Origin of the sequence: Lyngbya aestuarii BL J (assembly GCF_000478195.2) — a bacterium.
GTDB lineage: Bacteria > Cyanobacteriota > Cyanobacteriia > Cyanobacteriales > Microcoleaceae > Capilliphycus > Capilliphycus aestuarii.
The window spans coordinates 1-57,671 of the sequence record NZ_AUZM01000007.1 but is presented as its reverse complement, the minus strand read 5'-3'; the positions used below and the strand labels follow the sequence as shown (position 1 = coordinate 57,671).

The following is a 57,671-nucleotide window of genomic DNA, read 5'->3' as shown; positions in this document are numbered from 1 at the left end:
GGAGTCGTTGTAGCCACTACCTTGATAGGAGGTTTTCTCTTATCACTTTTTACCTCGGGAAGGGATCAACCTGTTGAAGAAGTTAAAACGATTCCCACTCTTCGGGAATACCCCCAGTCTCAGCCCCCAGAAAAACCTAAAGTTATTGAACCTATTGAACCTATATCCTCGACGGAGAACACAGTGGTTTTAGTTCCTGAAACTCAAGCCGAAATAGATTGTGTTCTAGGAGGAGGGGGTGCGGCGTGTTTTGATGACAACTATCAGCCGAATTATCCGACAACTTCTAATCAAGAAGAATGGGAAGATTGGGAACGCAGCCAACGAGAGAAGAATAACTTGATCAAGAGATTGTTTAGATAGTTTTTCGGAGATTTTGTGATTGAGTCTTGATTCTTATTGAGAGATTATCTTTAAGAACAAAGGAGTGTAGGAACTTGAGAAATAATACGGGCGGGTTTGGTGATTAAACTGGCAATTCTATTAATCCACCGATTGCAATTTAACCCGCCCCTTTGTTTATGCTGCGACAGGTTTAACCCAAGATAAAACAGTTTCTACAGGACGAAATCCAACAGACTCATAAAGATGATTTGCACCCGTGAGACTTTGAGAGTCTACACTGAGTTTAACGGTATCGGCGCCGGCTGCTTGTAATTGACGTATTCCCGCAAATAACATCGCCCGTCCTAACCCCATGCGTCGGAAACCGCGTCGAGTTCCTAACCACTCGATCCAACCTGTATAAGCTTTATTGTGAGTTTGAGGCTTCAGACGACAGCTACACAACGCCGCAAAGGTGCCATCGGGTGCGATCGCAATCAGGTCTAATTCGGGTTGATAATCGGGAAGTGTCTGCCAATATTCAACGGTTTCTGCGGTAATATCGTAATGGTTCCAGTGGTCAATAAAGGATTGATTATACATTTCCACCCAAGCGGGAATTTGGTCTTGATTTTTTAAAGAAATCAGTTGAAATCCTTCGGGGAGTTGGGGAAGGGGTAAGGGTTGAAGAAGTGATCGTTCTAAGGTAAAAAATTCTCGTTTAATTTGAAAACCTTGTTGATTAAATAATACCGCTCGATCTACTTGATCGTCTCGGCTATCGGTGAGGAGTCGTACAGGTCGATGTTTTTGTCGTCCGAGTCGTTGTAGATGTTTTTCACTCCATTGAATCAACTCGGCTTCTAACCCTTGATGTCGAACATCTGGATGAACAAATATCCACAGATTACCGTCAATTTTAGTCGTTGATTCTTGATGTTCAATTAAGGCTAAACCGATTAGTTGACTGTTATCTTTTTCGATTAGGTAGGTATCACAACTCCGTTCTAAATCTGGTGAATTCAAAATGAGTTTAAATTCGGCTAAAGAAACATCTTCATCTAAACGATCATAAGCCGCACAAGTATTGACTAAATTCGTAATCGAACTTCGATCTGTGGCTTTTTGGTAAGACCGTCTCGTTAAACTTGCTAACATCATAACTTTTCATCCAGTTTGACAAATGATTTGGAATGTATGGATTCAATCTTTCATTTAGCGTTTGCATGAATGGCTGAATCAAACGCTAGAATATACCCTTGTTTAAGGAAGTTTAGGAATAGAAATATTGAGGAATTTAGTTTAAGTTTTTAAACAGACTTAAGTTGGCTAATTTGATTAGCGTACTAAATTCCGACAATAATATTGTGAAAAAGAGAACACCAAAATTGAGCAATCTTTTAAGATTACCAAGGGTTTAATGTTCTCCAGTTAGACACTCATAAAAAAATTGACCTGTTTCTAGGTTTTTTAATGTTTCTCGAAATGTTCTCAGGTTCAAGGGGGTCGCCAGTTCGACCTCTGGCTCCTGGAAAGTAACCCAACCTGAATTTTATTAAGCCAATGTCTAGCTTTGCTAAGTAAAGAAGGATTCCACCTCCAAGGAAGGATTTACCCTTTTTCTAAATGATTTCATATGCTTTCCGACTCTATCGGAAGGAGGAATTTGTATTATTCTCTCCCTAAGTTTAGTATAACCTCAATCTATCGGGTTTTGTCAAGGTCTAGTTAAGGCTGAAGGTAAAACTGGAGAGTTAACTTATGAAATCTTAATCTTTCTAAGATAATTTTCTCATCAAAGCAAAAAGCTTTTTAGCCGTTATGTCCCAAGAAAATTGTTGTGCAGTTTCTTTAGCTCTTTGACGAACTAAAGCTTGATTTTCATCAATCATCACTCGATGGAGTTGTTGTCGCAAAGATTCTCGATTGGGTTCAGCCCAATGGGGACTATTTTGAGGTTGAATATACTGAGTATCATAACATTTTCCGAGGGGAACTAAGTCATATTCAATCGGATAACAATTGCTAGAATTTGCATATTCTGTTGGCCCTCCATAAAGCGGCATAATTACAGGTAAACCTGCGGCAAAAGCATCAAGAATTTTAATTGCAAATCCTTCGCCTCGAAAGGGAGCAACGACAACATCTGAGAATAAATATAATTGGGTTAAATCCGTTTTATTCAGGAGTCTTCTGAGAATATAAACATTCGGCATTGTATTGCCTAACTTTTTCCGAATATCAATAGCCATTTCAGCCACTTTATTATAATTACTTCCGCCATCTTTGATAATTAATAAAACATTCGGATTTCCCTGAAATTCTTCACAAAACAAAGGAAAAAATATATCCGTTCCAAATCGATATAAATCCCAAGAGTTTGTTAGATGTAAAAAACATTTCACTTGAGGCTTTTTCTGAGCCTGGACTTGCCTTTCTAGCTCTGAACAATTGAATAACAAAGGATTAGCACCCAAAGGTAAAACAGAAACATCAGATTCTGAACATCCTGCTTGTAATAAAATTTGTTTACAATAGTGACTCACCGCTAATTTATGATAGGAATTGTGGAGAGTTGATTGAATCCAATCATCATGATATTGATCCGTGCGAGTGAATTCATAGTTAATCGCAAAAAACTCAAAATTCACATGACCTTGAAGCTGAAGATCTCGGGTTGTTGGCCAATAATGTGACCACTTAAATTGAAACAGTTGAGACGGAGATTGTTCCATCCAATATTCTAGCATCTCTTTCTCTTGATCACTAATCACTTTCAAGGCATCAGGAGAGAGTTCAGAGGGTTCAATCGAAACATCAACACCGAGTTGAGAAAAAGTTTTTGCTAAACTCAATGTGATATCTGCAAATGAATTAAAATATTGAAAATTGACATTAAAATGAACCATGAAAGTCAGGAGAGAGGGAGACAGCGATCGCTGAAAAATTGCGCTTGGTGAGAGACAGATCCTTAATTGGACTGAGAATCTTTTCAAAGACTGTTCTTTCAAAAGATTTAATCCGCTGTATGACCAATTGCCGGACGAACCAAAATCACAGTACAATCACAATGACGAGCGATCGCTTCGGGAATATTCCCTTGAATCACTTGTTTAAGCATTCCTTCACGACTAGCCCCTAAAACCACCACATCACAATGTTCTTGATAAGCAAAATTAATCACCGCATCCGGAACAAACTCAGAAGTCACCGCCGTTATTCTCACTTGAGAATTCAACAGAGAACTTAACTCCTGAGAGGTCTGTTCCCAAGCTCGTTTTTCCGCAACAGAAACCCCTTGATTCATGACTTTCAACAACCGAATTTCGGCTTGATGACTTAAGTGTGTTAAAGCAGGTAACAGTTGAACCGCAACCGACTTTTTAGCATCATCGCGAATCGGAACTAACCAGCGTTGCCAACCTAAAAGAGAATGTAAGCGCAACTTCCGTTTTGTACCAAAAGGATCAACCATTTGCGGCCATTTGACCAAAACCATTTCACACTCACAAGCTCGAATAATCATATCTACGACATTACCAAAAACGCGATCGCTCGTCGAAGATTTACCTTGCCAACCCATCAAAATCAGATCAATATGTCGCTCTTTTGTCGTTTCAAGAATTGCTTGAGCAACATCATTTGTTACCCGAACTTGAGTATGTAGGGGAATTTTCCAAGCCCGCCCCATTTGTTCAGCTTGTCGCATCAAACGCCGACTTTTAGTGAGTCGAACAGGCGTTTCACTCGGCGAACGATGACGAGGTATCGTAATCACGTTTAAGCATTCTATCTCATAATTTCGTTCACGAGCGATCGCGGCGGCAATTTCCAATAGAGAGGGAGCCGTTTTGGGGTTGTGAAGGGAAACCAACATCCGTCCCTGACCGACTTGAGGCGCTCGGGTTTGATAGACGACATAAGAAGGTTCTGGATGTAACCCGACTTGTGTATCTTCACCGCTAAGAATGCCCAACTCCGCTTTAATAATATCACTGCGGGTAATAATCCCAACCAGATGACGACCTTCAACCACAGGTAAACGACTGGGTTTATATTTACCGAGTAAATAGAGAACTTGAGTTAAGGTTTCATCAGGAGTTACCGCAATCGGTTTGGAAGTCATAAACTGGTGTAAAGGCGTATCCTCGGGCAAATTTTGCTGACTAACATTACTCAAATCTCTTTGGGTAACTATCCCCACCAGTTTGCCATTGTCTACGACTGGAAAGCCTCGATGTTGAGAGCGAGAAAACTCCTGTCGGACTTGTAAAAGCGGTAACTGACTCGATAACGTTTCCACCTGACGCTGCATGACATCTCTAGCGAGTAACTTACTCAACGCTTCGCGATCAAGTTGATCTTCTTTTAACTCAATACCGTTTAATTTGAGGAGGCGATCATAAAGGGATTGTTTATCAATTTTATCGGCAACAAAGTAAGCAACAACCGAACAAATCATCAGTTGCAACACTAAGTTAAAATCTCGGGTAATCTCAAACACAATCACAACGGCTGTGATCGGCGTTCGAGAAACCGCACAAAAGAAAGCCCCCATTCCCGCATAAGCAAAGGTTGTCGGAGGTTCCAAACCAATTAAGCTAAATTCCCAAATCCCAATCAATTTCCCTAACGCCGCCCCTAAAACCAGCGAGGGGGCAAATAATCCGCCCGGCGCCGAAGAACTCGCCGCTATCGTCGTCAGGACAAAGTGAGCAACAAAAGCTAGAGCGGTGATTGTCCAGTTGAGTTCCCCACTGAGAAGAAATTCCCGCAAACCAGCGTTATTGCGAAATTCCATAGGTAAGACGGAAACAATTAACCCACACAAAAATCCTGCGAATCCCATTCGTACCGGGAGTCCCAATGAAAAGGTTTTGCGGCTAAATTTGAGGGCAAAAACAATGCCTCGACTAAATAGCGTTCCCAGTAAACCCGCCAGAATTCCTAAAATGATATAAAACGGGATTTCAGCCGGTTGAATTAACCATTGTTGATAGGAACGTTCCAGGAGTTCGGGTGAAGGGGGTTCAAAGTCGGGGTTTTGACCTTCTAAGAGACGAGAAACCACCGCCCCGATAAAAGAGGCGATAATCGCAGGCCCCAAGGTAAGACCGGAAATATCGTGGAGTAAGTCTTCGACGACAAATAAAACCCCTGCAATGGGAGCGTTAAACCCGGCGGCTAATCCGGCGGCTGCCCCACAGGCGATAATTTGGCGGCTGTAGTTTGGAGAAGTTGGCACCCAACGCCCAATCCAAGCGGCCAGAGCGGCACCAATTTGAACGGTAGGCCCTTGACGTCCGAGAGTTAAACCCGAACCCATCGTAAACATTGTGCCGAGGAGTTTGGAGATGGCAACTCGAAAGTCAAGAGAAATGGGCATTCCACTTAAAGCTGCTTTTACCTGGGGAACTCCGCTGCCAGTGGTTTCCGGAGCAAATCGTTCGACTAAAAACCCGGTGAGAAAGCCGCCAATGAGTCCCACACTCGGTAAAAACACCCAAATCGGTAAGGGAGCATGAATGGTGCCATAGATTCGCCATGACCCTAACCATCCCGCTCCGACTCGTAAGCAGAAAGCAGCCAATCCAGAGACTAAACCAATCAGACAGGCTTCAAGGATAGCCAAGCGTCTCTGAGATTGAGGTTGTAGGATTTGAGTCGCGATTACTTTGAACCGTTTTAAAAGTTTCTCGGGAATAGAAATTCGCAACATTATGATATGATGAGATCTTGGGCTAATTGTTATTGGGATAGAAAGTTAAGGGTTTGATTGACTGAGTTGGAATTAAGCTACCCCAGTTTTTACCCTAGTTTTTAAGAGTACAGCGTTCGCTACAGACTATTTCTCCCCATCGCCTGGGATCTTTAGATTCACAAGACCTCGTTTGAAACTTTAATGGATAGTTTAATATACTCAGTTGGGTTGTCGCCAAAGAGACTAACTCCAAACGTCTCCGATTGAGCAATATCATTTCACATTCACAGGTTTTTAGGGGTTCATCCGGATAGGACTTAGCCCCCAACTGATCTGAAATCCTTAAATATTGGTGTGACTATGATTGATGGGGAGGTGGGGAGGTGGGGAGATGGGGAAAGTGAATACTATGGGGTGTGGATCGAACTGAAGTCTAAAAAAATGTTAAGATCAACCCGAACTGAGTTGATGTTAGACCGAGCAGCATAGATGCTCACCGGGTTGCCAATATCAGGGAAATAGAAATATGAGCAATAACATCGGTATGGATCGGATGCGTTTGCAGTCCTATCACCAGATTAAGCGTTTCCTTGAATACCACGAACAACGTCATCGCATTTTATCTAAAAAAATTGATCAGCAAAAAACCTGTAAATATAATGCGGGTTCTGCTTTTTTACGCTGTGCAGTTAATCCGAGTGGCCCTTGTTCGGAGTGTAATCATTATGCTCCTCAATAAACTGGGGGAGATAAGGTCATAACATTTGCTGTTCCTGTTGAGGGAAAGTTTCTGATTTGATTTGTTTATTTTTGGTTTTTTTCAAATCAACTTGAGGTTGATTATTATTTTGAGCTTCTGCTGTTTCTTGATCTAAAACTTCAACGACTTGGTTATAAATAGACTGAGCTTGCTGAGGTGTATTCCCAATACAAGTTAATCCGAGTTTTCCAAATTCTGATAAACACCCCATTAAATGAAATACTGTTCCGGTTTCTGTACTGCTATCAAAATGTAAGCCGTGATGGGCGATAATATCCATTAAGTCATCGGGAAGTAATCCTTGATAATGAGTTTTTTTTAAATTATCCGAAGCCAGATAAAACTTAGGCTTTCCTTGACGACTATAAAATAATCCTTGTTCCTGATTAAAACATCCATTTGTTAATAGTTTCAAGGTCATAAATGGATGAGTTGTTCCCCCTCGACGTAAGTTAATTTCAATCGCATAAATCTCCCAATCTTTAGACTCTATATCCTTTTGAACGGTGACAAAATCCAAACTAAACCGTTCTAAAGCTCCTTTTTGAGCGAGATTTCTTCCCACTTGTTCACCCATTTTTTGCAAACGGAGTCGGTAAGCTTCATCGGCTGGAAAGTGACACCCTTCAAAGATCTGACCATCTGGCCCACCGAGAATTTGATCGTGAGTTGAGACAATTTCAACCGTTTGATCGGGATGAATTAAACATTGAACACTCGGCGATCGCTTCACTTTTCCAGGAATAAAGGCTTCAACAATTGCCCCTAAATCAAGAATCCGACGACTAAATTTTTGCCAGTTTTCATGGGGGGCTTGAAATCGCAAGTTAGGTAAGCGATCGCGAATAATTTTTAAACGATCTGATCGGGTTAATTCCGCCATTTGGGGTAAATCTAATAACCCATTCCCTTCGCCCGAAAATCCTTCGTTGAGCTTGATCACGACTTGTTTTAACTGCGGCTGACGTTCGCATAAATCTGTGGTTGCGATCACTAAATCTTCCACAGTAAAGACTAAAGAACTGCCATCAGGATGAGGAAGATTACACTCTGCAAAAATTTGCCGACTTCCGCTTTTAGTTCCCCAGTGAAGCAAATCGGGATCTGAAGCTAATAAAGGAATGCCCAATTGAACAGAAAGTTGCCGTTCCAAGCTCGTAGAATTGTAACAAACCATGTAAGATTGTTGGGGACGCAAAACATTAGCAATTCGTTCAAGTAAACGAGGGCGTTTGAGGATTTTTTCGGTGAGAGACTGGGGAGAAGCATCATAAGTGGAAAAGAGTAATAAGCGATCGCGAGCATGAGAAAATGGAATTCCCGGCATTAAATGTAAATAATAATCAATGACACTGGGATGGATCGGTTGAGAAGTCACATAAATCAGACGCATTCGAGGGTTTCGCAGGCGAATTAAGGAAAACAGCAACCGTTCTTCGTATTGATGAACACCGGGAATTTTCTCCAGTTGTTGTTGATCGAGCGTTAGGGAAGGAATGACCAAAACATCATAATCATCTAAACTCAATCCATCTGAAACTGAGGCTTGCTGACGGAGTTGATTTTGTAGAGCCTGAAATTGTTTAATGGTGTCTTCTAAGGACGTATTAGATGCTGACATAGAACCCTAAGATTGTCTGAATGAGTATTTTAATTTTAGTTGATGAGTTGTTATCAAATGTACCTTTCGATAATAATCTCAAACAAGAGCTTCAAGTTTCTTCTTAAATGCTCAGATCTGAAGCCAGAACTCGCGATGATCGTGAAAGTTAACTATCGACTAAGTTTCCAAAGATTTCCCTGCTGATGCAATGAGTTGAGTTGATATCCTTTCTGTTGCAGAGCTTCTTGTAAGGAAACTGAGGGTTTAAAGACAAAAATAGTTGAGTCTTGAGGAATCAAAGATAATTTGGGTTGCTCACTCATTAAGATAAATTTTACATCATTGTCGAGTAAATGACTCAATGAAATGATCTCGCCAAAGTTGATATAGTTATCCCCTTGATCTGTGACAACATAAGGAGAGTTAACGGTATTAACGAGACGAGCAATTTCTGGGTTCCAATAGCTAATGTGTTTAGACCACCACGTTTGTGAATCAGCACTCAAGCTACAAGAGATGAGGCTAGCAGTGAGACACAGTGCTAACATTCCTCGCCACAAATGCACACCATCAACAAATGAAAATCGACCGCTATTGATATGAATTGCAAATAAATAAGTCACGGCGAGTTGAATACCCGGAAAGCAAACAATCAGATAACGAGTAATAGAAGATCGTCGTCCTCCCATCAACAAATCAGGTAAAACTAAAATCACAAAAGGAACTAAAATAGAAGTGAGAATAAATTGTCGAGTCATCCGAGGTGTTCGCTCACACACTTGATATAAAGCAACAATGATTAGCATTCCAAAAGGCAATCGTAAGAGATAAGTCCAGGGATTGTTAAAGCCAAAATCAATATCAATAAAAAGGGAGGTAAAACTAAGTATCCAATATTTGATTAAATCCCCAGATGTGATCGGAGTTTTTGTCCAGTTGGTTGTATTTATTGCGCTTTGAAAATTGGAAACTAGAATGTTAATCCAAGGACTAAATAAAATCAGAGTAATTGTTAAAGCGATGAGATATTTAATAACCAAACGAGGAGTATTTTTGTTAAACTGAGATGAGGTACTGAGCAGCACGATATAAGCACCATGAGCAATCATTGTTAAGCCAAACAAAGGATGAGTATAGAGTCCTAATGTACAAGCTAAACTATAAAATCCCCAAAATAACCAACTATTTAAACGAATTGATTTAAGAAGCAAATAGCTACTCCCAATCATAAATACAGTCAGCAAACTATATTGTCGTGCTGTTTGTGCGTAGAGAATATCAATAGGAGATAAAGATAAAAAGGCTGTAGCAAGCAAGGCGGTGAAATGAGAACCAAAAAGTTCCAACGCCAAACCATACATTAAAGGTAAAGCAAATAAACTCAATAATGCAGGTAAAAAACGAGATGCAGTAATAGAACTCCCAAAAATAGACATCCAACCCCGAGCCAGGAGAAAGTAGAGCGGTGGATGTTGGGGATCATCTATCATTAAAGAACTAATCGTATCCTTAAAGGTACTGTCAGGTTTAATCTTTTGATAGTTTAAAAGTTCGGGTGCTGCAACAATTTGATTACTAAAAAAATTGGGATAAACTGTACTAAGTGTAAACCCTGAACTTCTCAAGTTTGTGAAGATTTCATCATGCCAGAAAACCTTACGATCAAGTTCTATGAAACGAAAAAAAACACCTAAGATAATGACAATTCCCAAAAAAATAACGAGATATCGATGTCTAGTCCCTGTGAATAACTTATATCGAGAAAACATTTTTAAATCACAACGAATAATGATTAATAATGGACTCTAAATGCCGTCACGGTTTCTATTAAGCGTGTATTCCTCTGCATTAGACATCCGCTTAGATTAAGTCTATTTTTAATAAAGTTAAGTTTGAGGAATTTGTTTAGTGTATCACATTTTGACAGATTAATAGAGAGGAGTGAGGCGTTTTTGTGGCTTCTTCCTCTCGATTTGAGTCTCAACAGCAATTTAAAAAGCGGAAAGTTGCAGGTAGAAGGACTATTTAATCAAAAATTTAATGGATTACACTTGACCCATTTCCAAATGTTGCTGCAAAATCATTATTAATTCTTTCTCATTCCAAGGTTTAGTAATATAGTCATTTGAACCCAGTTGTTTAGCGAGTTGACGATGACGATCATTATTCCGAGAAGTGAGAATCAATACAGGAAGTACATCTGTTGAAAATCGACGACGACAGTGACTTAAAAACTCAAATCCATTCATTTCTGGCATTTCTAAATCACAAATAACTATCTCAACATTACTGTATTGTTGGAGTTGAATTAATCCTTCTTTTCCGTTGTTTGCTTGTAGAACCTTATATCCTTCTTTTTGCAAAATTGTACACAAAGATTGACGAGTGGTAATGGAGTCATCAATCACTAACACTGTTGATTTTTTGGGAGAATTAGATTGTTTTTGACGGGGTACTATTTGAAGCGGACTGACAGAAGATTGCTGTTGGTTCCAATAGTTTAATAACTCTGGACTATCAATGACAGGGACTAAACGACCATCTCCTAAAATAGTACAACCATAAAAGTAAGAGGGTGCTGAAAATATTTTTCCAAAGGGTTTGATTGTGAGGTTCTGTTCCATCAAAACTTGATCTATTTTTAGACAAACGGTTTCTAATCCTTGTGAAATCAAAAGTATTATTGATCTTTTATTATCTATTTTTCTTTCGACTTTTTGAGAGATGAGATGATGACCATTTTGTAAGTTATTAATCTCGCGAGGATAATTGTACTCTAATAAAACAGGCTGAACTAAAGGTATTTTTTGTCCATACCAGTTGTAAAATTCTCGTTGATTATCGGTGGTAATTTCTTTAGAAGAAGCAGAAATAATTCCAGCCAAAGTATCTAAAGGAATCGCAAACAAACTTTCTCCAACTTCAAAAACCAATAACTTGGTAATCGTTAATGTCCAGGGTAAACGGAGAGTAAATGTTGTTCCTTTACCTAATTCTGATTGGATACTAATAAATCCTTTTAAAGCTTCGATTTGATTGCGAACGGCTTCTAAACCCACACCTCGACCTGATAAATCACTCACTTTATCCCGAGTTGAAAAATCAGGATAAAACAAAAATTCATAGATCTGATTTTTAGAAAGTCGTTCGGCTTCTTGACTAGAAATAATTCCTTTAGCAATGGCTTGAGAACGAATTTTTTCTACATTAATTCCCTGACCATCATCTTTAACTTCTACATAAGTATAGTTTCCTTGCTGATAGGCTTTGATTTCAATTTTTCCCTCAACAGATTTTCCTCTAGACTGACGAAGTTCAAGATCCTCAATACCATGATCAAACGCATTTCTAACTAAATGAACTAATGGATCATATAACTTCTCTAAAATGGCTTTATCAACTAATGTATTTTTACCAGTTAGTTCAAGTTTGACTTGTTTTTGTTCGCGAACAGATAAATCTCGAATCATCCGTGGAAATCGATTTAACAGTGATTCCACAGGTAACATCCGAGTTTCCGTGAGATGCTTCTGAACTTTGTGTAGAGTTTGTTGTCGCTTTTTAATAATTTGCTGACTTTGAAGGGTTAACCATTTCATGTCATAAATAACTTCTCTGACTTGATCCAGTTCTTCTAAAGTCTTTTGTACTAACACATTAATCGATTTAGAGACTTGTCGATATTCGGTTTTATTTGAGGTATTATTGGAACGATAAAAATCTGTATGATTCTGAGCTTTTACTAAAGATTTTCGTAACTTATCCCTCAGTATTTCTAACCGTTCTACAGCAGTTTGAGATTTTTGATTATGTAAGAGAAAACTATTATCTTGGGTGGCGAGTTCCCCAACTAAATTATTAATTAAATCTAAGCGGTTGACATCGACTCTGACTCCTAAAGACATTTGAGAGGAGACAGCAGAAGCAACCGGAGTCGGAGAAACTTCTTTTTGAACAGTTTCTGGAATTTCTTCTGGAATTTCTTCTGGAACTTCTTCTGGAACTTCTTCTGGAACTTCTTCTGGAACTTCTTCTAGAATTTCTTCTGGAACTTCTTCTGGCGTTTCTTCTAAAACTTCTTCTATAACGGGTGAATTTCTATTGGTTAATATAGCTTTTTGAATTGTCCAAAACTCAGCTAAAGTAAGTACACCAATTTTTAGATGAGAAAGCGGATCAGTTTCCAAAGCTTCTAAAGCGGCTTGAGCGATCTCACTAAACTGAGGTAAATTTAACATATTCGCCAAAGTCGCGAACATCTCAATTTGAGCTTGTAATTCTTCGGTAATATTGGATTTAGAAGCAACGTGAGAACCATTAGAATTAGCTTGTTCTTCATCATCAGTGATGATCTCAACCTGATCTTCAAAAAGATCAAGTTCAATCAATTGTGAGGGATTTTCCAAAGAACATCCGAGTCGGGTTTCAAGTTGTTGTAAAATCGGTTGAATAACAGCGATCGCATCTTCATTCGGTAAATCACCGGATTCAACTTGTTCTAATAGCGGAACTCGCAAACTATCAAAAGCTTTTAATAAAAGTTCGCTTAACTCTGAACTTCTAAACGGCTGAACTTTTTCAACCTGAATATCTTCTTCGCGAACTTCTTCAACCTGAATCTCTTCTTCGTAAATATCTTCAACCTGAACTTCACTTTGGGTAAACTTAATTAATGCTGGACTAGATTTTCCACCTTCAACGCGATCACCTTCTAAAACTGCTTTTTGTCCTGTCCAAAGATCAGTTAATGCAGCTTTTGTAATCTCTGAATATAAATCTGGATGCAGTTGTAATGCTTCTATTGTGGTTTTAGCAATCGCTGTAAACCCCGGTAAATCTAACATACTTCCGAGAGTTGCTAATACCTCAAACTGATCATGAAGTTCTTCTTGAAGATTAGGAGGAGGAGATACTAAAACCTCTTGAATTCGATGTAAACTTGCCGGAACTTCTTTGTCAAATAGAAACAGCGTCATATCCGTTTCAATCGGAACCTCTGGAAGTTCAACTGCTTCTTCAAGCGGTATCCCCAGTTTAACCTCCAGCTTCATAAACGTGGGTTGAGCCTTAGAAATTGCCGTTTCTTCATCGCAGTCACCCGTTTCAATTTGTTCAAGAATAGGCGCTCGTAAACCATCAAAAGCTTGTAACAGTAATTCTTCTAATTCTACATCAAAAACAGTATCTTCTGGATATAAAGCTCGAATTCCATTTTCAAGTTGATGAGCAATTTCTTGAATTCCCATTAACCCGACACAAGCCGCTCCCCCTTTGATAGAATGAGCCGCCCGCATCAAACCATGAAGTTTTTGAATATCATGGGTTTGAGAAAGGGTCATTAATCCCTGTTCAAGAATTTGTAAAAGCTCTAAAGATTCTTGAACAAAAAATTCGTAAGACTGATCTTGAGTAATAGTTGACATTTTATTTATAGTTAACAGTGATCATTAATGAGTGATCAGCGATTAGTGATTACAATTATTCCTTCACAGGTCGGGGAAATTCATCAATCACCCCGACGATTTACGATTCACTCTTGACTATTTTTCTTCGACTTTGAACTGAGAAACCCCAGTTTGTAATTTACCCGCAACCTCCAACAATTGAGTAAACGAATCAGCCACTTGTAAAGACTGTTCAGAGGTCGAACGAGCAATTCCAGCCACTTCTTTAATCGTGTGAGAAAGTTGACCCGAAGTTTGGGCTTGTTCCGTAGCAGAATCGGCAATTTGTTCAACTAAATTCCGAATCGAATGACTCACTTCTACCAATTCTGTCAAGGTCTGACGAGTTTCTTTAACCAAATGAGTTCCAGTCATTACCCGTTTTAAACCCACTTTCATCGCCCGTACAACTTCATTCGTTTCCGCTTGAATTTCCTCAACAATTTGCTCAATTTCTTGCGTTGCACTCGCCGATTGTTCCGCCAAAGTTCGCACCTCAGTCGCCACTGTAGCAAAACCTTGACCATCCTCACTCGCACGGGTACTTTCTACCGAAGCATTTAACGCTAAAACGTGAGTTTGATTGGCAAATTCATTAATCAAATTCACCACCCGAGAAATTTTCGCGCTGGCTTCTCCCAAATTTTTCACCTTGCGAGCCGTAATGTATACTGTCTTTTGAATCGCTAAAATGCTCTCAACCGTCTGATTCATCGCCGCATCACCTTTTTGCAAAATCTCAGAAGCTGATCGCACTTGGGTTTGAGCCGACTGAGCATTGTGAGCAACCCCTTGAATCGAATCCGCCATCATCTGAATTTGACTAAGCGCATTACTAATCGCATCAGCTTGGCGCAGAGCATCATTAGAGAGTTGTTGAATATCCTGTTCACTCCCGGCGGCGGTAGAACTCACCACATTCGCCCCAGACTGAACTTGCAACACCAATCGTTGTAAACTCTCAATCGTGGCATTAAAAAAGTCAGCAACCGTTCCCATCACCCCTTCTGAGACTCGCGCCCGCACCGTCAAATCTCCATTAAACGATTCTTCAATCTCACCCAAAAACCCTTCAATTTGTTGTTGTAGCTGTTCTTTTTCCTGTTGTTGTTGAACTCGGGCGACTTCTGCAACCTGACTGGCTTGTTGAATTTGAGTCAGCAATTGTGCCTGTTCTAAGGCATAACCCAGTTGCAAAGCCACTTGTCGGAATCCTTCAATTTCGGAATCAGGCCAAGTATCCTTTGTCAAACATTGATGAGCTTCTAACAATCCATACAAACTTTGATTAACAAAAATCGGCACACTAATCAAAGATTTAACTTGCCACTGGTGAAGTTGATCTTGATAAACTTTGGGTAACGTTGCTTTTTCAAAATCTTCAATCACCTGAATCCGACTTTGGCGATAGCGCTTCAACAGTTCAGCCCCGAGTGGTAAACCCACTTGTTGGAGTGAATGACTTTCTTCTTCTGAATCTGAGTCTTCTTGTGACAAAATTTGCAAACAATTGGGTTTAACTGCCTCAGAACTGACGTTGACAGCCGTTTGACCATTTTGTTCTTCATTAAAGCGATAGATCAAAATCCGATCAGCTTTAATTAATTCTAGGGATTCTTCAACAGTCGTTTGAAAAATACGTTCAGGATCAAGAGATTCCCGAATCCGAGAACTAATATCACTCAAGAGTCGGGCTTGTTGAGTAGCGGTGCGTTGTTCTTGGAGAAGGAAAGCCTGATCAAGTGCATAACCAATTTGAATCGCAATCTGTTGAACCAATTCAACTTCGTGGGATTTCCATTGACGGGGATGAGAACATTGATGGATAATTAACAACCCGTGTAGTTTTTGTTTGGCAATAATCGGCGCCACAATCATCGCCCGGACTTCAAAAGATTCCATCTGCCCGACTTGACATTCACTCAACTCACCCGCATAAACATCATCAACAACTTTGACTCGTCCTCGATAATAGGGTTTGATGTAGTTTTCTGCCAAACAAAAATCATCAACCGCTAATCCAATGGTTTTTGTTAATTCTGGATTAACCGATTCAGCAATAATCATTCCTGTCCAGTTCGCATTAAATTGATTCACAACCACCCGATCAACATCCAGTGTATCTTTCGTTTCTTCAACTGCCGTACTGACGATATCTTGATAATTGAGAGATTCCCGAATCCGAGAACTAATGGTATTCAAACGACGGGCTTGTTCGGCTGCATCTTGCTGTTTTTGCAATAAAGAAGCTTGATCAAGAGCCAGACCGACTTGAATCCCTAGTTGTTTGGTAAAGTTAATATCCGACTCGCTCCACTTGCGAGGGCCTGAACATTGATGAACAATCAACAATCCATGTAATTTGGTTTCCGCAATAATCGGCGCGACAACATTGGCTTTGACAGCCCAAGGCGCGAGCATTTCTGCATAACATTCCGCGTGTCCAGACTCCTGAAAGTCTTCTACGGTGGTAACTCGACCTCTGAAATAGGGCTTAACATAGCTTTTGGCAAAGCAAGGATCAGCAATTTTTTTCCCGAAGATCACCGGCCATTGGCTATCGACAGATTCTGCAATGACACTTCCTTCCCAATTTTCTGTGAATTGATAAATGATTACCCGATCGGCTTTGACTGCATCTCGGGTTTCCTCAACCAGCAGATCAAAAACTTCTTCCGGGTTTTGGGAGTTGCGGAATTTAGTGGTGATTTCGTTGAGGAGTCGGGCTTTTTTGGCGGTGGCTTGTTGTTCTTCGAGGAGATAGGCTTGATCGAGGGCGTATCCGAGTTGTACCCCCACTTTCCGCATCAGATCGATTTCCAGATCGTTCCAGGCTCTCGGCCCAGAACATTGGTGAGCAATCAACAATCCCATTAATTTACGGTTAACGAGAATGGGAGCAACCAGATTCGCTTTCACCTCAAAAGGTGCCAATTGATTGAGATAACATTCAGTTAATCCCGCCTCAAAGATGTTTTCAGTGGCGGCGACTCGTCCCCGTAAGTAGGGCTGAATGTAGCGTTGAGCAAAGCAAGGATCATCGATTGAGGCTCTTAATGCCGTCGGCCAATGACTATCAACAGATTCTGCAATCACGGTTCCTTTCCAGTTGGAATCGAATTCATAAACCAGTACACGATCACTGGCCAGAGCGGCTCGGGTTTCTTCGACGGTTGTGGCTAAAATATCCTCAACTTCTAAGGATTTACGGATTTGAGCGTTAATATGGTTGATTTGTTGCGCCTGTCGGGTGGCGGCTTGTTGAGTATGTAGCAGCAGCGCTTGGTCAATCGCATAACCAATTTGAGTCGCCAGTTGGCGGAAAAATTCGATTTCGGCTTCAACCCAGACCCGAGGTTCACTACATTGATGGGCGATAAATAAGCCGTACAGATACCCCGTGGGGTTTTCTGCGGTTTTGATTAAAATCGGAGCAATCAGGTTGGCTTTGATTGCCCAAGGTTCGAGTTGGGCGATATGACAGTCGGTGAGTCCAGCCTCGTAGATGTTGGGGATAGCTTTGACTCTGCCTTTTTGATAAAACTCCGCATAGCGTTCGGAAAAACAGGGATCGGCAATCTCGGCACCAATCGATGAAGGCCATTGCGGATCGACGGATTCAGCGGTAACTGTACCTTTCCACGACTGATCGAAGCGGTAAACAATGATGCGATCGCATTGTAGGGATAAACGAGCATCTTCAACGACGGTTTCACAAATGCTTTCGGTGCTGAGAGATTCCCGCATCCGTGAGGTGATCAGGTTAATCAGTTCGGCGCGTTCAGCAGCAGCACCTTCTTTTTCGATTAAGCCTTGGAGTTGGTTAATCCGATACTCGATATTAGAGCGTAAGGTGGTTAGTTCTTTGGAGAGTGCGGTGGTTTTGGCTTTTAATCCGGTGCGTTGTTGGGGGGAGTAAACAGATTGGGCTTCTGTATCGATCACGAGGGGAATAATGGCTGAGTTATCCATTCCGTTTGATTGAGGGGTGAATGATGATCGGTTTCCTGAGTAGGAGAAGTTAGAGTTGTTATTTTGAAAGTGATTAGAATTGGTTGGATGTACAGGTGAACTTGTCATAGTTTATCCGTGAATAAAATTGTTAGTTTAGTCGGAAAAATTGAATTTTAATGGACTCAGTTTAGATATTTTTCAATCTTCTAATGAGGCAATTGAGGTGGTATCTAAGATTAAAAATCGTTCTCCTTGAGGATCGATCCAGGCTCCTTTGATACAGTTTTTGCGGGTGGGATGCTCTAAAATTGATTCGGGTAAATCGACAGGGGAAGATTGATTTTTTTGAGGTTGACAACAGATAATTTTTCCCACTTTATAAATTAAGATTCCGAGAGATTTTCCTTGATTTTTTACTTTTAGTATGCTACAATTTGACTGGGAAAAATTTTCAGTCAGTAAGGGATCAAATCCCATCCAATAACTGAGATCAACCACCCATAACACTTCTCCTTGCCAGGGAAAAACCCCAACGACTGACGATGACATTTGAGGAAGGGGAACAATTTCATGGGGGGCAATGTTGATCACTTCAGCGAGTTGCTGTGTAGGCAACATGGCTTTTAGACTGGAGGTAATAGAGAGACTGAGAAAATGTTCAGTTTCTTGAACAGTAGATTGAGTCGCCATAAAAAGTCAAAAATTAAAACTTGTCGGTTCAAAATCACCCAGAACAATCAAGAGCCTAAATTTCTACAATCAAACCTTAACGGGTCAGTCAATTATTGATTAATCCTTTAAGCGTTTGGAGAATTTCTTCGGTGTTAATCGGTTTACAAATATAAGCAGATGCACCTTGTTTTAATCCCCAGTTCTTATCAAATTTTTCGGACTTGCTGGAGCAGATAATAATCGGAATTCCTGCGGTTTGTTCATGGTTTTTGAGTTCTCTACACAACCCAAAACCACTTTGACCGGGTAAAACAACATCCATCAGAATTGCATCAAATCTTTGTTTAGCAACCATCGCTTTTGCCGCTTCTGCTGTGGTCACGCTTAACACATGAAAACCCGATCTTTGTAAACATTCAGTTAAAATCTTTGCTTCAGTATTATTGTCTTCAACGACTAAAATGTGAGCCATTCAGTAACCTCCTATTGCATTAATAAATTGGTCAATGTAATCAGTTTTAACGAGAAGCAAAGGGTAGATTAAATGCAATACTTGATGCTAATTAACATCAGATAACAGCATTAACTTAAGGTTGACTCAACAACCCTCAAAAAGTGAGTAGATGCTCACGCTCGTTTCCCCTAAATGGACTCGAAACAGGAGATATCAATGCCGAATTTTTATGAAGATTAGATGGAAAATCAAAGATCGCCCAGACCGCTTTAAGTATCGTATTGATGCCGGAAAAATTGACCGTCTATCCCAGGCTACAAACTCAGTCATTACCCGGCTAATATCGACTGACTTGATCTAAAATTCACCGACACCGAGTTCAAAATTATTGCGAATTTCGAGTCCATAGTTATTTCCCTCCGCAGTAGGATTAGAAGATTGGGAAAGGTATCGACGCACAACTTTTAAGGTTTCTTCCGGATCAGGGGGTTTACCTAAAAATCCTGATGCACCAATCAGTTTTGTGCGACTGCGATCAATAACATTATCCCGACTGGTGAGAATAATCACAGGTGTATTTTTAAATGCAGATGCTTTTCGCAAAAACTGACAGATGGTATAACCATTCGCATCGGGCATCACCAAATCCAGAAAAATTAAATCCGGTTTGTATCTTGCCACTTGTGCGATCGCCTGCACTGGATCTTGCAGTCCCACCACTTGATATCCGGCAGGTTCTAGAATATTTTTCATCACCTGAAAGACCACAGGACTATCATCGATGCAAACAATTAAAGGCTTCTGTTGATCCGGTTCAATTGATGTGATTTCTGACTCACCCGGCGTAGACTCCCAACTCGCGGTTCTGAGGTTAAACGTCGGTGCAGGCAGATCCGGAACCGTTCGCAACTGGACTAACCCTTTCTTGATCAACGGGAGTAAGGCGCGAGTCACGGATGTCACAGACTTTCCTAAACGCAGAGAAATATCCCACAGAGTAAATTTGCCGTTGAGGTATTTATCCCATCCCGATAGCGTTTGGGAATGAACCGGTTTGCGCAGTAGCGGGGCTTCTGTAGGGTTCATTGAACCTAAGCCTGCGGCTTCCCATTGCGATCGCAGTTGTGATCCTTTACTGACGACAGGCTCCAATTCGCTGTAAGATAAACCCAAACCCAAGGAGACTTCCGAAGACGCTTCTGGAGAGGGTTGAGCTTTAGAAAAGGTATCCGTGCAGTTGAGTAGAGAAAATAAAATTTCTAAGGTGACATAACCGATAATCGTTTTAGCTTGAGTGAGTGTGAGTTGTTCGTTAGCGACACCTTGATAGAGGAGTTGATATTCCCAAGGTTTCTCACTATCGAATGAGACAGAGTTGGGTTGGGGTTTCCAGTTGGGGCTATTTTTCTTGAGCGCCCGATGCCAACGTCGTACCCGATGAAAATCACTGGTTGCATAGAGCAATTGACCATTACAAAAATGAAGTTTTCCTTCTTTAGCAGGATTGCTAAGAACAACATCACCAGTGGCAAGTTGTTGACTGAGGGTGTCTAGTTGTTGAGTTAAGCTCTCTAATTTGGCCGATTCAGCACTCAAACTCTTATCCTCCTTAGAGTCGATTGGTCATCAATAAACGGTAAGATGCTTGCTTCAATAATCCGGATAAAATCTCTCTTTGAAGCAGTCTCTAATTGAGTTTTTTGCTTGTTTATTTCGTTGATCCGGAGAATTTTTTACCTATTTTCGAGAGTTACATCTGTTTTCAGGCTCGTCTTATTTTCCGAATAAATTGATCAATTTCCACCCTTGAAAATAAAGTTTATTATCCGAATTTATCTCCCCCCTTTTGACAATCTATAATATGCTTTTCAACGGGTTTCCTTCTGTTCTATTATAGCACTACGCATTTAAGTTAGGACATTTCTAGATCCTAAAACCCTTTCACAGTCTACTGTTCCCTGATCCGGTGTTCCCTGTTCCCGATTCAAGTAGCGCTATATACTCATATGATCGTGCTGAACAGCAAGTAAACGTATAATTTCTTGTAGAGTCGCACTTTGCTTGAGGTCTTGTTCTCGCGTCTTCTGTTTGAGTTGATTTTGCTCTTGATACTGCTTTTCAATCAGATTAAGCTGTTGATTATAGAATTGATTTGCAACCCAATCGAATTCTAATTTTTCGATAAAAGGAGACACTTTAAATCGAATCAGTAATTTTTGATCTCCAGTCATTTCTAGAGCAATCACGGATAAATTTTCTACTCCATATTCAGCTTGTAAAGCTTGAAATGAGAGATAAAAAGCTTGCCAATCAATTCCCGTGGGAAAGGTCAGATCAACTGTTTCTAAAGCGGGTTGAAAGAGCTTGGTAAATTCTCCCACACCAAAGGTTTTATTGGGATCACGTGGACACCGTTCTTGTTGATCGTCTTTTAAATAAACATATTCACAAGTCACCAATTTTAGATTTGTTGCACTGTTGAGATCCCAATCTTCAATACAAGCACCAGTGAGGGTGACTCGCTCAAAATTTGTTCCGAGAATTTGAGTCGCTCGTAGATTTGCTTCGGTGAGGTTGGCTTGGCTAAAGTCGGCATGGCTGAGATCTGCACCGCGTAGGTTTGCTCTCCACAGATCCGCCCCCGTGAGATTGGCTTGGCTGAGATCGGTTTCACTGAGGTTAACTCCCCACAGATCCGCCCCCATCAGATTGGCTTCTCGCAAATCAGCGCCCCACAGATCCGCATTGATCAAATTTGCTCGACTGAGATCGGCTTTCCATAAATTGGCTTCTCTGAGATCGGCTTCTCCGAGATCTAATCCTTCCACGCCTTGGTTAAGAATTTGCCAAACAAGTTTCCATTTTTGCTCCCAACTGGTTTGCAGATCGATAATTGTGTCTTTGAGGTAAACCCCTCTAAAATCAGCTTTCCAGAGGTTGGCTTCACTCAAGTTAGCAGACTGTAAGTTAGCGCCCCACAAGTCGGCTTCACTCAGGTTTGTTCCCATCAGATTAACTCCGGTGAGATCTGCACCACGCAAGTCGGCTCTCCATAAATAAGCCCCACTCAAGTCGGCGTTTCGTAGATTCGTACCTCGCAAGTCGGCTCTCCAGAGGTTGCTGTCACTCAAGTCTGTACTTCGCAAGTCGGCTCCCCAGAGATCAGCACTCCAAAGATCAGCCATCCATAGATTAGCTCCACTGAGATCTGCTCCACTGAGATCGACACCGCGTAAATCGGGCTTGACTTCTGGATTGTTTTCTCTCCATTGATTCCACATCTCAATTCCCTGTTTGAGTCGGGCAAGATGTTCCTCATTTGCCATGCAATATCAGCTCCCAGTCCCTTTAATTGTGCTTTTTAGAGTTGTTTAAGGCACGGATTTCTCCACAATTTCTGCATACCTAAAATTAGGCAACTCAGATTTGAGTGCCAGAACATCAAGGAGATTTCTGTTTATACTTAATTAAGCAACTCAGTAATGAACAGTATTACAAGTCTCTCTAAATTCTATTCACTACAGTTAATACCAATTCACCCTGATTATCAAATTTCACAGAAAATTCACAGAAAATTTACAAAGAACGAGTTGTTATTTCCCTGAAGATTGAAAGCACGTTTCCGGTTAGATTCAACCCAATAACGGCTTAGTAGAATACCTTTATTCCTTCGTCACCTTGTCAAACTCTTAAACATAGGGGTTTTTTTCGGTCTGTGAACTTGTAGCGATACACCCACACTTGGCTAACTTAGATCAGATTGCTAGCTACTGCTCAAAACTTTATGCAGCGCACCCTATTGTTTTATCTATCATAACTCGCCCTAGAGGAGATTGTCAACGGCACACCCGGTTTGCTTTACAGTTTCTTTAATCAAATTAAGGTAGTGCAAATTGAACTGAAAATGCTAAGTCTCTCTGGATTAGCTTTTGTTTCTACCCAGAATAGAGCTAAAGTCTTATTTGGATCTTAAGGTGGATATGCTGATACCAATATTCGTGACAGTAATATTCCCGATCGCAACAATTAATCTGATAACGATTAGAACAGAAATAGATTACAAAAATTTATTCAGCCATCAGGGTAAACCATTTTTTTCCAAAAAAGTCAAGATCAGTTGGTCAACTGATGATCAACTGATCTTGACTGAAAAATAGCTGTTCTTCAATGAATTATTCTTAACGAGAGATAACTTCTATCTCCTCCTGAATTAATGGATGTCGGAATTTGACTTAATAATCGGTTTGAATAGGGAAACTTTTTCGGTCGGAACAACCTCAGAAAATAAGGTTTCGTACTGTTTTAAAGCTTGCTCAAAAGAAAAGAATTCTTCGGCATATTTACGACCTCGTTCACCTAATCTTTTCACTCGTTCTGGATCGTGATAAAGTTCTAAAAGGCTATTCGCAAGAGCCTCTGCATCTTCTGGAGGAACAACCACCCCCGCCCCACTTTTAACAATTGCTTCTTTTGCCGTTCCAGTATCAGGAACAGAACCGACTACTGCACATCCACTCGCTAACAAAACAGGGATTTTTGAAGGCAGATTAAAAACGGTAACGTGACTTTTTTGAATAACTAAACCGATATCAGCCGCCGAGAGCATTTCTGGTAGTTTTTCACGGGGTTGAAAGGGTAACAAACAGACATTGGTTGCATCACAGGTATTGCAATATTCTTGTAAATGACCTAAAGCTCTTTCTTCTCCGACAATCACAAAAGCAATTTCAGGAATATGTTTTAATTTGGCTGCGGCTTGAATAACCGTTTCTAAACCTTGAGTTAGAGCAATATTTCCTGAATACAATATCACAAATTTATCTTCAAGTTGATGCTCTTTTCGGAAGGGATTATTTTCTTTAGGCAAAGGTCGAATAAAATCGGTATCAACCCAATTGGGAATATAACTAATCTTTTTCGAGGGTACACCTTTTTGTTCTAAGGTTTCAATAAATCCTGTTGCAATTACACTCAATTGATCGGCTCGCCAATAGGCAAACTTTTCTAACATTTCAGCAATCGCGACTAACGGCCCTCCTTTTTTCAGCAGGTTGACACGCACAGCCGCTTCAGAAACAATATCTTGAATATTTAACACAAACGGACAGCGGTTCACCCAAGCATAAAGAGCAACCGGAACACAAACTAATAAAGGGGGTTCTGTGGCAAAAATAACATCAGGTCGCCAACCATTAATCGCTTGAAATAAACTGGTAAAAATAAAACTTCCATCCAACAAAATTCGATCCAATACACCCGGTTCAGGGCCACGAACAAAGATATAACTGCGTTGAATACTGACTCCGTTTCTTTCTTCAGTTAGATAAGATTTACCTTGATATTCGTCATAAATGCGGCGTTGGGGATAGTTGGGCATTCCGGTAACGACTCGGACTTCGTGACCTTGCTTGACAAGACCTTCAGCTAACTCAGTCATCAAAGGGGCGATGCCAATCGGTTCCGGATGGTAGTTATAGGAGTAGATTAAAATACGCATGGTCTTCGGCAATAGTAAAATGTAGATTGTTAGAGTTTAGCGGAGTCAAAACTCCCTTTCCCGAATCTTTGTGTTTAAAAATATTTCGCGCATGACTCTCTCTAGATGCTGAACCCTAGTTGAGACTAAAACAAGTGTGTTTGAGCGCAGAGTTCAAATCAGTCACGGCAATGCTCCTGAATCTGGCAGTTAGTTAATATTTGCCAAACTACAGAACATCTTACCCAGTTATCCGGATTGCTCTGTCACTTTTTAGTTTCTTTTTGGTTTGAGTGTTAAAATCATTTCTACTCTAGCGGTTTCTTGATCGAGGCGAGTTGCACTAATTCCTAACCCCTGAACTGAGTTGATCAATGCCAAAGCATTGGGTTGAACGGCGATCGCCGGTGCCGCAATCAGATAACCCGTTGCCCAAGTCACTAGCTCCTCAACATCGAGATAAACATAGCTGTGATTAGCTTGGGGTAATAATTCCGTCACATTTTGATAGCGCGGATTGGCCGTGATCGGGAGTTGGGGTTCACTCGTAATTGCTTCGACAACAGGCCCTCCAAAGGCAATAAACACTAAATTCGATTGTAGCCAACCATGTCCAAATAAAGTCCCTTGTTGAGGATCTTTCCATTCAGTGACTTCGACTCCAGCGATCGCTCGTTGTTCAACATTCACCGGAGGATTGCTCCCAGAGACGACTGTATCGAGTTGAGTCAGCATTCTTTCGGCCGCAGGGCGATCGCTCGTTTCTAGCATCAACACCCCGCCCAAGCCCAAAGGAGCCAGCACTCCTTCATCGTTAGCGATCAACCCCAATGCAAATTCACCATCCATCCAGCCAAACACATCTTGATCCGCATCTAAATTAATCGCATTCAGTCCCCGTTTGATTTGTCTAACAACACGATTGAGATCAGAATTGTCTTCAGCTAAAGTGAGAATTTCTGACCAAATTTCCTTAATGCCTTGAGTTTGAATTAATCCAATTGTTTTCGTGGGAAAGCGAGTGACGAGCGGATCGAGGTGAGGTTGTTGAGATTGACGGATGGCGCGATCATTGAGTTGAGTCATCGCTTTGAGATGAATTCCGAGTTGATCAACTCCAATGGCGAGAACCACAGACTTAACAGGCTTGATGTGGGATAAAACCTGCATCGATAATTGAGAAGACGGGGAAACATCAGCCGTGATTTGTTTGATAAAGGTAGAATATTCTGCAATATAGAGAGTGGTAATCGGATTAGGAACATCAACACTATTGAGAAAAGCCTGATTTGTTCCCGTTAAACTCGCTAAAGAGGCTTCACCTAGAGCTGTATCAATCGCTCGTTCAATCGCGTTTGGATCGGCAGCGACAATAATATGATGCCTGAGTACGGCAACATTGTAACGTCTGCCTTCTGACTCGGTATACTCAACAATTTCTACACCTTTATAGTCTCGTTGCTGACGTTGAAGATTGGCTTGATCATTAAACTGACGAGCAAAATGCCAAGCTTTGATCGGGTTTTTGATACCCACAACCATCAACACATCAAAATCTTCCGGTTCTTGTCCATCTTCATTCGGTAAAAGAGCAACCATCACTCCCCCGATCCAAGACTGAAGATCCCGATCAAATTTGAGGCTAGTATCGGCTAAACTTTTTTGTTTAAAAGTCGTTAAACTTTGAGTGATCCAAGTTCGCGCCTCTGGCGTACCAAACTGCTTGAGGTGAGTCAGTGCTTCTGGAGTGGACGAGATAAAAGTTGCCATCCGAGCATCTGCGGGTACAAGCTTGGCACTTTCGGTTACACTATAAGCTCGTACTTTAGCTGTTTTTAGATAAAGCAGACTTGTTAAAGCACCCACACAAATGACCGTTGCAGCTCCAACCAGCACGTTAAGTTTCTTCAGTGGCATTTTTTCAAGTTCACCGTTTTCAGTTCGCAGTCTCTATTTATCTTAAGAGTTCCCAAAATAGTCAGAAGTCGTGAGGCAAGATCTCACATCTCCCAATTTCCCACCTCCCTATCTCCTAACCGGGAGTGAATGCTTTAATTGTGTATGAGTGGCGAGGAATTGACAACAAAGCAGAGAGTTGTCTTGTCGCTCGGTATAATCAAAAACAAGTTGAGATTGATCGCATATCGAGTCTGAACTGAGTCACTCAGTAGTTATAAATTGATGAAAGTAGCAATTACCGGAGCAACAGGATTTGTCGGGACTCGCTTGGTTGAGCGGCTTCACAAAGAAGGACATCAGGTGGTAGTATTCACCCGCAACCCCGAACGCGCCCAGCGTATTTTTCCCACTTCTGCCTATCCTCAGTTAGAAGTTGTCGGCTATACTCCAACAGAATCGGGATCTTGGCAACAGGCGATCGCTGGATGTCAGGGTGTGGTTAATTTAGCAGGGGCTTCCATTGCAGAGGGACGCTGGACTCCTCAACGCAAACAAGAAATTATCAATAGTCGGGTGCAAGGCACCGAAAAACTCGTCGAAGCAATTGAACAGGCTGATTCTAAACCGACGGTTTTGGTCAATTCTTCGGCAGTCGGTTATTACGGCACCAGCGAAACCGCAATATTTGATGAAACCAGTCCACCTGGGGATGATTTTCTCGCTCAAGTCTGTCAAGCTTGGGAATCTGCTGCCGAAAAGGTTAAAGAAGCGGGAACTCGTTTGGTGATTGTCCGCACCGGAATTGTCTTAGGAATGGGAGGGGCTTTGGCAAAAATGTTAACGCCATTTAAACTGTTTGCGGGGGGGCCTTTGGGTTCCGGAAAACAGTGGTTTTCTTGGATTCATCGAGATGATTTAGTGAGTTTAATCATCTTTGCGCTGACGCATCCAGAAGTTGAAGGAGTGGTTAACGGTACCGCGCCTAACCCCGTTCGGATGGGACAGTTGTGTAATACCCTCGGGGATGTTTTACACCGCCCCTCTTGGCTCCCTGTACCCGATTTTGCTCTAGAAACCCTGTTGGGAGATTCGGCGAAGTTGGTGCTTGAAGGTCAGCAAGTGATCCCCAAACGCACGGTATCCTACAATTTTGACTACCAATATCCTACTGTTAAACCTGCCCTAGAAGATATTGTCCGATAATCTTATGACTTCCTCTGACTCTGTTGAATCTTGGGATTTTGATCGCGCTCGTCGCAGTCTCCGACAGGCGATGACTCGGTATTCTAACAAACGACGCCAACGACAAAACCCCCCAGAATTACAAGCAACTCTCAAAACACAGTTGGATATTCTCGCTGCAAGTTTAGATAAATTGGATCAGGGTTTGATCCGAATTGCGGTTTTTGGTTTGGTGAGTCGGGGAAAGTCGGCGGTGTTGAATGCGCTGTTGGGAGAACATATTTTGCAAACGGGGCCTTTAAACGGCGTGACTCAATGGCCTCGTTCGGTGCGTTGGACGGTGCCTTCTCGGTATGATGACCAACGAGACAGTATTCCGGTGGAGTTAATTGATACGCCGGGACTCGATGAGGTGGGGGGTCAGGTTCGAGGTGAAATGGCTCAAGATGTGACTCGTCAGGCGGATTTGATTTTGTTTGTGGTGTCGGGGGATTTGACTCGCACGGAATACGAAGCGCTTTGTGAGTTGCGAAGATCAACAAAACCCCTAATTGTTGTTTTTAATAAGGTTGACCTCTACACTGATACCGAACAACAGGCGATTTACTACAATTTACAACGGTTAACCGCCCCCGACGCCCTGGATTTCGATTTTGACGATCTAAACTGGGATTCTCCTACCCCACCCTTGACAGAGGGAGAACAGGCGAAAACAGACTCCTCTCTGTTGGAAGTGGTACGAGTTGCGGCTGAACCTGCTGCGGTGCAAGTGCGGGTTGAATGGCCTGATGGTCGGGTGACTTCAGAATGGGAGACTCCTCCGCCTCAAATCGACGAGTTGAAAACGGCGATTGTTAATATTCTTCATCTTGAAGGGCGCTCTCTTTTGGCGTTGAATGCGTTGGTACAAGCGCGAGAGGCGGAACAGCAAATTGCTCATCAGACGATTAAACTTCAGCAATCGGAAGCTGAGGCGTTAATTTGGCAGTTTACTAAGTATAAAGCGATCGCGATCGCTATTAATCCGATTGCTATTATTGATGTGTTAGCGACCACAATTAGTGATTTGATTTTGATTCGTTCTCTCGCTCGTTTGTATGGTTTACCGATTACCAATTATGAAGCCAGTCAGCTTTTAAGAACGATTTTGTTGAGTGCGGGTGGGATGATTCTCGCGGAGTGGGGAAGTGGTGCAATATTAGGATTAGGTAAAAGTGCCGCTGGATTAGCGACTGATATTTCGACTTATGCGGGTGTGGCTTTGACTCAAGCTTCGATCTCGGCGTATGGAACATATACAGTGGGTCGGGCGGCTCAGGTTTATCTCGAACAAGGCTGTACTTGGGGAGAATCGGGGATTGATACGGTGATTCAAGAGATTATTAATCAAGTGGATCGTGATACAATTGTTTATCGATTGCGACAAGAATTCACAAAACCTTAAACTTATTTATATTTTAAAGACTAGAAGGGACAATTATTGATTCCGAATCACTGATTAAATTATCTCAGAAAAAAGTAGGGAAATCAACTCGGATTTGGTATGATAGATTTGTGATCACAGTTAGGAATAGGAAAACTAGCACTATCCCTAATTTTAGATAAGCTGATGTTTTTAGGAGACAAGGGATTAATCCTCTCAAACTCAGGATTGAACATTTCCACTCTAAAAATTAATGAGGAGAGGATGCTGTTTATATTCCAACCTTTTTGATATTGTATCATCAATAATCGGAAAGTTATTGATTTTACGATTCAACTTAACTCAAGTTTGTTAGAATTGATTGCAATTGAAGCCCAACTGGGTTCATTGTATTAGCAGATTAAGTGATTAGGGTTGCATTTATTAATCATAAGTTATCTAATCTAGGATCTAAATTCTGATTAGAAATAAAATCAAACTCTATTGATAGTTAATAGAGTCGTTGTTCTCAACAATGTTATTTTCAAACCAGAGTAATCAAACCATGCTCAAGAATGTGCCGAACCCTGAAAAAAAACGTGAACCTCAAGTTGACAACGCTCAATTTAACGACCAACGCGCTCCCAGTATTCTACTTCATCTGGACAAAGGAGCCGCAATTGCTTTAGTCCGAAATCTCATTCTTTGCCTTTGCGATTCTCTATTAATTTCCCTGGGATGGTTAACGGCTAAATGGATTGTTATCAGCACAAATTTTTTTAAAAGTGTTGGGTCTTTTGATCTGATTGGAAGTTCACCAGAACAACCGGGTTTCTTATTCCCTATATTAGCGATTACCATTGGTATTATCGCCGCCGCCGGTCTTTATAGTCGCCGTGATAGTCGTCGTCGTTTTCTGCGTTTAATAAGCTGTTTAACGTTGGCACAAGTGATTTTAATTGTGTTAGCTTTTCTCTATAGACCCGGTATATTTTTGTCTCGCTCTCTTTTTATTCTAGCTTGGATTTTTACCGTTGTTTTTGTTTTATTCGGTCGTTTTCTATTAGAGTTAGCTGTCATTACCGTTCGCAGCAAAGGAATATTAACGCGCAAAATTTTTCTGATTGGAACTCCTCGGGATACTTTAGCTGCCAAAATATCACTGAAACTGATTAGTAATCGAGAATTTCAAGTGGTGGGTCAAATTGATTTATCGACGATTGAAGGACAAAAAAATTGGCCGAAAATTCTAGAAGATATTCAACAACAAGATGTAGGAGAAGTATTTGTTTGTTCTTGGCAATCTATTCCGAATCCGATGTCTTTTTATTGGAATTTAAAAACCGCAGGGATTAACTTACGAGTATTACCAGTTGGCTTAGAATTGCCTTATCAATCCCCTCAAATTGAAATGATTGGTCGAATGCCAACAATTCAGTTTTCAACCCCTGCCATTATGGGAACTGATTTCTGGTTAAAACGAGGATTTGATTTAACGGTTGCGGTATTGCTGTTAATTTTTATTAGTCCGATTTTGCTGTTAATTGCAGTTTTAATTAAGCTAGATTCACCGGGGCAAATTTTCTACAAACAAACTCGTTTGGGTTTACGAGGACGGCATTTTAAGGTGTGGAAATTTAGAACAATGGTGATTAACGCTGACCAATTAATGAAAGAATTGGAAGCTAATAACGAACTTAAAGGCGGTGTTCTCTTTAAAATGAAAGATGACCCTCGGATTACAAAAGTCGGCAAGTTTTTGCGTAAATATAGTTTAGATGAACTGCCGCAATTAATTAATGTTCTCAGGGGTCAAATGAGTTTGGTTGGGCCGCGTCCTCTGCCTTTACGAGATGTTGAGGGATTCGCGCCTCATCACTTTGCACGACAAAATGTTTTACCGGGAATTACGGGTTTGTGGCAGGTTTCTGGACGTTCAGATATTATTGATTTCGAGAATGCTTTTCGTCTGGATGTGATGTATATTAATAACTGGTCACTGTTGCTTGATTTTCAGATTTTATGGAAAACGGTTCATGTTGTTTTCAATCGCAAAGGAGCTTATTAATTCAAAATTTTTGTCATGCTGAACTCTATGAAGCATCTCAGATATCCCACGTATTTCTAATTTACTGCGACCATTTTTCGACGGGAAGTACCCCAATAAATTGTAGAAATAATAGAATCAAGTACAACGGATTGAGAAAAACATATCGTTTCCAAAGCCGTTTCGGTTCTTGCCACAGTCGAAATGCCCACTCTAAGCCTCCTCGTTGCATCCAACCGGGGGCTTGAGGAATATTACCTGCATGAAAATCAAACGCCGCCCCAACACAAAGAATCGGACAATTGAGTAAATCTCGATGTTCAAACGCCCATGTTTCTTGACGAGGACAGCCTAAACCCACCAATAGAATATCTGTTTCTGAGGTTTGTATTTGTTTGATAAAATCAGCATCTTCTTCTATAGTGAGTGGGCGATAAGGTGGAGAAATAGCACCGCAAATTTTAAGGTTGGGAAATTTTTGTTGAAGATTAAACTCTAATTTTTCCAACACTTGAGGCGTTGAACCATAAAGAAAAATATTAGCCCCTTGTTGGGCGGCTTGTTCACAAACATATAAGGTTAAATTCGGCCCATAAACTCTATCTTTGAGATTGGTTTTGTAGAGTAAGTTCAAAGCCCACCGTACAGGTTGCCCATCTGGACAAACTAAATCAAAGCGGTTTAAACGATAGCGATAAGCTTTGTCTAAAACTGCCGTCATAATCCCGTGAACAGGTTGGGCGGCGACAATCAGGGATTGATGATTTTTAGCCCCATTCATCACCTGATTGACTGCACTTTCATAGTCAATGGCGCTGACTTTGACCCCTAAAAGGTTATATTTCCCTAAATCAAGCATCAGAATTCACCGATGAATTTAGCCCAAAATTAGGCTAACTTTATTATACTGCGGTTGGGGTACAACTCGACTGTTTTTTGATCTGAGAATTTGCCTCCGCTAAATGCTTTTTCAGTGTTGTTTCCGGGAGTGGCCCTTGTAGATGATGCCACGGGAGAATATTATCAAGATGCCAGTTCTCATAAACATAATAATCGAGTTCGGGTAATTGTCCCCGCAACTCTTTAAAAGCCCGTCGATAACTTCCCAAAGACTCACCATAGCCTCTAACTAATTCTAACAGATGAGAGACTCGGCGATCGCCTCGGGAAATTAAAGCTTGAATCACTGACCATTTATAACTTTCTGGACGAAACTCAATTCCATTTTTACGAAGATTTTTTTCTAAAAATTTCAGCCTTTTTTCGGCTTCTGGGTTGACTCCAAACCATTGAAAGGGAGTATGAGATTTTGGTACAAAGGTACTACAACCCAGGGTTAACTTCAAACCAGGAGCGGCTTTTTTGAGTTGTTTCATTAAAGCCAGAGTTGCTTCTAAATCTTCGGATTCTTCGCCGGGAATTCCGACCATTCCATAGAGTTTTAAGGCTTTTAATCCTCCAGCTTTAGCATTGACAACGGCTTGAACAATTTCTTCGTTCTCTAACTTTTTATTGATAATTTTTCTAATTTTATCGCTGCCACTTTCTATGGCAATGGTTAAACTTTTTGTATCTCGTTTGGCTAGAGTTTCTGCAAGCTGAACGGTAACAGTATTGGTTCTCACAGATGCAATACTTAACCGAACATCGTCATATTTGGGTTGACTGAGATAGTCTAATAATTCGTTAAATTCAGGGTGTTGAGTGACAGAAGCCCCCAACAAACCAATCCGTTTCGTAACGGTTAAACCTTGTTCAATTGCCGGAATTAATGAGTTTTCTAAGCTAGCTGTTCTAAACGGTAAGGTAAGATAACTGGCTAAACAAAAGCGGCACATTTCCGGACAACTGCGAACCACTTCCACCATGAAAATATTTTCCCAGGCGGCTTTTTCGGTGACAACAGTAGAAGCCGATAAGGTATTTCCGCGATAGGTTTGTTTTTGAACGATTCTCGGAATGTCTGCTGTTATCGGTTCAATTGATGTTATTTTACCCTCTTGACTTTCATAACTGACCTGATATAAACTAGGAACATAAATACCTGGAACTTGAGCAAGATGTTTTAATTTTGTTTCGCGGTTGGCGGTTCTGACTTGTTGATAAGCGGTGATTAAATTGGGTAATAAGTCTTCGCCATCTCCCAATAAAACCAGATCAAAAAAGTCTGCAAAAGGTTCAGGATTTGCGGTTAAAACAGGCCCTCCCCCAAAGACTAACGGATGAGAATCGTCTCTGTTGACTGAACGAATGGGAATATTGAGAAATTCTAAACGTTCTAAAATATTGACATAATCTAATTCCCAAGACACCGAAAATCCGAGTAATTCGGGTTGAGTCGGTAACGGTTCGTGAATATCTGTAAATAGCCGACTAACTTGTACATCACGACGCAAAGCTAAAGTCGCCCAAACAATTTGATACCCTAAACTGGTAATTCCCACAGTATAGTCGTTGGGAAACGCAAAAATAATCGGAATAGCGTTCATATCCGGTGTCGCCGGAGTAAACAGAAGACGTTCGGAGTCGAAGACAGAAATACTCACAGGCTAAGTTAAAATTCAATAAAGACAAGTAGCAATTTTGGAAAATTAAAATAGACTTCTAATCCATTTCAGAAATCTTGCTTATAGAGTTGAAACAATTTACATTCAATCTTAACGATATTTTAGCTTAAAAAAGAGAATTGTTGAAGCCAAGCTCAGGGTGACAATATTCGCTGCAACGATGGGTAAGTCGCCAATTAAAGCACCATAAACAATCCACAAAAAGACACCCGTACAAAACATCACAAACATTCCCAGGGAAACATCACGAGTTGATTTCGTTTTCCAGGTTTTAATCACTTGTGGTAAAAAAGCAACGGTGGTTAAAGCCCCTGCCAGCAGTCCAATTGCTGTAATTAAAGTCATCCCTACACTACCCTTAATTTAGCCTCTCTCATTCTAATCGCACCCCGTTCTTTTAGGTATTACCTTCTTTTTATTGCGGGTTCACTCTGAAAAACTGACCGAAACTTCCACAGGTTGAGCTTCTAAGCCAATATAACGGGCGCGAATGGTGGTTTTTGCTTGCACAGGCATTAACGGGGTAATCGTCCCGAGAGAGAGCAAATCTCCGGGTTGAAGACGTATCCCGGCGGCTTTTAAGTGATCTCGTAGCCACAACACCGCTTTGAGAGGATGTCCGAGTAAAGCTGAACTTTGGCCCTGGGCTAATTCTTGTCCACTTTCATCGAACAAAATCACTTGAATATTGCCTAAGCGTTTTTCCCATTCTGATGTAGCAGCCAGAGGGATAGGTTGACCCAAGACTCCTAATCGCGCCCCAACATTAACAGCAACTAAAGCCGCAGCATTGAGTTTAACATCGCTTTGATAGATTAAATCCGGCAGTTCGATAAAAGGAATCACCGCATCTAAACTTGCAAGCACTTCTTGAGGCGTTGTGGCTTCGTTAATACTATCATCACCGACTCGAACCATTAAGTCAGCTTCAAATAGAGGTCTAGCCCCAAAATTAGCTGAAACAACAGCGCCATTATCGAGTAACATCTGTTGGAGGAGAACACCCCGCACCGGATGAGTAACGTTAAACCGTTCTTGGGCGATGGGGCTAGTGAGTCCCGCTTTATAACCCACGACTGGGCCTAAATGAGAAGTGAGAACTTGAACAAATTCTTTTTGTAGGGAAATCGCCTGTTCTATCGTCATATCCTCACTTAACGCAGCAACAGGTTCACGTTTTAGGTAGGTATTTGCTAATTGTTGCGCTAAACTGGAGTCTGTGGCAATTATTTCGGTGGAGAGGAGATCACGTTCTTGTCTTGAGGTTAACGACAAGCTATCCGATGTCGAGGTTTTGTCAGGAGAGCGAATCGCGTTAGTCCTATTGGTCAAGACGAGTGTGCTAACAGTTGCACAAACAGCAGCAATGGAGAATCGCAGCCACAGATTATTAAGTAGAGTCAGCATTAGTTTCAACAGATAGATCACAGCAGTGTAATTTCACTCATTTGGGTGAGGATTTATCCCCTTGATTGGGGAAGTCACGGCTGAGATCTTAATATTATCCTAGAAACATTGATTCTCAAGGCAACAGCATTAAAGGTGTGAGTGGATTTAACAAGAGTTTAGCACTCTTTGTTCATCTCAATTTCTCAAAATTCTGAGAAGCTGTTTTGACGAGAGCAAGTGGTTTAAGAAGAGTCATATGAATATTAAACAACTCTTTCAGTCTTTCAATCTACCCAGTCTAGGCGTAACATCTGCTTTATCAGTTGGTGTTGCCTTAACAACTTTAGCCAATGTGATTTCAGTTCGATCCACCTTAGCACTTCAACAAACCCCTGAACCGCAAGCCATTCTGATGTTGGGTGGAAATCCCAATCGGGAAGAATTTACCGCCGAATTTGCCAAAAAACATAATCACTTAGATGTTTGGGTTTCATCGGGTGTGGATCGCCGCACCGCAACTGAGATTTTTCAACAAGCTGGAGTGGACTTAGGGCGAGTCCATCTAGACTATCGTGCCGTTGATACGGTGACAAATTTTTCAACTTTGGTTGAAGACTTGAAAAAACGGGATATTTCTCATGTTTACTTGATCACTTCAGATTTTCATATGTCTAGGGCGATGGCAGTCGCCTCGGTTGTGTTTGGAAGTCAGGGAATTGCCTTTACTCCTGTTCCGATTCCAACGGAAGGTTATCCTTCTGAGTCAGAGGTTCGGATCGTGCGAGATGTCAGTCGGGCTGTGGTGTGGACGTTTACAGGTTGGGCGGGAGAAAATCTTCATCCCCGTTATGCTTTACGTCGGGCGATCGCCGAACGAGATGCCGCACCAATACCTGAACCGAGTTAACACGAATTTTACATCAAAACATTAAAAATCCCGCTCGTTGTCGAGGGGGATTTTATTGAATATATAAAAACTTTGGTCAAGCCAAAGTTCTATATATCCCTTGCCGGATGGCTTTTATCTTACATGGCGGAACCAACACCCACGTAAGAACCATAGAAGAATATACCAACAACCACTAAAACACCAGTTCCAGCAACAGTTGCTACTAACCATAAAGGAATTCGGGCTTGTCCAGACACGATTTTTTACCTCTTATTTCAAAGCTTGACTGACGTAACGAGCAGCTCAATTGAGAATGATCTTCTAGTTAGTTAAAGAAGTAACTAGAGAATAAAATACCCAGTACAAAAATCAAGAGTAAACCCAGATAAAGAGAAGTCCGGTTTAACTCAACGGGCTGACGATTCCGGTTGGGATTACGCTCCATAAAAACCTCCTAGCGTTGGATAAACTGCATTGCGGCGATCGCACCCAAGAAAAAGACGGTGGGAACAGCCAGGGTATGAACAGCAAGCCAACGAACGGTAAAAATCGGATAGCTTACGGGTTCATTGGGATTAGAACTGCTAGTCATGTTATTAAACTCCTAATTTAAACTACTTGCCAGTATATTCATCAATCTGTTGTTTCCCGCTAAAGCGATCAGTAACAATCGGAATTTCTTGACGTTCTTGAGTCGGGAAATACTCATCAGGACGGGGAGTTCCAAAAGCATCGTAAGCCAAACCTGTGCTTACAAATAACCAACCTGCAATAAACAATGCTGGAATGGTGATGCTATGAATCACCCAATACCGAACACTGGTAATAATATCCCCAAAGGGACGCTCTCCGGTATCACCTGCCATATCTAATTCTCCTGATTACAACGGTTTACAAATTTGAACTCAGAGACTTGAAATTATACTACGTTTTGAGAGTAGGGTTTTAAAAGCCAATCTCCCCTGCTGTTTGACAGAGGCTGGTTCTATTTTTATCCCGGTTCTTAAAGGAAGGGAATCCTCTATTTCCTTAGTCTCGCATCTGGGCGTTTCAATTCCAAAAGTTTTTCAGGGTCTTAAACGCCTATCACTGTATTATGATACGAAATTTGTGAATTTGTAACAACCCAATTGAGCAATTGATCTCCTTTGATTGAGTTTAGAGTTCAAACTGCCGCTTGGGAGGGCTGACCTGTGTATCTCAGTAGCGTTCCTCTTTGACCGAGGATAAAACCTTTTTCTGGGTTAATAAACTTAATGCGGTTAAAGTTAGCGGGAATATCTTCAACTTGTTTATCTTTAAGCCAAGTTTCTCCGCCATCCAAACTACACACCAAGTTTCCACTCCCACCACTGACCCAGATTTCTTCAGGAGTTCGATACGCTAAATCTAATAATCCCCAACTGGTGGTATATTCAGGTTTAATCGCTTCGCTCCATTCTTCCGGGTTTTCGGGTTCACTAAACCGGAGTTCACCACCTCGGGCGATCATCCACAAACGACCATCTTCCCCAAAGCCCATATTTTCTAGACGCTTAGAGCTATAACGGTTGTGGGGTTCCCAAGCTTTTGATCCCGGTGTCCAGATAGAATAAAAGTTTCCTTTCGCCGATACAGTCATGTATTCACCCTCAGAGGAACGGGCGACATTACGAACAACTCCCACGGCTTCTTCGACTAGGGCTTTCCAGTGTTCACCCCCATCTTCTGTGCGATAGATAGCGCCGATATCAGTTGTCATTTCTGCTGACTGTGGCTCGAGTGCAACTATCTTGTAAGGCGCACCGGGAAGTTTAGAACTTAATTGAATGCGAGTCCAAGAATTCCCGTCATCGGTGGTATGTAATAAAACAGAAGGTTCACCGACCACCCATCCTTCAGAACCCGAGAAACTTACCGAAGCTAACCGTACCTTTTCTTCACCTAAGTCTAGGGCTTTTGTTTCCCAACTTTTCCCGCTATCGGTTGTTTCTAACAGCGTAGAACTACTACCGACAACCCAACCATGATTCGGGTTTTGTTCTGAAAAAGCGACATCAAATAAATTGGCATCGGTAGCGATGGGAATCAGTTCCCAAGGGTTATAACTGAGGGCGGGCAGATACTTACAACTGGTACACAGGAGAATAACAGCAAATACAACTAGAATTTTTCGCAAAAATTTCATTAAACTCATGGGTTTTAGATCGGTTCAAGTCGCTTTTATTTCAAAGCATACAAGCTCATAAAAAACAGAAAACCTAAGGCTAGTCCACCAAAAATGAGTAGGTTTTTTTGTTGAGAGGTCAGTGTATTTACACCTAAGCCATAGTTCAAATTTTCTTTAAAGCCAGAAGGCCCTTCTTTCGATCCAATGTTGGAAAATTGACTTCTTGGTGCCCCACAAACTGGACAGCGCCAGCCCGCGGGAATTTCTTCAAAGGGTGTTCCGGCCGAAACCGCTACTTGTCCCATTGAAGTTCCTTTGGTGGGTTCGTAAACGTACCCACAGGCTCTACATTCGTACTGATCTAGCGGTTGAACTTCAGTAGCTTGATCGCTCATAGCTTAACCTGGAGGAGTCATTAATTCTTAAAATGTCTATTACATAATATTACAGAATCTCACCAAAGCCAATCAAAAAATGGAATAGGGCTAGGGAGATGGGGGAGAGACGGAGATGGGGAGAGAGAAAAAAACGTCTAACCTCACGACTTCTGATGACTTCTGAAGAAAGCCTGCTCCACTCACCCAAGGCACCCCTATAATGTATAAAGACAATTGATAGTACACTAGCAGTCAATCAGCCATCGTGTTTATTCTCAGTGGTTATGAATACTTTCTAGGCTTCCTGATTATCTGTAGCCTAGTTCCCCTTCTTGCCCTTGGTACATCCAAGCTGGTACGTCCTCAAAGCCGAAAGGGTGTGCGACGCACTACCTATGAGTCGGGTTGCGAACCGATCGGTGGTGCCTGGATTCAATTCAATATTCGCTACTATATGTTTGCCTTGGTGTTTGTCATTTTTGACGTGGAGACGGTGTTTCTCTACCCCTGGGCGGTGGCCTTTCACAAGCTGGGATTGTTAGCGTTTATCGAAGCATTGATTTTTATTACCATTCTTGTAATTGCCTTAGTTTACGCATGGCGCAAAGGCGCACTGGAATGGTCTTAAGTAGTTGTTAGTTAGAATTGCACAGAAACTATGACAAGCCAAAGTATTTCCCCAGAAACTGGAAAAATTATCAATCCCATCGAGCGACCTCAAGTTACTCAAGAACTGTCAGAAAATGTGGTTTTAACCACTGTTGATGACCTATATAATTGGGCAAGACTATCGAGTTTGTGGCCGTTGCTTTATGGTACGGCTTGCTGTTTTATTGAATTTGCAGCATTAATTGGTTCTCGGTTCGACTTTGATCGCTTTGGTTTAGTTCCCCGTTCGAGTCCTCGTCAAGCCGATCTGTTGATCACCGCAGGTACAATCACCATGAAATATGCACCTGTATTGGTGCGGTTGTATGAACAAATGCCTGAACCCAAGTATGTAATCGCTATGGGTGCTTGCACGATTACAGGCGGGATGTTTAGTATGGACTCGACAACGGCAGTTCGAGGGGTGGATAAGTTAATCCCAGTAGATGTGTATATCCCGGGTTGTCCGCCTCGTCCTGAAGCGATCATTGATGCGATCATCAAATTGCGGAAGAAAATTTCCAATGATTCTCTACAAGAGCGAGGAAATTTACAACAAACTCACCGTTACTACACTCGTTCTCATCAAATGAAGGTAGTCGAACCGATTTTAACGGGTCAATATTTACAATCTAGCACTCGTCAAACTCCACCTCCGCAACTCACTGAAGCGATGGGAATGCCTGTACCCCCGGCAATGTTAGCTGAACAAACCAAGGAGGAACAGCGTGGCTGAAACTGAAGAAACAGCAATTGTAGAAGCAGGCCCAGTTTCCCAGTGGCTCGCTCAAAATGGATTTGAACATGAATCTCTGCAACGAGATCACTCGGGAGTAGAGATAATTAAGGTGAGTCGGGATTATCTGATTCCTCTGTCTACAGCCCTCTACGCTAACGGATTTAACTATTTGCGGTGTCAATGTGCCTATGACCTTGGCCCCAGTGAAGATCTCGTTAGTGTTTATCATTTGGTAAAAGTTGACGATCATGTGGAACAACTTGAGGAAGTTTGCGTCAAGGTATTTGTTCCACGAAATGATCCAAAAGTTCCGTCAGTTTACTGGATTTGGAAAGCGGCCGACTTCCAGGAACGAGAGTCCTATGATATGTACGGTATCGTTTACGAAGGTCATCCTAATCTGAAGCGAATTTTAATGCCCGAAGATTGGGTCGGTTGGCCTTTGCGAAAAGACTATATCTCTCCTGATTTCCATGAGTTGCAAGATGCTTATTAATGATTGTCGAGTCAGATTAATGATAGATTGACACAAACAGCACTCCTGTCATTTTGGGGGAGTGCTGATTTAGCTTTAATGGCAAACAGCAACTCAGTGACAATCTAAATTAAGGGAATAGGCAGATGCTCAATTATCGGAGAATAGGCGACTCGAACGCATTGCCAGATTTCCGAAAAGTCTGGTATAGTTGCCTACGATCAGGTAGTGTTCAACCAATCGCCTGAATGGAGTTCACTCTTGATTTATGAGAGCGCATATGTACGATACCATTTAGGTTGCAACATTATACAGTCCTACGGGACTCATCTTCGTACAATACTTTGGTGGAGGAGTTAAATTGTGAGTACAATTCGAGGATCAGTATTTCAGGATCTTAACGGTAATAGTTTTTTTGATCTCGGTGAAGGTCTTTCCAACGTTACAGTATTCCTGGATATAAATGGAAATGGTCTACCAGATAGTGGTTCAGATAGTGATGGGGATGGCATCCTAGAGAATAGTGAACCAACAATAGTAACTGATGCTAGCGGTGAGTATACCTTTGCGGATTTACCCGAAGGAAGCTTTACCCTCGATCAGGTGACTATCCCCGGTTTCAATGAACCTGTGGGTGTACCCATCTCCCTAGCAACGACAGGTGATCCCAACGAACGGATTGATGTCAACATTCTCAACACAAACCTGACCCCACCGACCACCCCAGCCCCTACAACTGGAGTGATTCGCGGTTCGGTTTACGTTGATAACAACAGAAATCAAATTTACGAGCCTTTTGGAGATGTCGGTGAACCCACGCTTGCAGAAGGCTTTCCGGATGCAACGGTTTACATTGACCTCAACAACAGTGGTTTCCGTGAACCCAGTGAGCCTTCTTCTACCACTAATGAAGCCGGTTTCTATTTCTTTGGGGACTTACCCCCAGGCTCCTATTTACTGCGAGCTGAAATTCCGGGTGGATTTGAGTTACTCGGAGATAACCCGATCCAAGCTCCTGTGGCTGCTGCGACTGTCAATGAACTGGATATTCCTGTTATTGATCCCAATAGCGTTTATGGTCGGGTGATTCGTGACCTCAATGGTGATGGTCTACCTCAACCTTCTGAACCCGGACAAATGGGAATTAATATTGAGATTGTTGATGGAGAGGGGAATATCAGCAGAACCACAACGGGTGACGATGGATTCTACATCATTTCCAATCTCAATACAGAGATTCCTGGAAGGGATGATCCGCAAAACCCCTTCGCTAACTTCATTGCCAGAACAGAACCTGAACGATTTGCTCGAGGATTCGTCGCCGATTTTGGTGTTGACTTACCTTCGTCTGCCTATATCTTTACCTCTCCGGTGCCTCCAGTTGGAGAATTTCCGGGCGAAATCGGTGTCGAACTGATTCCTGAGGAGGCTCGCCAAATTAACTCTACATTGGTCTTCAATCCAGCCGGAACGGTTCTGCCTGTTCCAAATAGTATTGCGGGTGTGGTATTCAATGACCTCAATGCCAACTCTCTACTCGATGTTGATCCCATAACGGGTTCACCAGATGCGCCAATTGAGGGCGCGAGAGTCTACATTGACTTGGATGATGATGGTGAACTCGGAGGAGATGAACCCAGTACAACAACGGACTTCAGTGGGAACTTTATCTTTACTAACCTATCCCCGACCCTCCCGATTGACCCGTTAACCGGTTTTGCTCCTATCGAAGAGACTTATGTGATTCGAGTTGAGCCAACAGACAATCAGGAGAATTTAACCACTCCGATTCCGGCGATCACGTTGGCGAGTGAAGAAGCAGCTCAAGTGACCTTGGGACTTTCCAGTGTGGTTCCTTTCCCACCGGAAAACCAATTCGCTCAAGAAGGAGGTGGTATCAACCCAGACTCACTAATTCCTGTCAGAGGTTTCGATCCGCTGACGATCGCAGCTCCGACTCCTGTACCGATTCCAACTCCAGAGCCAATTGTTTAATTAAGAGTCGTTAAGCTTTGTGTATTCAGTCATCTCCAGGAACACTAAGGCGAATTTAATTAACCTTCATCCTATTCCTGGGATGATTTTTTTATGGGGATCTCTCCGATTTCAGACAAATTGTATCAAAATACTCAAATCAAGTTTAGGGAAAACGATAATATAGATAGATTAAGCTAAGTTTAACTTTTTAAAAATTGTTTCAACAGCAAACTGCTTTAGAGTTTCCTGCAAGTCTATTTCAATTAGAAAATGGATTAACGGTTATTCATCAGGAGATTTCTGCAACTCCTGTCGTTGTCGTTGATGTTTGGGTCAGAGCCGGAGCGATTCAGGAACCGGAACCCTGGTCAGGGATGGCTCACTTCCTAGAACATATGATCTTCAAAGGGACAGATAAAATTGCCCCGGGAATATTTGACGAAGTAATTGAAAGTCGAGGTGGAGTAACCAACGCCGCCACAAGCCACGACTACGCCCACTTCTACATCACCACAGCCGAACAATACCTAGAAGATACTTTACCCCCGCTTGCTGAATTACTCTTACACGCAACGATTCCGGATCAGGAGTTTATCCGAGAACGAGATGTCGTTTTAGAAGAAATTCGTCAGGCTGAAGATGATGTGGACTGGATTGAATTTCAGTCTATGATGGAAACGCTCTACAGTCATCATCCCTATGGACGTTCAGTATTAGGAACCCAAGAAAAACTAATGCAGCGAACGCCCGTAGAAATGCGCTGTTTTCATCAATGTCACTACCAACCGGAAAATATGGCGGTGGTGATCGTGGGGGGAGTCAAACAACACCGCGCTCTTAAAGCGATCAAAGAAGCTTTTGATGGGTTTCCCACGCCTCAACGTTGTCCCTGTATTGGCTTAACGCCCTCACCGAAAATTCAAGAAATCCGTCGTCAAGAACTCCACTTACCCAACGCTGAACAAGCAAGATTAACGCTTGCATGGCTAGGCCCAGACGTTAACGAGTTGCGAGACGGTTATGGTTTAGATCTCCTCTCCGTCATCCTTGCAGAAGGCCGAACCTCTCGTTTAATCAGGATGTTGCGCGAGGAACTGCAATTAGTTCATTCTCTAACAAGCTGCTTTTCTTTGCAACAACAATCGAGCCTATTGACCATTAACGCTTTATTAGACACCGAACAGATTGAAACCGTTGAAACTCTAATTTGTGATTGTATTACCCAACTGCACAACGAACCGATTTCTGAACTCGAACTGAAACGCAGTCAACGCTTACTTTGCAACGATTACGCTTTTTCGACTGAAACTCCAGCTCAACTAGCAGGCCTATATGGATATTATTTTACCATAGCTAAACCCGAATTATCAATGATTTATCCGAGTGAAATTCAATCGTTTCAACCTTCAGACTTACAAAAACTCGCCCAAAAGTATTTAAAACTAGAGTCTTATTCCGTTACAGTTGTTAAACCCTGTTAAACATTAAACTCAAGGTAGGTTGAGTCGAACGAGGTAAAACCCAATACAAAAGCTGCTGAGTTCAGGTTTCGTAACCTAACCTACATTTGACGATAAAGATCTCTAGGATTCAGACTTCAAACGAAAAACATCAGCCAGTAACTCATTACCATTAGGTCTTCTTTCAGGAGCGGGAGAATCATAAACAATCAGCACAGAATCCGATTGTCCTAGACAGGGAAAATGAGCAATTCCTTCAGCTTTATCAGTCCCAACCTTAATCGGTAAATCAAACATAACCTCTAAATGTTTTGACTCTTGCCAATAGATCATTTCCTCAGTTCGCTTTTCAATATTTTTTAAACGAAAAACTCGCATCGCCCCATTAAGATCCATCGTTGGGCCTCCGAGAATAATTAAATCACCATCATGTAAAAACAGTTCTCGAATTCCTAATCCATCTAACTCAATAAAATGCTTTCGATAGAGTTGTCCATCTTTTTCTATCGGTTTTAGGGCTAAAACACCAGGTTTTGTTTCTTCAACTTCGATCTCCAAAATGATCGCAAAACCCCGCAAAACAGGCCCTCTCAACCCGAGAAGATCGGAAGATTTTTACTCACTGCTAAACCCTCAATATCAAGTCCATTATCCTTAGAGGGTAAACCACTGGAAATAATCGTACCAATATGAGGATCAGACTTAAGACTTTCAACTAAAATATTACCTTCTTTCGTCGTTTCTAAAAGAGCAGCTGTTCGTTTTTTTTCAGGATCATCCTTCAAAGTACAAGACTTAATTAAATTACCATCAATAATCGGAATACGAGCAATTAAATAGCGATTCGCCTCCGACTTGACTTCAGATAACCGCTCAACATCTTTTTCAGGATCTTTTCGCTTCGGTTTTTTCCGTTTTGTGCTATGAGAACCCATCACCCACAAATAACCGTGAGAATAATCCATTCCTTCGATATCAATTTCATCCTCAGTATTGGGGAGTTCAATAAAATCCAAAAGAGAAAAATGCTTGTGATTACCAAAAACAAACGGTTCTACCTGGGAAAGTCGCTCGACTCCTAAAAGCTCATCAGAACCCACCCACAAACTACCATCTGGGGTGATCGCAGCGGCGGAGAGTTCACCCACTAAATCATCTGAACTGTCTTCAAACCGCAAGAGAACCCGACTTAGTAAAAAACCTTCTGACATTAGCTTAATTCAATCAACTTACAGTTATTTTTGATGCTGTGATCTTACTCTATTTTGTGCTTAATTTGTTTTAAAGTGGCGATAACGCGCTTGTACCAACATATAAATACCATAAGCAATTAAACCAAAAGCGGCGATCGCTAGCAAGAATTTACCATAAGGCTGCTGTGCGATAGTGTGCAACGCTCCATCAAGTCCCCGTGCTTTACTCGGTTCAAATTGTCGAGCAGCTTGAATTAAAAAGAAACCTAACATCACAAAAATAACGCCTCTCGCTGTAATTCCAAAGCGACAGACATTGACTACTAATTTTTCTTGCTGATAATCGAGTTCTCTTAGGTTTAACTTCTTGCGAAACTTAGTCTTATAAGCTTTATAAATATAATATAAACCCAGTCCAATAATTAATGCACCGAGAGTTCCGACTAACCATTGACCAAACGGTTGTGAAAGTAGACGAGCCGTCCACGTTTGTTTACTATCGCCCCCGCCTCCACTGCTCGATCCCATTGCGAATAGAGCCGCATTTACAGCGACACCTGCATAAATCAAACCACTAAGAATATAACCCAATCTTGTCACAATTCCCTTGAAATCTGAACCTTTATGATCAGGATCTTTAATCGCTTCGACAAATCGCCAAATCACATATCCAACTAAGCCAACAGCAACTAAAATTAATAATATTTGTCCGAAAGGTTGAGCTGAAATTGTTCGCAAAGCACCTTTAGTACCCGTTGTTTTTCCACCCGAAGTAAATGCTGCCATTACTGCTAAGATGCCGATTAACCCATACACAAATCCTTTGGTTGCATATCCAAAACGAGCTAACCTTTCTACCCACATGACTGATTTCCTCAAAAAATATAATAAGTCTAAGCCTCAATTCACTAAGGATTAGTACAGCGATCAAAAAGCTCTTGATATTGTTGCTGATATTGGGGATCATTGAGAACCAATTCAACCCGAACTTTAGCACATCCGTGAGCGTCTTCCATCGCTAGAGTCTGTAATAAATCACCTGCTGCTTTCAAAGAAACAAATTCACCCTGAACCGTGATTTTATCTGACTTACTCTTACGGGTTTCGAGTTCAACTCCCTCGACCTTTCCCTGTGATAAATCAATTTCAGCTAAGGGTTGATCCGATGAACCCACTTTTTCAACGATTAACTTTTCTCGTCGCACCGGAACTTCAACCATTTCAGTTTCAACTTGTTTGCGAACAACAACTTCACCGATTTTATGGCGATCGTGTTTCACCTCTAATCGTTCAGCAAGGAGGCGAATTGTTTCACTTTCTACAGATTCGTGATAGGATTCATCTATATCTCGACTACAATCATCATTGTCCTCATGGTCTGAATCATCAACGGATGGGATATTATTCTTTTCAGTTAAACTTTCACTCCCATCGGCTGAATATTGATTCAATTTTTCTTGCATTTTTTCGGTTAATCGGATCACAAATTGATGATTTTCTAAATCAACTTTAACAATAGAATTTTGATGAACTCTAAACACAGGTTTGGATTGTCCAGATAACGAAAAAAGAATCTGAATTTGGTTAGAATCATTTTTTAAAATTCGTTCAACTTGACCAATCAATCTTCTCTGTTCATCGACAACTGAATAAGTCTGAACCTCTTGTGAATTTGATAATTTTTCAGGAGAATAAACAGTTTGATAATTATCTTGAGTTTTCATCTTCCACTTGTATTTTAAATTAATCAGCTCAATATTTTAGTTTTTATTGAATTGTAGCTAAATAGAAGTGTTAGGTGGTCGGTGTTAGGAAAAACCCAAGACCCAACAAACCACCTAAGACCCAATTAAAGCTAACTTTCACGGCTTTTAATTAACCTGGTTATTTTATCGCTTAACCACAGATTCTCCATCTTTATTAACCCGCAATTCTTCACGACGGAGGGTTTCTTCTGCGGTAACGGTATCGCGATCTACTTCTTTGCGGACATTCACTTCTTCACGAACATAAGCTTCCTTATGAATATCTGCGGTTTCTTCATAAACTTCCATACGAGCCACTTCACCTTCTTTGAAGTTCGCAGTACCTGGTGTCACCCGTTTTCCTGCATCGTCAGGTGTAGTCCGTTCGACGATTACTCGTTCTTTTTCAACTGGAACAGAAGCCTTGGCTTTCTCTGTTTCTACCGCTTTCCCAACAACAACTTCACCCGCTTTATGACGGTCTTTATTTGCAATTAAGCGTTCTTCATAGAGCTTAAATTCGCCATGATCGCGATCGTTGAGATCAAACAACTCGGTATCATTTTCGTAGCGATAGTTGTTGTGATTATAGCTGGCTTGAGGCTGACGAGTCCGATAACTTTGGCGAACCCGTTCTTCATAGTCGTAATCAACTTTCATATCGGTATCATACTTCGGTAAAGCTTCTGCTTGGTCTTTGGTGGTTAAACCTAAAGCATAAAGCTTGTGTTCGTTAAAATCAATCCGAGAGCGACCGACGGGTAATAATACCTTCTTCCCGAAAATCCAGAATCCTGTGTCTAGGACAAAATAACGGATACGACCCGCTTCATCAACTAATGCGTCATCAACTGAACCAATTTTTTCGTTACTGGTTCCCGCATAAACGGTATACCCTTTAAAGTCGTTTCCTTTAAACAACTCATCAACATAGTTAGGATAGTATTCTCTAATTTTGACTAAAGCCATAATTTATTTTTGTGTTTCTGTGTCAACTACACTTACTACAATAGATAATAATCAAGTTTAATCAATCCTCCCACGGGGAGATTCATAAGCTATGTCGGGGGATGGATGATAAAAATAGATAAAAATTAAGATACTTAAGAAAACAAAGATAAAAATTATCTTAACCTTTCTAAATATTCAAGAAAGGGTTATTGAAATTGACAAAAGAGAGAGTAAAAAATATGGCAACAAGAGCAGCTCAAGATTATAAACGAGGAATAGGAGTCTTTAAAACCCGAAGACAAGTAGAACAAGCTCTTTACCGATTACGCGATCGGGGTTTTAATCTTGAACAAGTTTCTGTCATGGCGCCCGACTCCGATCCAAAGTCGAAAGACGCGGAAGTTGATGTTTATACCCATTCTCAAGGGAATCACGCCGATACAGGAGCAGTTTCCGGGGCAGTCGCCGGAGGTACGCTCGGTATCATTGGCGGATTATTAGTCGGTTTGGGAGCCGCAGCCATTCCGGGAATTGGGCCGATTTTATTGGCCGGTGCCGAAGCAACAGCGTTGGCGACAACTTTAGCGGGAACGGCGATCGGTGCCACATCCGGGGGAATTATCGGGGCTTTAATTGGTTTAGGAATTCCTGAAGATCAGGCGAAAGTTTATAACGATCGACTTTCACAAGGTCAATATATTGTATTGGTGACGGGAACCCCAAGAAGCGTCGAGCAAGCCGAAGATATTTTACGCGATCAAGGAATTGAACAATGGCAGGTTTATGATGCTTTGCAAGTCGAAGTTACACCCACAATGGATGATGTAGTTTCTCCGACGACCCTCGAACATCAAGAAGAAAGAGCGATCATTACTCCGCCAGAGGTTAAACCGAAAGTTGTAGGCGAAGAACATCCTGAAGTTATTAAAGAAGAAAGAACAATTGTCACTCCTCGGGTCGAGACAAGAAACCCGGTTAAATACGACGGTCGCCAACCCGAAATAATTGAACATAAACAACGTCAAGAAATAGTCACCAGCACTCCGCCAGTGAAAGGGGAAATCGAACACCAAGACCATCCCGAAATTGAAAGAGAAAGAACGATTATCACCCCTCGCGTCGAGACAAGAAACCCGGTTGAATACGATCGCCAACCGGAAGTGATCGAACACAAACAACGTCCAGAAAAAATTACCACCACTGCATCGTCAGTGAAACCAAAAGTTGTACACCAAGAAGAACATCCCAAAATTATGGAACGAGAAGAAAAAAAAACTGTAACCCCTCGCGTCGAGACCGAAAATCCGGTTGAATACGAACAAAAACGTCAAGAAAGAGTGACTACCACTGCATCGTCAGTGAAACCAAAAGTTGTACACCAAGAACGCCCCGAAATTATGGAAAGCAAAGAAAAAAAAACGGTAACCCCCCGCGTTGAAACAGAAAAAGCTGTTGAATCCAACGGTAAAATGCCAAGAATTGAACGAGAACCCATTGAAACTCAACCCCGAGTTCTCTCCGATCATTCCGAGAATATCAAAAGAAATAATTCCCGAAAGATCGAAGGTCAAAAGGTATCTGACGATCCAGAAATTATTATTATAGATCGCCGAGACGAACAAGATCAAACCCCTTAAAAGCGTCACAAGTTTTTGTTTTTGTATAAAGAAAAAAAATGGAGGAAAAAACCATGAAAAAGTTAACATCTTTGATTATCGGTAGTCTTGTTTTATTTGGGGCGGCTGGATGTGATGTTGCTCGTACCAGTGCAGATGCTCCCACTTCCATCGACGGTGAAGTTGAAAACCCTCAATTGGTAGAAGAAACACGAGAAGATGCCGATAAAAATATACGTCAAGCGCAATTAAATTCCGATATTCGGGCGCGAGAAGAACGTAACGATCTATTGGGCGATCAACAAGAACGGGCTGATTCTGATATCGAAAGTGAAGTTCGTGCCAAATTAGAAGCAAATATTCAGGGAAGTAAACTCACCATTCAAGCTGAAGAGGGTGCAGTTGCAATTGCCGGAACCGTACCCGATCAACGACAATACGAAACCATTAAACCCTTAGCCCAAGAAATTCTGGGAGTAGATTCAGTTGATATCAGTCGGGTAAAAATCGTAGAACCGACCGGATCATAATCCTAATCGAGAGTTGATTAAGCTGAGTTTAGAGTTTATTTAGTTAGACCCATTTTAAAGGTAGAGATGTGTTCAGGCACGTCTCTATAACATTAAATAACGGTGTGGAAAAGAGGGGTTAATATTCATGTCAATTGGGCTGACTGTCTTAGGTGTAATTATTTTGATCGGTGTTACGCTTGATGTTTTAATCACCACTTTAACGGTGGGTGGGGGTGGCCCGATAACAAGCCGACTTTCAGCAAGAATCTGGATGATTGCATTAAAAATTCATCGTCATTTTCCCAATCATCGGTTTTTGGCGTTGATCGGGATGTCACTATTGGTTTTAATGACATTGTTGTGGTTTGCCTTAACTTGGTTAGGGTGGACTCTGTTATTTGTCTCGGGTGAAGGCGCGGTAATCACATCCCCCAATTTAGTCCCGGCTAGTTTTTGGGAGAGAGTGTATTTTGTCGGTTATACCCTCTCAACTTTGGGACAGGGAAGCTATCAACCCCAAGGAGAACCCTGGCAAATTGCGACGGCGATCGCTTCAATTAACGGCTTTTTTCTGGTAACACTCACTTTTGCTTATCTACTTCCCATCGTCTCGGCCGCTAGCCAAAAACGTTCTTATGCGACTTATATTGCTTCACTGGGGGGAACCGCAGATGAAATTCTCATCCGGGCTTGGAATGGTGAAAACTTCGGACAATTTGATCAACATCTGATCGCTTTGAGTGCGATGCTGACTCAACTCGGCGAAAATCATTTGAATTATCCGATTCTGCACTATTTCCACAGTATTGAGCGTTATCGCGCCATGACGCTGAGTTTAGTTGCTCTCGATGATGCCTTAACTTTACTCCAATATGGCATTCCCCGACCGCATCAACCCGATCCCGCAGCACTGCGATCAGTTCGTCGGGCGAGTGCTGCGTTTTTAGCCACGCTGAAGTCTGCCTATTTGAACCCCACCGATGAAAATCCTCCTTTACCTGTTTTGGAGTTAGTTCGCCTAGAGGGAATTCCGACTGTGAACGACTCCCAATTTCAACAGGCGACTCAACACCTCGAACACCGACGACGTATTTTGTTAGAGTTAATCCGCAATGATGGCTGGACGTGGGATGCAATTGCCTCGACAAGAACCACAAGTCGGGCGAGTAATTTAGATGATCATAGTGCATTGGATGATGTTGTTTACATGGCTGTGGATCAGTTTCCCAAAGTTTAGAATTTAGAATTTTAACACTCAAGACAATCAACAATGAACGAGTCATTAGTCATTAATTTTTTGCTGTTTCTATTTGCTGCTCTGGTTATTGGACTTGGGGGAACTAAACTCTCGAAAATTGCCGATCAACTTGCCGATGCAACGGGTTTAGGTGAAGCCATTGTCGGGGCGTTATTGTTGGGGGGAATTACTTCTTTAGCCGGAATTATCACTTCAATTACCGCCGCCGCAGATGCCCATCCTCAAATTGCAGTCAGCAATGCTTTAGGGGGAATTGCTGCTCAAACTGCTTTTTTAGCGATCGCTGATTTTGTCTATCGCAAAGCCAATTTAGAACACGCTGCTGCCTCTTTGCCGACTCTCGTTCAGGGTGCTTTATTAAATGCTTTATTGGCTGTTCCTTTATTAGCAATAGCTGCCCCAAAGGTTGAAATATTGGGGATTCATCCTGCCTCACTTGTGATTATTGGGGGTTATCTGTTTGGTTTGCGTCTCACCTCTCAAGTGCGGGATGCTCCGATGTGGAAACCTCACCTCACCACTGAAACGTTAATTGATGAGGCTGAACACTCAGAAGATCAGGATTCTCTTGACAATCTTCCGAAGATGTGGCTGATGTTGGGATGGTTAGCGATTGTGATTGCTGGAGCGGGTTATGTATTGGCAAAAACGGGGGTAACTCTGTCTCAACAAACGGGACTTTCAGAGACAGTCGTCGGCGGGGTGTTTATTGCTCTTTCTACTTCTTTACCTGAATTAGTGACCTCTATTGCTGCGGTGAAACGAGGCGCTTTAACTTTAGCAGTTAGTGCGATTATTGGCGGGAACACGTTTGATGTTTTGTTATTATCTTTTTCGGATTTTGCTTATCGGCCCGGTTCGATTTATAATGCCATTACTCAGTCGGAAGTTTTTGTGATTGCATTAACGATATTAATGACCGCAATTTTACTGCTCGGACTCCTTAGACGCGAAAAGTCTGGAATTGGAAATATTGGCTTTGAAACTTTCTCAATTCTGGTGCTTTATCTTGGTGGCTTTACCGTTCTATTCACTTGGAGTTGATTTAGATGCGGTTCGGGGAGTCAACAGCTTGTATAATCATAAACGAAGTCTGTGGAACACTGATTACTAAATTTTACTTAAACATCTCCCATGAGTCGTTCTCCAAAAACAGGTACAAAAATTGTCCTATTTACGGTCGGAATTGCCCTGATTATTATCGCCACTATTGTGGTGTTGAGAGGGTTAGGAATTTTATCTGCTATTCCTGAGTTTATTATTTGGGCGTTGGTTCTTCTGACGCTCGGAATTGGGATTATCGGCGGGTTGTTAAGCCAGGGAGAATAAAGCCTTAATTGAAGCTGAGTCCTGGATTAGAAGTCGATCTCAGTGGAAAAAATAATAGACTCTACCCAAAGGAATAGTTAAAAGTTCTATCGTTCAGGAGAAGCCATAATTGACTTGAACTGTTATCCTTATAGTTTGAGCAGAAAAAAGCCTTATAAACACGATGTTAGAGCAAGCAGCCCAGTTAAAGCAGGCGTTAGTTGATTTTGTCTATGATGCAGAGGGAGACTTAGCTGTAGCCTTTGAACAGTATGTCGCTACTCATGGAAGTCGAGATCGTCAAGATATTCGTCTGCAAAACTTGGTTGTTGATATGTTTTTGAATGGAGGGGAAGTCGGAGAACAGACTCCGATTGATTTATTTCTCGCCCAGGAGTCTGAGTTAACGGCCAGCGATCGCGATCTGATTAAAAATTGGCAACACACCTTCACGGGTCTATTTGAAATTATAGAGATTCAGCCGAAAAGTTTCAAGTTAATGAACTGGTTGACTGCTAAATATTATACAGTATTTCCGAGTCCTGAAATTTCTCGCTCAGAGATCGAAAAATGGAAACTGGGCGATATTTTACTGACTCGTCTTGCTCCCTTAAATGATGGAAATTGGATGTTTTCGGGAGCCTGTATCCCGAAAGGAAATCTCGGAAAACCCAAGCTAGCAGTTGTCGTGGGGGAATTCAAGAACAATTATCCCAATCAACTCTATGGAGATGCACCTGAACTGTTAGAAAAGGCTTGGGATTCTGTGATTCAATACCATCAAGAATTTGTTAACTTTTTGGGGAGCGATCGCATCTTACTCCCTGGATATCAGCTTAACAAAAAAATTGCTGAATTGCAAGAAAGATTAACTAAAAAACAATTAGAAGCGGCGGGGATTGATCCTTCAAAATCGATTAAAGAGATGATTCAAGAAGCCGGGGTGGATGAAAGTGAAGTCAAAGCCTCAGCGACTGAAACTGGTGCGGATGAAAAATCAGTTGAAACAGCGCTATCAAATGATTCTTCTCCTATGTTTTCCCCAAAAGTTGAACTTCCGGACGAGATCAAACGAGCCGAAGAAGTGATGGCTTTTTCTCATCCCCGTTGGGGTCAAATGTTTGTTCCAACCTATTCTAAATTTGTAAGAATACTGGAAGCTGAAGATCCGGTTGCCGAACCTAATGCGGACAAACTGGTGATCAAGTATCTAGAAGATCAAGAGATTAATGCTTTTATTTGGCAACAACTGAAAGCAGAATATCCGCAGCCCCTTGAAAAACTTTTAAAAGCGGTATTAGAACGTCCCGATTTTAACCTTGAAAAAGATTTAGATCAAACTCTAAAACAATATCATAAACCTCTCAAACCCAAACTTCCAGAAATTGCCAGTGTTCCTCAACATCTCCATCAGTTGTTTGAAGAAGCTGTCGCTCAGGTACAGTCAAAAGCTAAAAGTAGTAAAAAGAAAAAGAAAGGCAAGGGATTTAAAGTTTAAAAAATAGGAATATCTAGAGAACTGAATGAATTTCAATTTTCAATTCAACCCTAAAAAACAGAGCTGATTACAGCTCTGCTTAATTCTCATTCTACTGTCTTACCTATCTTTTAGTAGCTACTCATGTCAAATGGTTAGTTTAAATTCTCTAATTTAGTAAAGTTTATGCGTGTCTTACGACTAATCCCCAGATGAAGATCAGAAGCATCGCACCTAAGACAGCAAAAATAATACTAGGAATACTAAAAGCTCCGGCTGAGGCGGCTGCGGCACCGCTACTTCCCAGTAAAAGCTGACCCAAGAAACCACCAACAACTGCACCTAAAATTCCTAATCCCATTGTGGCAAAAATACCACCACCTTGATGACCTGGATAGATGAGTTTTGCCAACGCACCTGCAATTAAACCTAAAGCTAACCAAGCTAAAATACCCATAATTTTTTCCTCGCTCTATTAAAGTTGATATTCATATACTATCCTGTAGAAAAGTGTCCCGTCTTCTATCAATAGATGGAACTGATTTAAAATCAATAGAAAGAGTAGAACTTAGGGGTTCTCTACCCATAGAAATAGTGTCTTATTGATAAACTCATCACTAAGAGGGATGATTGAACTTCGTTATTTATCCTATATTTAAACCTAGCGTAGTTACAAACTATGAGGAAATAAAAAATATGAATTTACTTCTAGAAGTTGGTGTAGACGCTGCACCTCATTTTCCAGTTTCAGCTGTCGCTGTTGGAGCTGTAGGCTTCATCGCAGCTGTTTCTATTGGTTCGATTGCTTGGTACAACTCTAAGCGTCCTGCGGGTTGGGAAGATAAAGAGCGTCCTGATTTTGTTCCCAATGTCGATAAGTCGAATGATCCGGGCTTGGGTTAACTCATTACTAAAATTCATAGTATTTTAGGCATTTTAAAACAAGCTAAATTATACTATGACTCATTAACTCATTTTAATGATTTAGCTTTCATTTGTAGTTTATTTCTTTAATTAAGGAGGATTTTATGGCTGATACTCATAAGAAAACTGGTGGCGATGCAGGTCATTATGATCGTGGGATTCAACCTGCTGAAGTAGGCGCTCGTCAAGACAGAGAGGGTGTTAATTATAAGAAGCTTGCCAAAGAGCAAGAAGGACAGCCTAACACCACTAAAGGCCAGACGGTTGACCAAGAAGGGTTAGCAAATAATTATGCAATTGAACCTGAAATGTATATTAACGAACCCGGTGACTTGCGAGAGCAAGAAGAAGAGCAAAAAGAAGAACGGGTTGAAGAATTAAAAGAAGTTCAGAAGCATGGAAAAAAAGGCCCAGGTGTAATCTAATTTAGACGATAGATTTTATCCTAATCAATCTGAGCTTTTTATCCCTCCCGTTAAAGAAAGGTTGGCTAAGTTTAGCAACCTAAAATAGCGGGAGATTTTTTGATATTAAACTTAAGTTTAAGTTAGCAAATATAGCAAGTCGCGCTGGTCTATTGACAGATCGCCATTGTAATAAATTGCTCAAAGCCTTGTACTATAAGCATTTCTCTCTTCTGTTCCCCGTTCCCTGTTCCCTGTTCCCTGCGCGAAGCGCTATATATAGAGAAAATGGTTGTCGGTTTAGAGATATTCATTCAATCTCAAGGGCATTAAACTTCAAAATAATGATTTGCTCAATCTATATCTACGGATGGATAGCTTAATCTTAATTTTTTGATATCTTATAAATATAGAGAACAAAAATTTGTTCAAAAGTCTTGAAAAAACTAGGAGATATTTAATTATGGCTACTGAAGATAAAGCAAAAGCAACAGCTAAAAACGTCGAAGGTAAAGCTCAAGAAGCTATGGGTAAAGTCACAGGTGATCCTGAAGATAAAGCCCAAGGTAAAATGAAGCAAGGTGAAGCCCAAGCTCAACACGCTGTTGAAAATGCTAAAGATAAAGCGAAGAAAGCAATTGATTAATACAATCTAAATTTATTGAGGTTTAGTGTTTAGAATGAGGTTCATAAGAACCTCATTTTTTTATGATCTATTTATTTTATTTAATTAACTAAACAAAACTAGGAAAAATCAGCATCAACAGCTCCACCTTGTTCGTGAGCAATTAATATTTGACGGTTTCCGAGATCAGTTGTTCGTTCTTCTGACTTAGGTTGTGACTCTTTCGGATTTTCTGATTTAAACTGTTGTTCGAGTTCAACAGCAGGGTCAACACCCGGATCAACATCAGAATCAATTGCTCTATCTCGATCTGATGGTTGTTGATTATTCATAATCATGGTTAAGTTCTCCTTTGTTTAGACAAATATCATCAGATTTGTTTCTAGATTAACGATTATTTTGCTTAATTGACCTCTTGCTAATGAGATAAATAAATCAATAAACTTTTAAAATAAAATGTAGGAGCGCAAGCCTTACACCCCTACCCAATAAAAGTTTTGTTTCTCAAAAATAGATTCTTGAAAATGGGATTTATCCGAAGTCACCACTCACATATTTTTGGGTCGCTTCCTCTTGGGGATCTTGAAAGATTTTATCAGTTTCATCATACTCAACCAGATACCCAAATCGATTTCCTGACTCTCCTTCTTCAGCGTTAAAGAAAGCAGTTAAATCTGCAACCCTGGTCGCCTGTTGCATATTGTGAGTAACAATAACAACTGTGTAACTTTCTTTGAGATCATGAATTAAATCTTCAACCTTTTGAGTCGAAACCGGGTCAAGAGAGGAGCAGGGTTCATCCATTAAAATAACTTCCGGCTTCAACGCCACCGCCCGAGCAATACATAGACGTTGTTTTTGACCTCCAGAGAGGGATAAACCGTTTTCTTTCAGTTTATCTTTCACCTCAGTCCATAGCGCTGCTTTTTTCAGGGAGTTTTCAACTAACTCATCCATATCTCCCGAATAATTATTAATCCTGGCTCCATAGGCAATATTATCATAAATTGACTTGGGAAAAGGATTTGGTTTTTGGAAAACCATACCAATTTTTCGACGCACTTTAACCGCATCAACTTTCTTAGAATAAAGATTTTTATCATGGAAAAAAACTTTACCCTCAGTATGAAAACTCTCAATCAAATCATTGAGACGATTAAAACAACGAATTAAGGTACTTTTCCCACAACCCGACGGCCCAATTAACGCAGTGACTTGTTTAGGGGGAATTTCCATATTGACCTTACTTAAGGCTAAGGTATCACCGTAATAGACGCTTAACTGTTCAGTTGTAAAAACACTATTGTTGAATGTCTTTATGCTTTGATTGGAGCGATTGTTTTTAGAGTTGTGACGTTCTCTGTTTCTCTGTGAATGATTGTCGTCTTGACTCGCATGAGAGTCACGATTTTCTGAGGAGTGATTATTCTGTCTCATTGTTTGCATATTGTCTCGAACTTCAATTGAATTTTTTTCCGGTCTGTTTCTATTTTTCTCAGTATTGTCTTGAATCTCAAAATGACGATTATCCATAATTTACCTCCGAGTTTGAAGTGAAGAATGAGTTAAAAACCTAATAAGTTCCTTTCTGACCAAAATATCGAGCCAAAATGCTCGCAAACAGAACTAACAAAATCAAAATTAATGAAGCCGCCCAAGCAATTTCTTGTTGATTTTCATAGGGAGCCGTTGCAAAGTTATAGATCAAAACTGACATTGAAGGAACAGTTTCATCGATAATTCTATCCGGCCAACTTTGAGCAAAAATCACGGTGAATAACAAAGGTGCTGTTTCCCCTGCCGCCCGAGCAACACCGAGAGTAATTCCGGTTAAAATAGCTGGAATAGCTGCCGGAATAACGATCTGTAAAACAGTATGAAAACTCGATGCTCCGACACCAACCGAAGCCCAACGAACCTCTTGAGGGACGAGTTGTAATGCTTCATCTGTGGTTCTGACAATGATGGGAAGCATCAAAATTGCTAGGGCAAATCCTCCGGCTAAAGTTGAGAATTTATCCATCGTTAAAACCACTACAGTATAAGCAAAAATTCCGACAATAATCGAAG

At 41.3% G+C, this 57,671-nt stretch carries 52 protein-coding genes (1 of these 52 running past the window's edge); 20 read left to right on the top strand and 32 right to left on the bottom strand.

Annotated features, from left to right (window positions below; translation table 11 throughout):
• On the top strand, positions 1-363 hold the 3' portion of the coding sequence (locus M595_RS04880; protein WP_023064982.1) for a hypothetical protein. 51 nt of this gene lie to the left of the window's left edge; only the last 363 of its 414 coding nucleotides appear in the window; its start codon lies beyond the left edge, outside the window; the stop codon is at positions 361-363.
• Positions 364-519: 156 nt separating this feature from the next.
• On the opposite strand, the gene M595_RS04875 is transcribed toward M595_RS04880, so the two are convergent.
• The 3 genes from M595_RS04875 to M595_RS04865 form a co-directional block, all read right to left on the bottom strand.
• Positions 520-1,485 carry a GNAT family N-acetyltransferase gene (locus M595_RS04875; protein WP_238987025.1) on the bottom strand — a complete coding sequence of 322 codons (966 nt, stop codon included), beginning with the start codon at positions 1,483-1,485 and terminating at the stop codon, positions 520-522.
• 617 nt (positions 1,486-2,102) lie between these two features.
• On the bottom strand, positions 2,103-3,233 hold the full coding sequence (locus tag M595_RS04870) for a glycosyltransferase (protein ID WP_040483599.1): 1,131 nt from the start codon (positions 3,231-3,233) through the stop codon (positions 2,103-2,105).
• Positions 3,234-3,340: 107 nt separating this feature from the next.
• A complete protein-coding gene (locus M595_RS04865; RefSeq protein ID WP_023064960.1) occupies positions 3,341-6,043 on the bottom strand; it encodes a chloride channel protein in 2,703 nt (900 codons plus the stop codon).
• A gap of 508 nt (positions 6,044-6,551) precedes the next feature.
• On the opposite strand from M595_RS04865, the gene M595_RS04860 reads away from it, so the two are divergent.
• Positions 6,552-6,764: a DUF6464 family protein gene (locus M595_RS04860; protein ID WP_040483598.1), complete on the top strand. Its 213-nt coding sequence runs from the start codon at positions 6,552-6,554 to the stop codon at positions 6,762-6,764.
• Between the two features lie 16 nt (positions 6,765-6,780).
• Here the strand turns inward: M595_RS04860 and M595_RS04855 are convergent, their stop codons facing one another.
• The 10 genes from M595_RS04855 to M595_RS04805 form a co-directional block, all read right to left on the bottom strand.
• Entirely contained in the window at positions 6,781-8,406 is a 1,626-nt protein-coding gene (locus M595_RS04855) for a peptide ligase PGM1-related protein (RefSeq protein WP_023064910.1), read from the bottom strand.
• Positions 8,407-8,558: 152 nt separating this feature from the next.
• Positions 8,559-10,157, bottom strand: a complete 1,599-nt coding sequence (locus tag M595_RS04850) for a glycosyltransferase family 39 protein (RefSeq protein ID WP_040483597.1) — start codon at positions 10,155-10,157, stop codon at positions 8,559-8,561.
• A gap of 276 nt (positions 10,158-10,433) precedes the next feature.
• A complete protein-coding gene (locus tag M595_RS04845; protein ID WP_023064968.1) occupies positions 10,434-13,811 on the bottom strand; it encodes a hybrid sensor histidine kinase/response regulator in 3,378 nt (1,125 codons plus the stop codon).
• Positions 13,812-13,928: 117 nt separating this feature from the next.
• Positions 13,929-17,804 (bottom strand): GAF domain-containing protein, encoded by a 3,876-nt coding sequence (locus tag M595_RS04840; RefSeq protein ID WP_023064926.1) that lies wholly within the window; start codon positions 17,802-17,804, stop codon positions 13,929-13,931.
• Between the two features lie 180 nt (positions 17,805-17,984).
• Positions 17,985-18,476: a chemotaxis protein CheW gene (locus M595_RS04835; RefSeq protein ID WP_023065007.1), complete on the bottom strand. Its 492-nt coding sequence runs from the start codon at positions 18,474-18,476 to the stop codon at positions 17,985-17,987.
• Between the two features lie 88 nt (positions 18,477-18,564).
• Complete coding sequence (locus M595_RS04830; RefSeq protein ID WP_023065000.1) at positions 18,565-18,930, bottom strand: response regulator transcription factor; 366 nt, start codon at positions 18,928-18,930, stop codon at positions 18,565-18,567.
• Between the two features lie 339 nt (positions 18,931-19,269).
• Positions 19,270-20,508 (bottom strand): response regulator, encoded by a 1,239-nt coding sequence (locus M595_RS04825; RefSeq protein ID WP_023064954.1) that lies wholly within the window; start codon positions 20,506-20,508, stop codon positions 19,270-19,272.
• Positions 20,509-20,906: 398 nt separating this feature from the next.
• On the bottom strand, positions 20,907-22,238 hold the full coding sequence (locus M595_RS04820) for a pentapeptide repeat-containing protein (RefSeq protein ID WP_023064996.1): 1,332 nt from the start codon (positions 22,236-22,238) through the stop codon (positions 20,907-20,909).
• Positions 22,239-23,122: 884 nt separating this feature from the next.
• Complete coding sequence (locus tag M595_RS04810; RefSeq protein WP_023064916.1) at positions 23,123-24,409, bottom strand: glycosyltransferase family 4 protein; 1,287 nt, start codon at positions 24,407-24,409, stop codon at positions 23,123-23,125.
• Between the two features lie 252 nt (positions 24,410-24,661).
• A complete protein-coding gene (locus M595_RS04805; RefSeq protein WP_040483594.1) occupies positions 24,662-26,305 on the bottom strand; it encodes a DUF3352 domain-containing protein in 1,644 nt (547 codons plus the stop codon).
• A 264-nt stretch (positions 26,306-26,569) separates the two neighbouring features.
• Between M595_RS04805 and thyD the strand changes: the two genes are divergently transcribed.
• From thyD to M595_RS04790, 3 genes are all read left to right on the top strand, one after another.
• The gene (gene thyD / locus M595_RS04800; protein ID WP_023064963.1) at positions 26,570-27,490 is read left to right on the top strand and encodes a thylakoid membrane protein ThyD; all 921 of its coding nucleotides are present in this window, start codon (positions 26,570-26,572) and stop codon (positions 27,488-27,490) included.
• Between the two features lie 4 nt (positions 27,491-27,494).
• Positions 27,495-28,913, top strand: a complete 1,419-nt coding sequence (locus M595_RS04795) for a GTP-binding protein (protein WP_023064984.1) — start codon at positions 27,495-27,497, stop codon at positions 28,911-28,913.
• Positions 28,914-29,436: 523 nt separating this feature from the next.
• On the top strand, positions 29,437-30,939 hold the full coding sequence (locus M595_RS04790) for a sugar transferase (protein ID WP_238987024.1): 1,503 nt from the start codon (positions 29,437-29,439) through the stop codon (positions 30,937-30,939).
• Positions 30,940-31,000: 61 nt separating this feature from the next.
• Here the strand turns inward: M595_RS04790 and M595_RS04785 are convergent, their stop codons facing one another.
• The 4 genes from M595_RS04785 to M595_RS04770 all read right to left on the bottom strand — a co-directional run bounded on the left by M595_RS04785 (position 31,001) and on the right by M595_RS04770 (position 34,892).
• Entirely contained in the window at positions 31,001-31,777 is a 777-nt protein-coding gene (locus M595_RS04785; protein WP_023064944.1) for a WecB/TagA/CpsF family glycosyltransferase, read from the bottom strand.
• Positions 31,778-31,820: 43 nt separating this feature from the next.
• Entirely contained in the window at positions 31,821-33,407 is a 1,587-nt protein-coding gene (locus M595_RS04780; protein ID WP_375339233.1) for a B12-binding domain-containing radical SAM protein, read from the bottom strand.
• Between the two features lie 168 nt (positions 33,408-33,575).
• Positions 33,576-33,830, bottom strand: coding sequence for an SWEET family sugar transporter (locus M595_RS04775; protein ID WP_023064964.1), 255 nt, complete (start codon positions 33,828-33,830; stop codon positions 33,576-33,578).
• 81 nt (positions 33,831-33,911) lie between these two features.
• Positions 33,912-34,892: a 2-keto-4-pentenoate hydratase gene (locus tag M595_RS04770; RefSeq protein ID WP_023064929.1), complete on the bottom strand. Its 981-nt coding sequence runs from the start codon at positions 34,890-34,892 to the stop codon at positions 33,912-33,914.
• Positions 34,893-35,130: 238 nt separating this feature from the next.
• On the opposite strand from M595_RS04770, the gene M595_RS04765 reads away from it, so the two are divergent.
• Complete coding sequence (locus tag M595_RS04765; RefSeq protein ID WP_023064970.1) at positions 35,131-35,781, top strand: YdcF family protein; 651 nt, start codon at positions 35,131-35,133, stop codon at positions 35,779-35,781.
• A gap of 119 nt (positions 35,782-35,900) precedes the next feature.
• Here M595_RS04765 and M595_RS29045 read toward each other — a convergent pair whose 3' ends face one another.
• The 6 genes from M595_RS29045 to M595_RS04745 all read right to left on the bottom strand — a co-directional run bounded on the left by M595_RS29045 (position 35,901) and on the right by M595_RS04745 (position 38,307).
• Entirely contained in the window at positions 35,901-36,020 is a 120-nt protein-coding gene (locus tag M595_RS29045; protein ID WP_023064980.1) for a photosystem II reaction center protein J, read from the bottom strand.
• A 68-nt stretch (positions 36,021-36,088) separates the two neighbouring features.
• Positions 36,089-36,208 (bottom strand): photosystem II reaction center protein PsbL, encoded by a 120-nt coding sequence (psbL, locus tag M595_RS29040; RefSeq protein ID WP_023065014.1) that lies wholly within the window; start codon positions 36,206-36,208, stop codon positions 36,089-36,091.
• A gap of 9 nt (positions 36,209-36,217) precedes the next feature.
• Positions 36,218-36,355, bottom strand: coding sequence for a cytochrome b559 subunit beta (gene psbF / locus M595_RS04760; RefSeq protein ID WP_023064978.1), 138 nt, complete (start codon positions 36,353-36,355; stop codon positions 36,218-36,220).
• Positions 36,356-36,377: 22 nt separating this feature from the next.
• Complete coding sequence (gene psbE / locus M595_RS04755; protein WP_023065011.1) at positions 36,378-36,629, bottom strand: cytochrome b559 subunit alpha; 252 nt, start codon at positions 36,627-36,629, stop codon at positions 36,378-36,380.
• 299 nt (positions 36,630-36,928) lie between these two features.
• On the bottom strand, positions 36,929-37,939 hold the full coding sequence (locus M595_RS04750) for a photosynthesis system II assembly factor Ycf48 (RefSeq protein WP_023064997.1): 1,011 nt from the start codon (positions 37,937-37,939) through the stop codon (positions 36,929-36,931).
• A gap of 26 nt (positions 37,940-37,965) precedes the next feature.
• Positions 37,966-38,307 carry a rubredoxin gene (locus tag M595_RS04745; protein ID WP_040483591.1) on the bottom strand — a complete coding sequence of 114 codons (342 nt, stop codon included), beginning with the start codon at positions 38,305-38,307 and terminating at the stop codon, positions 37,966-37,968.
• Positions 38,308-38,554: 247 nt separating this feature from the next.
• Here M595_RS04745 and ndhC point away from each other — a divergent pair, with 247 nt between their 5' ends.
• From ndhC to M595_RS04720, 5 genes are all read left to right on the top strand, one after another.
• Complete coding sequence (gene ndhC, locus M595_RS04740; RefSeq protein ID WP_040483590.1) at positions 38,555-38,917, top strand: photosynthetic/respiratory NAD(P)H-quinone oxidoreductase subunit C; 363 nt, start codon at positions 38,555-38,557, stop codon at positions 38,915-38,917.
• Positions 38,918-38,947: 30 nt separating this feature from the next.
• The gene (gene ndhK, locus M595_RS04735) at positions 38,948-39,673 is read left to right on the top strand and encodes a photosynthetic/respiratory NAD(P)H-quinone oxidoreductase subunit K (protein WP_023064966.1); all 726 of its coding nucleotides are present in this window, start codon (positions 38,948-38,950) and stop codon (positions 39,671-39,673) included.
• Entirely contained in the window at positions 39,666-40,172 is a 507-nt protein-coding gene (locus M595_RS04730; RefSeq protein ID WP_023064920.1) for an NAD(P)H-quinone oxidoreductase subunit J, read from the top strand. The genes ndhK and M595_RS04730 overlap by 8 nt, the downstream gene beginning before the upstream one ends.
• Positions 40,173-40,514: 342 nt before the next feature.
• The gene (locus tag M595_RS04725; protein WP_023064948.1) at positions 40,515-42,146 is read left to right on the top strand and encodes a cna B-type domain protein; all 1,632 of its coding nucleotides are present in this window, start codon (positions 40,515-40,517) and stop codon (positions 42,144-42,146) included.
• 197 nt (positions 42,147-42,343) lie between these two features.
• Complete coding sequence (locus M595_RS04720) at positions 42,344-43,609, top strand: M16 family metallopeptidase (RefSeq protein ID WP_023065008.1); 1,266 nt, start codon at positions 42,344-42,346, stop codon at positions 43,607-43,609.
• Between the two features lie 102 nt (positions 43,610-43,711).
• On the opposite strand, the gene M595_RS32855 is transcribed toward M595_RS04720, so the two are convergent.
• From M595_RS32855 to M595_RS04700, 5 genes are all read right to left on the bottom strand, one after another.
• The gene (locus M595_RS32855) at positions 43,712-44,146 is read right to left on the bottom strand and encodes a DUF3616 domain-containing protein (protein ID WP_338041612.1); all 435 of its coding nucleotides are present in this window, start codon (positions 44,144-44,146) and stop codon (positions 43,712-43,714) included.
• A gap of 32 nt (positions 44,147-44,178) precedes the next feature.
• The gene (locus M595_RS32850; RefSeq protein ID WP_023064928.1) at positions 44,179-44,799 is read right to left on the bottom strand and encodes a DUF3616 domain-containing protein; all 621 of its coding nucleotides are present in this window, start codon (positions 44,797-44,799) and stop codon (positions 44,179-44,181) included.
• Positions 44,800-44,859: 60 nt separating this feature from the next.
• On the bottom strand, positions 44,860-45,645 hold the full coding sequence (locus tag M595_RS04710) for a DUF1206 domain-containing protein (RefSeq protein ID WP_023064896.1): 786 nt from the start codon (positions 45,643-45,645) through the stop codon (positions 44,860-44,862).
• 44 nt (positions 45,646-45,689) lie between these two features.
• Positions 45,690-46,505, bottom strand: coding sequence for a DUF2382 domain-containing protein (locus M595_RS04705; protein WP_023064983.1), 816 nt, complete (start codon positions 46,503-46,505; stop codon positions 45,690-45,692).
• Positions 46,506-46,670: 165 nt separating this feature from the next.
• Positions 46,671-47,495, bottom strand: a complete 825-nt coding sequence (locus M595_RS04700; protein ID WP_023065018.1) for a DUF2382 domain-containing protein — start codon at positions 47,493-47,495, stop codon at positions 46,671-46,673.
• A 221-nt stretch (positions 47,496-47,716) separates the two neighbouring features.
• Between M595_RS04700 and M595_RS30490 the strand changes: the two genes are divergently transcribed.
• From M595_RS30490 to M595_RS04670, 6 genes are all read left to right on the top strand, one after another.
• Positions 47,717-49,114 (top strand): DUF1269 domain-containing protein, encoded by a 1,398-nt coding sequence (locus M595_RS30490; RefSeq protein WP_023064976.1) that lies wholly within the window; start codon positions 47,717-47,719, stop codon positions 49,112-49,114.
• 53 nt (positions 49,115-49,167) lie between these two features.
• Entirely contained in the window at positions 49,168-49,623 is a 456-nt protein-coding gene (locus tag M595_RS04690) for a BON domain-containing protein (RefSeq protein ID WP_023064967.1), read from the top strand.
• Between the two features lie 127 nt (positions 49,624-49,750).
• Positions 49,751-50,842, top strand: a complete 1,092-nt coding sequence (locus M595_RS04685; protein WP_023064955.1) for an ion channel — start codon at positions 49,751-49,753, stop codon at positions 50,840-50,842.
• A 33-nt stretch (positions 50,843-50,875) separates the two neighbouring features.
• Positions 50,876-51,907 (top strand): sodium:calcium antiporter, encoded by a 1,032-nt coding sequence (locus tag M595_RS04680; RefSeq protein ID WP_023064932.1) that lies wholly within the window; start codon positions 50,876-50,878, stop codon positions 51,905-51,907.
• Positions 51,908-51,997: 90 nt separating this feature from the next.
• Positions 51,998-52,192: a hypothetical protein gene (locus M595_RS04675; protein WP_023064973.1), complete on the top strand. Its 195-nt coding sequence runs from the start codon at positions 51,998-52,000 to the stop codon at positions 52,190-52,192.
• A 163-nt stretch (positions 52,193-52,355) separates the two neighbouring features.
• The gene (locus tag M595_RS04670; RefSeq protein ID WP_023065004.1) at positions 52,356-53,669 is read left to right on the top strand and encodes a hypothetical protein; all 1,314 of its coding nucleotides are present in this window, start codon (positions 52,356-52,358) and stop codon (positions 53,667-53,669) included.
• 163 nt (positions 53,670-53,832) lie between these two features.
• Here the strand turns inward: M595_RS04670 and M595_RS04665 are convergent, their stop codons facing one another.
• Positions 53,833-54,105 carry a GlsB/YeaQ/YmgE family stress response membrane protein gene (locus M595_RS04665; protein WP_009786637.1) on the bottom strand — a complete coding sequence of 91 codons (273 nt, stop codon included), beginning with the start codon at positions 54,103-54,105 and terminating at the stop codon, positions 53,833-53,835.
• A gap of 239 nt (positions 54,106-54,344) precedes the next feature.
• Here M595_RS04665 and psb35 point away from each other — a divergent pair, with 239 nt between their 5' ends.
• The 3 genes from psb35 to M595_RS04650 all read left to right on the top strand — a co-directional run bounded on the left by psb35 (position 54,345) and on the right by M595_RS04650 (position 55,622).
• On the top strand, positions 54,345-54,551 hold the full coding sequence (gene psb35, locus M595_RS04660) for a photosystem II assembly protein Psb35 (protein ID WP_023064998.1): 207 nt from the start codon (positions 54,345-54,347) through the stop codon (positions 54,549-54,551).
• A gap of 125 nt (positions 54,552-54,676) precedes the next feature.
• Positions 54,677-54,997, top strand: coding sequence for a hypothetical protein (locus M595_RS04655; protein WP_023064985.1), 321 nt, complete (start codon positions 54,677-54,679; stop codon positions 54,995-54,997).
• 442 nt (positions 54,998-55,439) lie between these two features.
• Positions 55,440-55,622 carry a CsbD family protein gene (locus tag M595_RS04650; RefSeq protein WP_023064931.1) on the top strand — a complete coding sequence of 61 codons (183 nt, stop codon included), beginning with the start codon at positions 55,440-55,442 and terminating at the stop codon, positions 55,620-55,622.
• A 98-nt stretch (positions 55,623-55,720) separates the two neighbouring features.
• Here M595_RS04650 and M595_RS04645 read toward each other — a convergent pair whose 3' ends face one another.
• The 3 genes from M595_RS04645 to M595_RS04635 form a co-directional block, all read right to left on the bottom strand.
• Entirely contained in the window at positions 55,721-55,933 is a 213-nt protein-coding gene (locus tag M595_RS04645; protein WP_152983533.1) for a hypothetical protein, read from the bottom strand.
• A gap of 199 nt (positions 55,934-56,132) precedes the next feature.
• On the bottom strand, positions 56,133-57,134 hold the full coding sequence (pstB, locus tag M595_RS04640) for a phosphate ABC transporter ATP-binding protein PstB (RefSeq protein ID WP_023064943.1): 1,002 nt from the start codon (positions 57,132-57,134) through the stop codon (positions 56,133-56,135).
• A 40-nt stretch (positions 57,135-57,174) separates the two neighbouring features.
• On the bottom strand, positions 57,175-57,671 hold a 497-nt coding region (locus M595_RS04635), incomplete at its 5' end, for a PstA family ABC transporter permease (RefSeq protein WP_023064907.1).

Coding starts and splice junctions, on each gene's coding strand:
- M595_RS04850 (WP_040483597.1), bottom strand. CDS start 10,157: ATGTTTTCTCGATATAAGTTATTCACAGGGACTAGACATCGATATCTC.
- M595_RS04750 (WP_023064997.1), bottom strand. CDS start 37,939: ATGAGTTTAATGAAATTTTTGCGAAAAATTCTAGTTGTATTTGCTGTT.
- thyD (WP_023064963.1), top strand. CDS start 26,570: ATGAAAGTAGCAATTACCGGAGCAACAGGATTTGTCGGGACTCGCTTG.
- M595_RS04810 (WP_023064916.1), bottom strand. CDS start 24,409: ATGCGTATTTTAATCTACTCCTATAACTACCATCCGGAACCGATTGGC.
- M595_RS04685 (WP_023064955.1), top strand. CDS start 49,751: ATGTCAATTGGGCTGACTGTCTTAGGTGTAATTATTTTGATCGGTGTT.
- M595_RS04650 (WP_023064931.1), top strand. CDS start 55,440: ATGGCTACTGAAGATAAAGCAAAAGCAACAGCTAAAAACGTCGAAGGT.
- M595_RS32850 (WP_023064928.1), bottom strand. CDS start 44,799: ATGTCAGAAGGTTTTTTACTAAGTCGGGTTCTCTTGCGGTTTGAAGAC.
- M595_RS04795 (WP_023064984.1), top strand. CDS start 27,495: ATGACTTCCTCTGACTCTGTTGAATCTTGGGATTTTGATCGCGCTCGT.
- M595_RS04655 (WP_023064985.1), top strand. CDS start 54,677: ATGGCTGATACTCATAAGAAAACTGGTGGCGATGCAGGTCATTATGAT.
- M595_RS04790 (WP_238987024.1), top strand. CDS start 29,437: ATGCTCAAGAATGTGCCGAACCCTGAAAAAAAACGTGAACCTCAAGTT.
- M595_RS04870 (WP_040483599.1), bottom strand. CDS start 3,233: ATGGTTCATTTTAATGTCAATTTTCAATATTTTAATTCATTTGCAGAT.
- M595_RS04845 (WP_023064968.1), bottom strand. CDS start 13,811: ATGTCAACTATTACTCAAGATCAGTCTTACGAATTTTTTGTTCAAGAA.
- psbF (WP_023064978.1), bottom strand. CDS start 36,355: ATGACTAGCAGTTCTAATCCCAATGAACCCGTAAGCTATCCGATTTTT.
- psbE (WP_023065011.1), bottom strand. CDS start 36,629: ATGGCAGGTGATACCGGAGAGCGTCCCTTTGGGGATATTATTACCAGT.
- M595_RS04710 (WP_023064896.1), bottom strand. CDS start 45,645: ATGTGGGTAGAAAGGTTAGCTCGTTTTGGATATGCAACCAAAGGATTT.
- M595_RS04775 (WP_023064964.1), bottom strand. CDS start 33,830: ATGACTTTAATTACAGCAATTGGACTGCTGGCAGGGGCTTTAACCACC.
- M595_RS04770 (WP_023064929.1), bottom strand. CDS start 34,892: ATGCTGACTCTACTTAATAATCTGTGGCTGCGATTCTCCATTGCTGCT.
- M595_RS04785 (WP_023064944.1), bottom strand. CDS start 31,777: ATGCTTGATTTAGGGAAATATAACCTTTTAGGGGTCAAAGTCAGCGCC.
- M595_RS04700 (WP_023065018.1), bottom strand. CDS start 47,495: ATGGCTTTAGTCAAAATTAGAGAATACTATCCTAACTATGTTGATGAG.
- M595_RS04645 (WP_152983533.1), bottom strand. CDS start 55,933: ATGAATAATCAACAACCATCAGATCGAGATAGAGCAATTGATTCTGAT.
- psb35 (WP_023064998.1), top strand. CDS start 54,345: ATGAATTTACTTCTAGAAGTTGGTGTAGACGCTGCACCTCATTTTCCA.
- M595_RS04805 (WP_040483594.1), bottom strand. CDS start 26,305: ATGCCACTGAAGAAACTTAACGTGCTGGTTGGAGCTGCAACGGTCATT.
- M595_RS04820 (WP_023064996.1), bottom strand. CDS start 22,238: ATGGCAAATGAGGAACATCTTGCCCGACTCAAACAGGGAATTGAGATG.
- pstB (WP_023064943.1), bottom strand. CDS start 57,134: ATGGATAATCGTCATTTTGAGATTCAAGACAATACTGAGAAAAATAGA.
- M595_RS04855 (WP_023064910.1), bottom strand. CDS start 8,406: ATGTCAGCATCTAATACGTCCTTAGAAGACACCATTAAACAATTTCAG.
- M595_RS04745 (WP_040483591.1), bottom strand. CDS start 38,307: ATGAGCGATCAAGCTACTGAAGTTCAACCGCTAGATCAGTACGAATGT.
- M595_RS04665 (WP_009786637.1), bottom strand. CDS start 54,105: ATGGGTATTTTAGCTTGGTTAGCTTTAGGTTTAATTGCAGGTGCGTTG.
- M595_RS04690 (WP_023064967.1), top strand. CDS start 49,168: ATGAAAAAGTTAACATCTTTGATTATCGGTAGTCTTGTTTTATTTGGG.
- M595_RS04670 (WP_023065004.1), top strand. CDS start 52,356: ATGTTAGAGCAAGCAGCCCAGTTAAAGCAGGCGTTAGTTGATTTTGTC.
- ndhK (WP_023064966.1), top strand. CDS start 38,948: ATGACAAGCCAAAGTATTTCCCCAGAAACTGGAAAAATTATCAATCCC.
- M595_RS04875 (WP_238987025.1), bottom strand. CDS start 1,485: ATGATGTTAGCAAGTTTAACGAGACGGTCTTACCAAAAAGCCACAGAT.
- M595_RS04830 (WP_023065000.1), bottom strand. CDS start 18,930: ATGGCTCACATTTTAGTCGTTGAAGACAATAATACTGAAGCAAAGATT.
- M595_RS04835 (WP_023065007.1), bottom strand. CDS start 18,476: ATGGCGACTCAATCTACTGTTCAAGAAACTGAACATTTTCTCAGTCTC.
- M595_RS04865 (WP_023064960.1), bottom strand. CDS start 6,043: ATGTTGCGAATTTCTATTCCCGAGAAACTTTTAAAACGGTTCAAAGTA.
- M595_RS04765 (WP_023064970.1), top strand. CDS start 35,131: ATGAATATTAAACAACTCTTTCAGTCTTTCAATCTACCCAGTCTAGGC.
- M595_RS04680 (WP_023064932.1), top strand. CDS start 50,876: ATGAACGAGTCATTAGTCATTAATTTTTTGCTGTTTCTATTTGCTGCT.
- M595_RS04780 (WP_375339233.1), bottom strand. CDS start 33,407: ATGAACGCTATTCCGATTATTTTTGCGTTTCCCAACGACTATACTGTG.
- M595_RS04705 (WP_023064983.1), bottom strand. CDS start 46,505: ATGAAAACTCAAGATAATTATCAAACTGTTTATTCTCCTGAAAAATTA.
- M595_RS30490 (WP_023064976.1), top strand. CDS start 47,717: ATGGCAACAAGAGCAGCTCAAGATTATAAACGAGGAATAGGAGTCTTT.
- M595_RS04675 (WP_023064973.1), top strand. CDS start 51,998: ATGAGTCGTTCTCCAAAAACAGGTACAAAAATTGTCCTATTTACGGTC.
- M595_RS04860 (WP_040483598.1), top strand. CDS start 6,552: ATGAGCAATAACATCGGTATGGATCGGATGCGTTTGCAGTCCTATCAC.
- psbL (WP_023065014.1), bottom strand. CDS start 36,208: ATGGAGCGTAATCCCAACCGGAATCGTCAGCCCGTTGAGTTAAACCGG.
- M595_RS04840 (WP_023064926.1), bottom strand. CDS start 17,804: ATGGATAACTCAGCCATTATTCCCCTCGTGATCGATACAGAAGCCCAA.